This window comes from Methylobacter sp. Wu8, from assembly GCF_036440755.1.
GTDB classification, from domain to species: Bacteria; Pseudomonadota; Gammaproteobacteria; order Methylococcales; family Methylomonadaceae; genus Methylobacter_A; species Methylobacter_A tundripaludum_A.
On record NZ_JAZGVT010000045.1, the window covers coordinates 1 to 47,430 of the forward strand.

Sequence of the window (47,430 nt, forward strand, 5' to 3'; positions counted from 1 at the left end):
GTGCATAAATTAATTTAGGCAATTACCATGAAGGACATGAAGACTTAAACCTTTCATGTCCTTCATGGTTAAAAAATGAAAAATAAAACTTGCTCAAGTTATTTCATGCACGTTCCTAAGCGTTATTCCAGCGTAACGCATACAGTGGAAGCTTATTTGCAATCGTCCCGTCTTATTCTTTGTCTCATTTCATTGTCACGACACAGAAAATTGCTTTTATCGGCGTTATAAGGCCGGGATCGTCAAAATAGACGAGGCAGGAGGATTGATTTTGCGTTGGACGTGGCGCGTAGAAAGAGGGGAGGGGAGCAGTGGATTTTAGCGGTTTACTTGAGGCGGTTTGGGCCGGCGTAATCGTAAACAAACCGGCGCAACCGCGTCTTTACCGTTATTTAGCCTTTTCCACGTCAAACACCGTGCCGCGAATCGCGACGACTTTTACCTTGGTGGATATATCGCAATCTTCGCCATGAACTTTCCAGATCGAATCATCGACTTTTATTGTTCCCTCGCCGTTTTCTATCGGTTTGTACAGGCTGAAGACTCGGCCGATGTATTGAGCGCCGCGTTTGTTCAGCAAGGGGTGGTCTGTCGCTATCGGATGTTTTTTGCCGTAAAGCTTCCAGACAGTGATCGCGGCAACCGACAGTACGGAAAAAATCAATACCTGCAAGTCCGTGCCGATCACAGGTATCAGCAACAGCAGGCAGCCGGTGACAAAGCCGGATGCCGCCATCCACAGGAAGAAAAAGCCGGGGACCAGCAGCTCTATGACTAACAGCCCGAGCGCCAGTACCCACCAGTTCCAGAAAACAATTGTTAATTGATCCATGTCAGCTCTTTTTAGCGCTATTGGACATGGTTTCTTTCGCCAGTTCGCTAATGCCGCCGATGGCGCCAATCACGCTTGATGAGTCCAGCGGCATAAAAACCAGTTTGCTGTTGTTGGCGGCGCCTATGTCTTTTAACGCCTCGATGTATTTTTGCGCGACAAAATAGTTAATGGCCTGGACGTCGCCTTTGGCGATGGCTTCCGACACCATTAATGTCGCTTTGGCTTCCGCTTGGGCCAGCCGTTCGCGGGCGTCGGCATCGCGGTAGGAGGCTTCTTTGCGGCCTTCGGCTTCCAGGATGGCCGCCTGTTGCGCGCCTTCCGCGCGTAAAATCTCGGACTGCCTTAAGCCTTCGGCTTCAAGAATCGAGGCGCGTTTCAAGCGCTCGGCTTTCATTTGCCTGCCCATGGCTTCGACCAAATCCTTGGGCGGGGCAATGTCCTTTATTTCGATACGGGTGACTTTGATGCCCCACGGTGTGGTGGCATCGTCTACCACGGACAGCAGCCGTGCATTGATGTCGTCACGGCGCGACAACAACTCGTCCAGATCCATCGATCCCATCACGGTACGGATATTGGTCATCACCAGATTCAGGATGGCCCAGCCCAGCTGGCTGACTTCATAAGCGGCCTTGGCGGCGTCCATGACCTGGTAAAAAACCACCCCGTCCACGGTGACCATCGCGTTATCCTTGGTGATCACTTCCTGGGACGGCACGTCCATCACCTGTTCCATCATGATCATCTTGTTGCCGATGCGCTCAAAAATAGGCCAGATAAAGTCCAAGCCGGGCGTCAGTGTGCGGGTATATTTGCCGAAGCGCTCGACCGTGTATTCCATGCCCTGGGGAACCGACTTGACGCTCATAAACACCATCAAGACAGCGAAAACCAAAAATGCTAAAACAAAACCACCCATAAAACCCCCTGATTTTTTGACACGGGATGTGCCGGACTTCAACCGAATGAGAAAAAGCAATGCCAACAATTAAAGTAAAACCGTTAAAATGACGCCGGGCAGTGTTGGATTGCGTGCATGGACTCGCGACCGCCCGACTAATAATAATCTAAATCTATCTAAATGTAAGTTAACGGGTAATTATAATGCTGATAACCGCCGCTTTTCATACAGGGATCTGGACCCTGCTTTTTTTTGTTGTCGGAATGATTAAGCCTAAATGGCCTTTATTCTTTTTGAAAAAACCGGACAGGTTTTTAGTCCTGGTTATATCGACCGTGTTGTTTATGGTTTCCGCTACGCTGTTTGGCGAAGGCAACCGGCAAAAAGCCCTGGAGGAACAGGCCGCTAAAGACGCTGTATCCAAAATCTTGGCTCCGGCTTCCGCCCCGGTTCCTGTGCCGGTGCCCGATGTTCCTGCGACCAAACCGGATTCCCCGAAAAAGTAACCGCGGGCAAGAAGCCTGACAACATTACCCAAAGCGCTGGCCGCGCAGGCGCTGGGTCTGGCGCTTACGATGATTCTGGCCTGGATGTCGCCGGCGCTGTTTCACGGCGTCTGGCGGTTGGTGCTGGCACAAGGCGCGACAGCTGCCTTGTGGTCTGTCGTTTTACGCCAGCCGTACTGGTGGTTCCCGATTCACTTGTTGTTTCTGCCTATCGCAATCGCGATGCTCACCTTGCAGCTGCCTTCCTGGCTGTATCTGTCGGTCGTGCTGCTGCTGGCGCTGGTATTTTGGGGTACGGTCAAGGGCGATGTGCCGCTGTTTTTGTCCTCAAACGCCGTAGCGGATGCGGTGGCGGCGATTGTCGAACGGGAACATGCCGGTGTATTCGCCGACCTTGGCGCGGGAGTCGGCTCGGTGGCGGCGCCGCTGGCGCAGCAGCCGGCAGTGAAGGTCGATGCCTGGGAACGCGCGCCGCTACCTTGGCTTATCACCGCCTGGCGTTGCCGCAAGCTGCCGAATGCGGCTGTAAAACGCGCCAGCTTCTGGGACTGCAAGCTTGCCCGTTACGATGTGGTGTTTGCGTTTCTTTCCCCGGCGGTCATGGCTGAACTGGGCGAAAAAGTCAGGCGTGAAATGCGCCCCGGCAGCTTGTTTATCTCCTCATCCTTCCCGGTACCGGCTTGGCAGCCGGAATCGGTGGTACGGATCGAAGACCGGCGCGGGACTAAGCTTTATTGTTATCGAATATGTAACTTCTCATTACCCACAGGCGAATAAAAGTTTTTTTATTCACCACGAACGACTGTAGGGATACAGGAGGTAGAGCAACGCAGGAGCAGTTGCCGAGACACGAAGGACACGAAGTTTTAATTCTTCGTGTCTTCGTGGTGATAATCTTTTAAGAATTACTCTGATAGAGCTTTTCAGGCTTTCAGGTACTTCCACCAGAACCAGCTGCGTACATGCAGATAATTGCGTATCGGCGTCTTGACCAGCAACAACAATAAACCTATCGAATACAAACACCAGACCGCCGCCCATTCGTTGGGGTTCGCTCGTTCCCAAGCTCCAGCTTGGGAATGCAGTCTTGGAAGCTCCAGCTTCCCGAGTCGCGAAGCTGGAGCTTCGCTAACTGGGTTCCCAAGCCGGAGCTTGGGAACCAGCGCAAAAGTTTTAATTATTCGCGTCTTCGTGGTGATAATCTTTTAAGAATTACTCTGATAGAGCTTTTCAGGCTTTCAGATACTTCCACCAAAACCAGCTGCGTACATGCAGATAATTGCGTATCGGCGTCTTGACCAGCAGCAGCAATAAACCTATCGAATACAAGCACCAGACCGCCGCCCATTCGTTGGGATTGCTGGTGGTCAGCCAAGCCAGTAGCGGCCCGGTAACAATGTGGTAGGCGGTCATTTTCCAGGAGCCGTAGAAGATAGGCATCACAAATGCCGCGACAACATACATATTGAACAGCACCAGATTGGCCGTCGCCGGAATTTCCCAGGCGATATGCCAGTCGCCGGACGTAGAGCAGATCCGCCTGCCGCAAAAAGGCACGTTGAACGACTCGGCATACAGGATAAACCGGGTTTTAACCTCGTAACAGAACGGCGCCCATTCGAACGGATACAATCGTATCAACAGGCAGACCGTCGTTACCAGACAGATAAAATAAACCGATGCGGAAATCTTATCCCTGACTTTTTCGGGGATGAAATACATCGACACCGCGTTGACAAAAAACGGCTGGAACGCGATATGGATATAGCCTAACAAGGTCGCGACCTGATTGCCGGGGTTGGCGCAATCGTCAATCACCGTATAGGTATAGGCCTGCAAGGCTTCCATTAACGAAAAGAAGCCCAAGGCGTAGCAAAGCGGGGCCGGTTCTTTTTTATAATAAAAATAAGCGGTGCTCGATAATCCGATAGTCGCTAATACAGTTGAAGCTTCCCCACTCCAGCACATAGGTTTTCCGTTCTTTTGTTAAATCTTCAGACAGCTTGGTTGGTTATCCCGGCTTAGAGCGGGAGATAAGTTTTTGATATTCAGGAACTCAAATCCCGGCAATAAATCCTACCGCTTCGATGCCTGCAATCGCGCAACGCTCGTCCTGGTCGGAACTGTCGCCGCTGATGCCTACTGCGCCGATCACATGGTTTTTGGTATCGCGAATCAAAACGCCGCCCGGAACAGGCATGATTTGTCCATCCGCTATGTTTATCAGTGCATTCATGAAGCCCGGTCTTTCTTCCGCCACGCTGGCCAGACTGCGCGATGAGATGCCCATGCTGACCGCGCCCCAGGCTTTTGCGGTCGCAATCTGCTGTCTGATGACGGTTGCGCCATCCTCCCGCTGCATGGCCTTTAAATGCCCGGCCTCGTCCAAAACCACCACGGTAATCGGCGCCATGTGTAGTTTGCGGGCTTTGTTGGTTGCAGTGTTGATAATGATATTGGCTTTTTCAAGTGTTAATGTTTTCATTTGCGGTTCTCTTCTTGTTGAAGTTTTATTATTTTAATAGAGGCAGCAGTTGCGGCCATACTTTATCTGCAATGACCGGCTGCCCTTTGGCATTCGGATGCAGGCCGTCTTGTTGCATCATATCCTGGGTCAGGGCGACATCTTCCATAATAAAAGGCACATACGGGATGCCCAGTTCCGTAGCTAATTGCGGGTAAATAGTGTAGAACAAATCGATATAACGCTTGCCGTAATTGGGCGGAATTTTCATGCTCAGCAACAGCACCTTCGCGCCGTTTTGCCGGGCGAGCTGGATAATTCCGGCAAGATTGCTTTTTATCAAGGCCGGCGGCAAACCGCGCAAGCCGTCATTGGCGCCCAGTTCAACGATGACGACGGCCGGCTTGTGCAAGGCCAAGGCGGCGTCTATCCGCGCCAAGCCGCCGGCGGTGGTGTCGCCGCTGATGCTTTCATTATGGATGATATGGCCTGTGCCTTGTTGATCCAGTTTTTGCTGCAATAACGCCACCCAGCCTTGCGAGACTTCAATTCCGTAACCGGCACTGATACTATCGCCCAATACAACAATGGACTTGGCCGTAGCGGTCATCGACATCAACGAAATTATCACGGCAAATAAAAAACGGGTCATTATGCAAACTCAATCATTAAACAACGGCTCCCAACAGGATTCTGACGTTATCGTAACGGAAAACCTGGGTAAATCGGTTACTACGTCCGATGGATTATTGCATATCTTGTCATCCATAGATTTGATAATCAAATCCGGTGAGAGTGTTGCGATCGTCGGCGCGTCCGGTTCGGGCAAATCAACCTTAATCAGCCTGCTGGCCGGGTTGGATATGCCGACCTCGGGAACCATCAGCCTGAACGGGAAATTATTAACCGCGATGGACGAAGACGGTAGGGCGGCGATGCGCAACGAACTGATAGGTTTTGTGTTCCAGTCCTTTCAATTGCTGCAAGGATTAACCGCGCTGGAAAACGTGATGCTGCCTCTGGAATTAAGCGGCGACAGAAACGCCAAAGCCTTAGCTGCCGCATTATTGGGCAGGGTCGGCCTGTCGCATCGTTTATCGCATACGCCCCAGAAACTTTCCGGCGGCGAGCAACAGCGCGTGGCCCTGGCCAGGGCTTTTGTGACTAAGCCCGCTATTTTGTTTGCCGACGAGCCGACCGGCAATTTGGATAGCAAAACCGGCGCGCATATTATCGATTTGCTGTTCGAGCTTAATCAGGAAAATCACACCACGTTGATCCTGGTGACGCATGACCAAGCCCTGGCTGCTCGCTGTCAACGCATTATTAAATTGGATTCAGGGCGCATTTTTATATAGCTTCACCACGAAAACACGAAGAACACGAAGTTGCCAGGCGCGTCTTAATGACTACAGCCAAGTATCTCGATGGCTATCGAAAGGCTAATAACCTGACTAAAAGCTTTTTAAACCTTCGTGTTCTTCGTGTCTTCGTGGTGAATTCCAAGCATAAATTTTATAGGCACACTTATGACACGTTTTAATTTGGCATTACGGCTGTTATGGCGCGACAGCCGTTCCGGCGAGTTGACGATACTGGGGCTGGCTTTGATCATTGCAGTTACCAGTTCAACTGCGGTATCGCTGTTTGCAGACCGCCTGCAACGCACGATGACCACGCAGGCGGCGGAATTTCTGGCGGCCGATCTGGTGATTGCAAGCCCGAGCACGATTCCTGCCGAATGGCTGTCCAAGGCGGCGCAACTCAATCTCGCTCAAGCGCAAACGCTGGAGTTTTCCAGCGTGTTGATTGAGCATGACGAGCTGTTGCTGTCTGGAATTAAGGCGGTCAGTTCCGCTTATCCGTTGCGCGGTTTTTTAAAAACTATCGGTGAGGGGCCGGTTGAGTCCGTCGAACACACCGGGCCAAAACCCGGAACCGCCTGGGTTGAAAAACGCGTCCTGTCGGCGCTTAAGCTTAATCTCGGCGACATGTTAACGGTGGGAGAGCTTAAGCTCATCGTCAGCAATATTATTACCTACGAACCGGACAAACGCGGCGATTTGTACAGCTTTTCCCCGCGCGTGATGATTAATGCGGACGATTTGCAGGCAACCGGCGTTTTGCAGCCGGGCAGCCATGTGCATTATTTCTTCCAGTTCAGCGGCGACAGTAAGGCGTTAACCGAATTTAATCGCTGGATCAAACCGCAGTTGAATCCGTCCCAGCGCATCATGGACATCCATGACGACCGCCCTGAGCTGGGTTCGGCGCTGGAACGCGCTGAACGTTATCTGGGCTTGTCCAGCATTGTCGTCATCTTGATTTCCGGCGTGGCGATAGCGATGGCGACCCGCCGCTATATCGAACGGCATTTTAACGCCACGGCCATCTTGCGCTGTCTGGGCTGCAAGCAGAACGAAATACTCCGGCTTTACGGCAGCCAGTTTGTCGTTTTGGGGTTGGTAGCCAGCGCGATAGGCTGTCTGTTGGGCTGGTTTACGCAGCAGGCGCTGTTTCATTTATTAAGATCGCTATTGCCGCAGCAGGTCGCCAGCCCCGGTTTGTTGGCGGTTTTTTTCGGCTTTATTATCGGCATGGCTGTTTTGCTGGGTTTTGCGCTGCCGCCGCTATTGCGTCTTAAAAAAGTTTCGCCGTTACGGGTATTGCGCCGCGAGCTGGAACCTTTGCCCAGCAGCGCATGGTTGATTTACGGCTTGGCAACCGGCATTATCGGCGTATTGATCTGGCGCTATACCGATGACCTGAAAATGACCGTGACCATTATCGGCGTAGGCCTGGGTGCGTTGCTGCTGCTCGGTGTGCTTATTTTTGCCCTGCTGCGGTTTAGCCGGAGGCTGTTGCCGCATCTTGGCTTGGTTTGGCGTTTCGGTTTGCAGGGCTTGTTAAAAAACATCGGGAGCAGCGTCGGCCAAATACTGGCTTTCAGTCTTACGTTGACGGCGATGGTGCTCAGTTTTATTGTGCGTACCGATTTGATCGAGGATTGGCAAAAACAGTTGCCCGCTAATGCGCCGAATCATTTCGCGCTGAATATTTTTCCCGATCAGCAACAAGGCTTTCAACAAGACCTGCAACAGCAACAAATCGACGGCAGCCGGTTTTACCCGGTAGTCAGAGGCCGTCTGGTAGCGATCAACAACACGCCGGTGCAACAAATCGTCAGCAAGGACTCGCAAGGCGAAAACGCGACCCATCGGGAACTGAGCCTGACCTGGAGCAAAGAGCTGCCGGAGGAAAACAACATCACTGCCGGAAGCTGGTGGGCGGATGCGCAAACCGGACAAGTCTCGGTCGAGCAGAAATTAGCCAAGAGCCTGAAAATAAAATTGGGCGACCGCTTGACGTTTACCGTCGGCAGCGAGCAATTTGAAGCGGCGGTTTCCAGCATCCGGGAGCTGCGCTGGGATACGATGAAGCCGAATTTTTACATGATCTTCTCGCCCGGTACGCTGGACGCGTTCCCCAGCACGTTTATCACCAGCTTTTATTTGCCGGAGGCCAAAAAGGATGTTTTAAACGCGCTGGTCAAAAAATATCCCAGCACCACCGTTCTGGAAGTCGATTTAATCTTGCGCCAATTTCAAACCATTCTGGCGCAATTGACCCAAGCGATAAACTATCTGCTGTACTTTGCGTTGATGGCCGGATTTACCGTATTGTTCGCCGCCGTATATGCAAGCTTGGACAGCCGTATTTATGAGGGGGCGTTAATGCGGACGCTGGGCGCCAACCGCACGTTTCTACGGAAAACCCACATCATCGAGTTTAGTCTGCTCGGATTGATTTCCGGCCTGTTGGCTGTCATCATCTCGGAGGCCATGCTCTACGCTTTGTACACCCAAGTCATGCATATGGAGTACCGTGCTAATTTCTATTTATGGGGCATAGCGCCGTTAACCGGCGCTTTGTTTGTGGGCTTGGCGGGCTGCTGGGGCGTAAGAAATGTGGTTAACAAGCCGCCGCTTCAGGTTTTAAGGGATTTGTAGCCCTAAAAAAACAGCTTGGACTTTACCGGTTAGTGATATTACTTATTGATTGAAAGTATTGACTCGCGCCATACTGAAAACATATATAAAGCGCTAATTAATTTATTAAGTACAATAGTGCCGATGCGTTCATATTTTATTCATGAACAATTAGCTATCCTGAAAAAAAACAACTCCACCAGAGGTAATCAATATGAAAAAACTAACAACCAGTTTCGTTTTTGCAGGCGGCCTTTTACTTTCGGCTTGCGCCAGTCAAACCGGATGGACGCCAACAGTCGATACCTATAATGATCCTAATGCCGGCCGAATCAGCCAGGACATGGCTGAATGTAAAGACCTTGCAAGCCATGCGTCAGGCGGAACTGCAAAGGAAGCTGCTATCGGCGCAGGCGTGGGCGGCTTAATCGGCGCGGCCGGCGGCGCGGCTATAGGCGCTATAACCGGGAGTCCCGGAACAGGAGCAGCGATAGGCGCGGCGGCAGGCGGTATCGGTGGCGGCGCTAAACAAGGTATTGATGCGGAATCTGAATATAAAAGGGCTTATTCCAACTGTATGAGAAACCGCGGACATCGCGTTGTCAACTAACCGGGTAAACATTCAAAAACCACTCCAAATGTGGCCGGGCAATATCTGTTTCATTGCCCGGATTACGGGCGGCTAGCTCCCATTGAAATGTCGGGCATCAAAAGCATGCCCGACGTTCGCTATATCTTTTGTATGTCGGCCAACGCCTGTGTCTCGGCGTTCGAAAAACGGTTATTCCGCTTTTGCAAGATATGACGTTCCAGTTTTTGGAAATAGGCATGAATTGCATAAAGAAATCCCCCTGCTATCGGCAGCGCAAAATACCAATGCTCTTTAGCATAGGCCAATAAGTTCAATATTTCCTCCCCGTAGAAATAAGCCGGCGTTACCGTAATAGCGGACCACACCCATGCGCTGAGAAGGTTTATCAATGCGAATTTTCTTGCCGAATACTTGGTAATGCCAATCGACATCGGGATGACGGTGCGCAGACCGTACATATAGCGCTGCATAAAAATGATGGGCCAACCGTATTTTCTTAAAAGCAAATGCGCAATCGCAAACTTGCGCCGCTGGCTATGCAGTTTGCGCTGTATAAGCCCCTTATTAAAGCGGCCAATGTAAAAATAGATTTGATCTCCAGTGAATCCCCCGAGTCCCGCCACAAAAATCGTCACAAAGTATTGCATGTCCCCGGTATGAGACATGATTCCCCCCATGATCAGCCCCATTTCTCCTTCCAGTATGCTCCAGAGGAACAAAATAGCGTAACCGTATTCCTTTAGCCAGCCGATGAATAGTTCTTCCATAAGATCCTTAATTTCGTTTAGATACTGCGTTTAATTGTAATTATGTTTACAGTCATCAACGTGGAAATCTCACCTTCAAAAAGTATCGGATATGAAGAGTGAAATGTTCCGTGTAAACCGCCGTTAAGAAAATCAGGCATTCCATCCTGATATGTAATCATAAACTGATTAACGATTGGTTTCCAATCGTGTAAGGATATAGCCTCTTTTCAAAGCGGTCTTTATAGCCGGATAAACGTTGGCTATTGGGAAATGCTTTCGTTTCCACGGGGCGATCCGCTATTTCTATGCTGACTTATTTTCCAGGTTTGGCTGCCGGCCATTGGTAAACCGCAACAGAAAATCCGCCAAATAAGCTTCACTGTCCCGGCTATAAACGTTGTGGGATTCATAAATCGTCAATAATTTTACCGTAATCGAAGCTGCTGTGCGGCTGAAGGTCAGTGCGGATATTTTGGCTTGGTTATGCGCATAGCCCCGAAAATCGGCTTTATTGATCAAATAAAGCCCTGCGGCTAAGGCCTGGGCGGAAAACTTGGCGACCGCATGAGCGGGAATCAGCAGATAAAACAAGCCCTGTGGGGCTAACAAGCTTCCTGCTATGCCGATCAAATCGGCAAAGGGCAATTGATCGGTGTGCCGGGCGGTGTTTCTGAGGACTTCGGTAGTTTTGTTGTGATTTTCAAAGAACGGCGGGTTGCTGATGATCAAGTCGTATTGGCGGCCGCCTGTTAAGGAAAAGCGTTGAATATCCTGGTGCACGGCTTCAAGGCTTTTTGCCCACGGGCTGTTGTTGAAGTTGATGTCGGCCTCTTTAAAGGCTTCTTCGGTCAATTCCACGGCGGTCACTTTCGCCGCGCCCAGCTGGGCCGCCATCAGCGCAAGCACGCCGGTGCCGGTGCCGATGTCCAGCACCTGGTCGCCTGGAGTGACCGGGGCCATCGCGCCGAACAACACGGCATCTGTGCATATTTTCATGCCCGAGTGTTGTTGTAGTACGGAAAATTGCTGGAAGTGGAAGGTTGACATGGCGGTTTTATTGGGCCTAAAAATGTAGCAGGTTGATTAATGCACCACGAAGACACGAAGGAAAGCGAAAATAAGAGCTTCGTGTCTTCGTGGTTAATTATTTATCTTTCTGATTATCGGTTAACCACTTGTCTTCTTGTTCGACGGCTGCCGCTTTCTCTTTCTTTGCGGCTTTATGCCAAAGCCCGTTGCTGGAAAAACATTCCCAGCCCCATTTCAGCCAGTTGAGCAAAGACACCGCCAGCCAGAGCGACCAGGCCAGCATCAATAATCGATAGACTATCAGCGGCACCGAGACCAGCGTCGCTATCGGCAAAGTCGCCGGGCTTCTATCCTGATACCAGTTTAGGTTGAACGCCGAGGACTGGTTGCCGGTGATCTGCATATCGGGCGAACCCAGCAGCCCCTGCTCGACCGCCAAAAACAACAGGCCCAGCGATACCACGGTTAAGCCGCCGATGATAATTTGCAGCGCGTTAAAATAGCGCAAGCCGGAAGCCTGTTGCGTCTTACGCCAGCCCAGCAGCATTAACCAAGCAATAACAACGCCTGCCGATCCAAGGGGAATCTGGCTAAGCCCCACCAATAATAAAAACCACTGCCGGGCTTTTAATGGCGTCAGCGGGATTTTGCCGAGGCCCGGCGACAACATAAAAATAATAATCAGCACGCCCCAAAATAAAACCGCGGGCCCCAGCTTCGGTCCCATCGCAAATAATACCCAGCGGTCTTGGCCCAGGTCTATATTGATGTTTGTGTTGACGCTGGCCGCGCCTAAGTCTACCTGCGGCGTCGTCATGACGGTGCTTATGCCGGCAGCTTCCTTCCAGTTGACAGAGACCTGCTGTTTGCCGGGGTTAACCGGTACGGTAAGCTTTCGCCCATCCTGCCTGATCGGTTGGTTCTGCCCGTCAATAGCGACGCTTTGCAATACGGCTTGTTCCGGCAGGATCAGGGTATGCTGCGATCCTTGCGAGCTTCTTAAACTGATGTTTAGTTCGGCTTCCCGGCTGCGTTGTCCCGGTTTGATGCTTAACCGGCTGTTATCGATGGTCAGGGTCTGTCCTTCGACCGCTTCGGGCCTCGTTACTTGCAGGGTGATTTTTTCGCCCGGCCAGGGGCGCCATTCAGGCAACCATTGCCCGCCGTCATTCAGATGGATCATCGCGATGCCGGATGTTTCAACATGCCAGATCGGGCTTATATCCGCTTTCAACGCTTCTATCCATTGCTCGGTTTGAGTAGCGACAACATCGATTTTTTCCGATTTTTCCAGCGTGGATTCCCATTGCAGCTCGGTTTGCTGGGCCGGGATATTCACCTCGACTTTGCCGTCCTTGACCCGAATACCGGCGCTGGTTACCGACTCGCCCGGCAACAAAGGTACGGCCAAGACCACGGCGGAATCCGCCGGGGAAACGCGAACGATCCGGGTGGCAACCCGCCAGTCCAGGCCCAATTGCAAGGTGCGTTCAATCCTGACGAACGGCGGCAGCGCGCCCGGTTCCAGTTCGGCTGCGTTCTGCTGCTCGGCCCGGTTTATCCGGCTAAATTGCAGTTGATCGTCAACCTCGCCGTTTTCCTGTAGCCCGATGACTTGCCAGCCGGTATTTTGAATGCCGACCCAGTTCGGTTTTAACGGCAAGGGCAGGGTAAATTTGCTTAGCAAAGGTGCAGTCCCGCTCAGTACAACCTGATGCTCGCCTGCGCCGAGGTTAATCCACAAGCCCTTGTTATCGCGGTAAAGCCCCGGCGCTGTTTTGCCGTCAACCAGGATCTGGTTGGGAAACCATTGTTCATATTCGGCGGGTAAAGGAACGGCCACGGACTGGTGGGCGTGAATTTGCAGCGAAATCGCCAGTTCCTTGTCGGTGATGGATACTTTCATCTGCGGAATTTGCGCGCAGCTTGGCAAACAGTCCGGCGGCATCGGTTTTTCCAGTAGTTTGTTTCTGAGTTCTTCCAGTACGGCTTTGTCGGGAATCTCCGCATACGCTTCGGGCGACGGCATGGACAGCAGAGGCAACAGCAAGAACCACAGCAGCAACGGTGTCGAAGAGCGCAAGCCTTTAAAGCTGAACTTTTCCGCAACGCCGAACATCAGCAAAGCCAGCACCGCGACCAGAATCACGCGGACGAAATTGAGCAGCATAGTCAGCGTCGGCGTTAAATACCATAAATGCAGCTGTTGCCCGGCATCGACCGAACCGTTCCAGGATAGCCGCACCTTGTTCCATTGCCATTGCGGCAAGCCGGGGCCGGTCTGCACTTTGGCTTTAGGGTCGATGCGGTCAAAATCGACCGGTGTGGACGGATAATAGGATGAGTCGGACGGCATCGATTTTCTTAACACCTTTGCTTTCATCTCGCTGAGCGCTTCGGAGACCGGTGCAGGCGCACTCATTTCAACCGCCCTGCCTGCGATACCGTTACCGTTACCGGGTATATTGAATGCCTGCCAAGGCCTTTCCAGTTGCGGATAAATCCCGGTGCGCACCTGTTCCACCATAAAAGGCAAGCTCGTCATGATTAACGTCAGCCAGAAAGCAGTGCGATACCAGTTCATGAATTTTAAAAACCGGCCTTGCGGCAATACCTTGATCAAGGCCGTTGCGGCCAGAATATTCAGCCAGACGAAATGAGGCGCGCCCGGCTCATGCCAGATCAATACCAGCGTTATCAGGCTAAGGGCTCCCCAGTAAGGATTCCACAGCCTGGCTGTCGCCAGCGCCGAGATTAACACCAGGAACAAGTCCAGCAAGGTCCAGCGGGAAATCCAGCTGTCGGGCACATTATCGACGCCGCCGGCCGCCAGCAAACGCCAGCCCGGTGGCAGATTCAGTTCGGCGTGGACGGTGTGAAAGTCCTGCTCCCAACCCACGGCGCTGGTGGAACCGACAGCGCCGGCAATGCGGCTGTCGGCATCCAGCGTTATCGAGCCGGTTCTGACTTCCACGCCTTGCTTGCCGGATTTGTCCTGGGTAATAAACTGGTTGCCGCCGTTTAAGGTGACTTTTCCCAATTGCGTTTGCGGCAGGGTGTTCAGCCGCCAGCCGCGGGTCATGTTGCCGGTAATCGTGTCATTGACGGTATAGCCTTCGCCGTCGAAATCCAGCCATAGCTTTCTGGATAGATTAAGTTGATTGGGTTCGGGCTCCGGGTCGCCGCGGCGTATGGTTTTAAAGCCCATAGCCTGGCCCTGGTTGATTTTATAGGCCGGGAGGTTTTTCCAGTCGTCAGGCAAGTTGGTCATGCTGGGATCGATGGCGCTGAGCTGTTCGATTTCAACGACACGCAGTTGCGGGCGGGCTTCAAATGACCAGATTTCCGATTCCGGCCATTGTAATTGCTCGTTCCCAAGCTCCGGCTTGGGAACGAGAGCGAGCGGCAGCGCATTCAGTTCTTGACTGTTTCTGGCTAGTATGTCGATTTGCCAGTGACCGGGGCGCAGCTGGATCAACAGCTGCCCGTCGGGTTCCAGTCGGGCGGGCAATGGGCTTTCCAAGCTCAGCGGGATAAAACCGTCTGGAACAGGTCGGGGCAATTTCACCTCGCGTTGCTCGCCGGAGACTTCCAGCACCAGAAGGGTTAGAACCTCGGCGGGTACGTCATCGGTGATTTTTCGAAACACCTGAATATCGATGCTGTTTTGGATGTTTTCCGGTTTCTTCAGACCTATCTCGCTTTCTTTTAGCCACAGCTGCCCGTCTTTGATGGTTGGTGTCGGTATGGTCGCGCCGTTAATGCGCAGTTCAATCAGCCCGGTGTCGTCAGGGATCTTTAAGTTATCAGGAATGCCGGTCCACAAGAATTCGCCCTTGATTTGGTGCTGCAAGCCCGCAGTCAGCTTTATCGACGGGATGCCGTCTTTATCCATGACCAGCGCGGTCTTGTTGTTAACCGTCACATTAAGCGGCCAGTGTGTTTTGTCGCCCGGCAAGCTAATCCAGCTGTCCCGGTACACAGTCCAGATCATCGAAAAAACGCCTTTTCCGGTCGTTAAATCCAGCTGTGTTTGGGTAGGCCAGCTACAGCGTTTTTGCTCATAGCTGTTGTAGATAAAAGGGCAGGGAGGTTCGGGGCTGTCCTGCAATACCCAGGCTATCCAGGGTTTGAGCGGTTCCGGTACCTGTTCAGGGGTTAACGGCTTCGCCTGAGTGGCTGATACAAACAATACGGCGCTTAAGAATAGCCAGACGATACGACTCATGATGCACTCCTGATTGATTAACCGCGAAGACACGAAGGGCACGAAGTTTATTCTTCGTATCCTTCGTGGTTTTTATGCTTTCAGTTGATGTGTTATTGTCTTAATTATGTGTCGGTATCTATGACGTTGGTGCGTAGGTGTATCACCTTTCCAAAAAATTCCTCAACATATCATGCCCATGCTCGGTCAGGATCGACTCGGGATGAAATTGCACGCCTTCAATATCCAGCTCTTTGTGCTTGACGCCCATGATTTCATCCAGTTTGCCTGCTGAATCCTGCGTCCAGGCGGTTATTTCCAGGCAATCGGGCAATGTCGATTGTTCGATGACCAGCGAATGGTAGCGGGTGGCGGTGAACGGATTGTTCAGGCCTTTAAACACGCCTTGATCCTTATGAAAAATAAGCGAGGTTTTGCCGTGCATGATGCTTTTGGCGTGGACGATATTGCCGCCGAACGCATAACCGATGCTTTGGTGTCCCAGACAAACGCCCAGGATAGGAGTTTTTCCGGCAAACTTTAAAATGGCTTCAACGGATATGCCTGCTTCCTTGGGGGTGCAGGGGCCGGGGGAAATCACCAGTTTGTCGGGCGCGAGCTTTTCTATGTCTGCTACGGTCACCTGATCGTTACGCACCACGGTCACGTCGGCGCCTAACTCGCCGAAATATTGCACCAGGTTGTAGGTGAACGAGTCATAGTTATCGACCATGACGACTTTGACGGCGCTCATGACTGCTCCCCTTCCAAACCCGCTTCGGCCATACTCACGGCGCGGAAAATTGCGCGGCCTTTATTCATGGTCTCATCCCATTCGTTTCTGGGTACGGAATCGTAAACGATACCGGCACCGGCTTGTATATGTAACATGTTGTTTTTGATTACGGCGGTTCTGATTGCGATGGCGGTATCGAGGTTGCCCGACCAGGCGATGTAGCCGACTGCGCCCGCATAAACGCCGCGCTTGACCGGTTCGAGTTCGTCGATAATTTCCATCGCGCGAATTTTCGGCGCGCCGCTGACGGTGCCGGCCGGAAAGGTTGCGGCCAGTACGTCGAACGCGTTGTCGCCTTGCTGCAATTGTCCGGTGACGTTGGAAACGATGTGCATCACATGCGAATAGCGTTCAACGATCATTTTGTCGGTCAGCTGCACGGTGCCGATTTCCGCGACTCGGCCCACATCGTTGCGGCCCAGGTCGATCAGCATTAAATGCTCGGCCAGTTCTTTTGGGTCGGCCAGCAGGTCTTGTTCCAGTTCAAGATCCTGCTCCGGCGTTTCGCCGCGACGGCGGGTACCGGCTATCGGGCGCACCGTGACCATGTTGTCTTCCAGTCTGACCAGGATTTCCGGCGACGAGCCGACGATATGGAAATCGTCCAGGTTCAGGTAAAACATGTACGGCGAAGGATTCAAACAACGCAAGGCCCGGTATAAATTCAGCGGCGAAGCGGTGTACGGGATGGACATGCGTTGCGACAGCACCACCTGCATGATGTCGCCGTCGGTGATGTATTCCTTGGCTTTCAGTACCGCATCTTCAAAGCCTTGCTGGGTAAAGCCCGAGATGAAATCGGACTCTTCGACTTTGTTGCGCGTGTGATTCTTTACCGGCTTGGCTTGCAGTTCGCGCAGTTTGACGGCCAAATCATCCACCCGCGCAACAGCACGATTGTAGGCATCGTCTTGTTCAGGATCGGCGTGAGTCAGCAGCAGCATTTTGCCGGACAGGTTATCGAACACCAGCATTTCTTCGGACACCATCAGCAGGATGTCGGGATTGCCCAGCGGATCGGGTTTTCCGGTGCTGCGCAACTTCGGCTCGATATAGCCGATGGTTTCGTAGCCGAAATAGCCGACCAGGCCGCCGTTAAAACGGGGCAGGGTGTCAATGTCGGGAACGTTGTAGCGTTCCTTGAACTGCTCGATCCAGACCAGCGGGTTGTCGTGGGTGACCGATTCCAGCAGCTCGCTGTTTTGTTCCAGGCGGATTTGGTTGCCGGTGATCTTGACGACGGTCTTGCAGGGCAGGCCGATGATCGAATAGCGACCCCATTGCTCGCCGCCATGCACCGATTCGAATAAATAGGAATAAGCGCCGTCGGCCAGTTTCAGGTAGGCGCTCAAGGGCGTATCCAAGTCGGCCAGCACTTCGCGGCAAACCGGGATGCGGTTGTAGCCCTGAAGGGCATAGTGATTGAATTGTTCAGGAGTCATTTGTTATTCAGCTATATAGAGTTCGGCAAGTGAGGCCGCTTTTAAAATACAGAACTATCATCAGGATGTGTATTGCGCTTTCTAAGCGAATCAAGGTCAAAATTGAGGTTTACCTTACCTTTATAAAATTTTAGTTCTGCAACTTTATTTTTATTAATTAACTCTTGTAACGCCAATGCAATAACTTTAGTTTTTGTTTTAATGTTAATAAATTGCATGGCTTCTTGTGTAGCTCTTCGATTGGATAAAGCGTTGTTTTCATTTTTGTAGCTCTTTTGTTAGCCATTTTTAACATTAAAGAATGAATGCGCAGGGTGGATTCGCCGTTAGGCAATCCACCCTGCGCATTGTTGGTCTTTAGCCTGCTTTAGCCAATTCAGCGCGCATGTCATCGATCACTTTTTTGTAGTCAGGCTGGCTGAAAATCGCCGAACCTGCCACGAAAGTATCGGCACCGGCTTCTTTAATCGCACGGATGTTGTCGGTTTTAACGCCGCCGTCGATTTCCAGGCGAATATCGAAGCCGCTGTCGTCGATTCTTTTTCTGACTTGACGCAACTTATCCAGCGCTGAAGGGATGAATGACTGGCCGCCGAAACCGGGGTTAACAGACATCAGCAAAATCATGTCCAGTTTATCCATCACGTAATCCAGATGATGCAGCGGCGTACCTGGGTTGAATACCAGTCCGGCCTTGCAGCCGCAATCTTTAATCAATTGCAGGGTGCGGTCGATATGCACGGAGGCTTCGGGGTGGAACGTGATAATGCTGGCGCCGGCCTTGGCGAAGTCGGGAATAATGCGGTCGACAGGCTCAACCATCAAATGCACGTCAATCGGCGCGGTTACGCCGTGTTTTCTCAGCGCTTCGCAAACCAACGGCCCGATGGTCAGGTTAGGTACGAAATGGTTGTCCATCACATCGAAATGCACAATATCCGCGCCCGCTTTTAAAACATTGTCGACATCTTCGCCCAGTTTGGCGAAATTGGCTGACAGGATGGATGGAGCAATCCAGTTTTCGTTCATCTTCTGATCCTCTGCGTTAAAAAATTATTAATTATATCTTTTTTTTGCACAAACTCTTACGTTTACAATAGCGGCATTTAAAATTGTACGGATAAGCTTAACTTATGAAATTGGTAACCTTTACTCATAATCACGAAACCCGTGTAGGCGCTGTCGTTGAAGGCTTTGTCGTTGACGGCAAAAATAATACTAAAATCCCGGCAACGATGCTTGAATTTCTAAGCTCAGGCGCAGACGCGCTGGATGCGATGCGGCAGCAGATCGACAGCGGCTTGGGCCGTATCGCGCTGGAGCAGGTCAAGCTGCATGCGCCGGTGCCAAGGCCGGGCAAGTATTTAGGCGTTAGCCTGAATTATGCCGACCATATCGACGAAACCGGCCTGGATAAGCCGGAATACCCCAGCTTTTTCACCAAGCAAAGCACCTGCGTGATCGGGCCCGGCGATGCGATACACCGGCCCAAAGTCTCCGATAAGCTGGATTATGAGGGCGAGCTGGCGTTTGTGATCGGCACCCGCTGCCGCCATGTGCCGGTCGATAAGGCGCATCAAGTCATTGCCGGCTTCACCATCGCCAACGATGTTTCGGTGCGCGACTGGCAGTTTCGTTCGCCGACCTTTACCTTGGGCAAATCGTTCGATACCCACGGCCCGCTAGGTCCGTGGATAGTGACCGGCGATGAAATTACCGACCCGCATAACCTGAATCTAAAAACCTGGATAGACGGCGAACTGCGGCAAAACTCCAATACCCGGAACATGATTTTCAACTGCTATGAAATGGTCGCTTATTTGTCGCAAGCGATGACACTGGAGCCGGGCGATGTGATCGCCACAGGCACGCCGGCCGGGGTTGGCGTAAAAATGAAGCCGCGCGGCTATATGCTGCCGGGGCAAACCGCCCGGATTGAAATTGAGGGTATCGGGACGCTGGTCAATCCGGTTATTGAGGAGCCGGATGATTTAGGGAAGCGCTGATTAAGTCCTTCGGCAGGCTCAGGACGAACGGTAAATTGTTGATTCCGTTCGTGGTGAGCTTGTCGAACCATGAGCGGAATCGATTTGTTCAGCGCTTCCTTAGGTTGATGTTAGCCAAGCCGCCATGCGGAAGGAGCTAATCCCCGCAGCATGACGACTTTGAAGCAAAATTGCGGATGACGATGATCGTATTGTTGTTTTGGAAACTTAGGGAGATCGATTATTCGTGGTTTATTTTTAAAAGTTGCAGTCTGCCGACGGTTTGAGTCCTTCCTGGTCGATAGACAATTCGGCCTTTCCTTCCGGGTAAGTGATGACCCAAATACTGTCGAAATCCTGACCTTGCCAGGAAGGCGGATTTTTTACCCCCAGCTGCTCGGCAATATGCGGAATCGCCTTGTGTTCCCAGACCATCAGAACCGTACCGGTTTTTTCCAGTACATTTTTGGCGACTTTTGAATAATCGTCTTCCTCGTATTTGCTGTCGACCGTCAGATTATACTTAATGGCGAATGGGCTAACCGTCTGGAACATTCTGGCGTGTTTGGTCGCTTTGCCCAGCCCCAGCGTAGGGACATAAGTATAATCGGGGATGTTGAATTTTTGGTACAGAACCGCCGGGAGTTGCAGGGCGCGATTCTCGCCCTGGCATGACAGATTGTCGCCGGGATCGGGCTTTTCACCATGCCGGATTATAACGACCTTAAGGTTGTTGTCGGGCTCAGCTTGAGCGATGCAGGAAAAGGACAGGGCGGATACGGCGATTCCAGCCAGGACGGCTAGCAGAATAGTTTTTTTCATCGGTTTACTCCTCTTTGTTTAGGGCGGCTTGTAGGTCATTGGTGCGTGAATTCGGCAGGAGTGCAGGCCTGCGCCTGCCTGTGCAAGCAAAGCTTGCGTCCCTGACTATAAGCTCTGCTGCCAAACGCGTCCATAACGTTCTTGGGAGGTCTGCCGCACTAAAACATTTCGAACCGGGCAACATGCCCCTCAAGAGCTTTTCTTGATGGTAAAAAAACTTAATTTACCCACATTCTTTTTAACGACAGATCGGGTGGCCGGTAACGGGAACACGACGGTCACTTTCAAGCCGCCGAATTCGGACTCGTCCAGAACCAGTTCGGCGCCATGTATCGTTGCAATGCGCTGCACGATCGAAAAACCAAGGCCGGTGCCTTGCGCTTTATTGGCGGTTTCAACGCAGCGGTGAAAGCGTTTTAGCGAGTTTTCATATTGATCGGGCGCGATGCCGGGCCCCGAGTCTTCAACGCACAGCTCCACGCAATGCTCCTTGCCCGTTAAGCTGACCCTTACCATTCCGTGAGCCGGCGTATATTTGATCGCGTTGTCGATAATGTTTCGGATCAAAATATTGATCAGCAAGGTGTTGGCTACGATGGGTACCGCGTTAGCTTCATCGTATTCCATGTGTATCCGTTTTTTATGCGCTTCGGGGTCCAGTTCCGCAATGATTCGCACCACTTCACGGCTGAGCACCGTTGTTTCTTTGGCTAAATACTCGGTTCCCGATTCAATGCGCGAGAAGGTCAACAGCTGCTGCACCATGTAGGTCATGCGGTTAACGGCTTGTTCAATCCTCCTGAGAGCCTGATGACGGACCGTTTCATCGCCGGTACGCAGCGCGACCTGGGCCTGGGTCAGTAGTCCGGCCAAAGGCGTCCTTAATTCGTGCGAGGCATCGGCGGTAAACCGGCGCTCGTGTTCGAAAGCCTGCTCAAGCTGGGCAAACAGGTTGTTGATCTCATTGACGACGGGGATGATTTCCTTGGGCAGTTTTTTACTGGATAGCGGCTTAAGAAAACTGGCTTCCCGCCTGGATAACGCTATTTCCAGCCGGTTAAGCGGTTTTAACGAATGCCCGACAATAATCCAGATCACGATGCCTAAAATCGGCAGTCCGACCAGGAATTGCATGACCAATTGCGCCGATATTTCATCGGTTAATTCGGCGCGAATTTCTTCCTTTTGACCGACATGAATAATATATTCGTCGTTTGAGCTGGAAATGCTGAACACATGCCACAAATGTTCATCGATATTGGTTTCGCTGAAACCGTTAGCCGCAGAGGAAAAGGCAAAGGTCGGCGCGCTTTCCGAACGGAGCAATAAGCCGTCGTTTTTGGACCACAGCTGGAAAGCGATTTTTCGTTCGTATTTATGGCCTAACGAGCTGGCTTCCAAAAGCCCGTCGAAGACATCCCATAATTGATCGTCAATATTCTTTTTGTTGACGCCGAGAACCGCAAATTCCGGCGAATTTTCCGAGCGCAGCAATAAGCCGTCGCCTTTGGCCCAGAGCTGAAAAGCGCTTTCCGTATTGCGCTTGCGCCGGGTGTTGACGTGCAGCCGGTCGTCGGTTTGCGCTTGCGCCCAATGCTTGGATAATGAACCTTCCCGCACCAGGCTTTCCACAAACACATGCAGCACTTTGGCCGATTGCGCCAGTTCCGCATCGAACAGGCTGGCGACTTCGTCGCGGGTGACTTTATAACTCATGTAGGCCGTCACTCCCCAGATCAGCATGGATGCGGAGAGTAGGCTAAACAACAGCAGATGGCGCAGCGAATAATTCATTAATTCTCGGTGTGATTGCTTGGCAATTAGGGAAATGGAATGTGGGTTAGATTGGTAAATACTGATAGGCACAAGACGAAAGGCGAAAGGCAAAGGGCGAAAAGTGTTTTTTGCCCTTTGCCTTTCATCTTTCGCCTTTTTTATTCGTATTCCATTATTAAAGTTAATCCTAATCTTCATCGATAATATAACCCACACCCCTGACGGTGCGGATAATTGACGGGTCGAGTTTTTTTCTAAGGTGGTGGATATGGACCTCGACGGTATTGCTCTCCACATCCGAATCCCATGAGTACAGGCTTTCTTCAAGCCGGGCGCGGGAAATAACCCGGCCGATATTGCTCATTAAAAAGCTCAATATCTCGAATTCCTTTTGCGACAGATCGACTTTTTCATCGTTCCAGGTCACCTGGTGCGAAGCCGGGTCCAAAACAATGCCTTTGTACTCGATATTGGGCACGCTGCGGCCCTCGTTTCTTCTCGCCAATGCGCGTAATCGTGCGCAAACCTCGTCCAGCTCGAACGGTTTAATCACAAAATCGTCGGCCCCGCTATCCAGGCCCAGCACGCGATCGGAAACGGTATCCTTGGCGGTCAACACCATCACCGGCGTTTCATCTTTGCGGGCTCTCAACGCCTTTAAAATATCGAGGCCTTCCATGTCCGGCAGGTTCAGATCCAGCACGATCAATTCATAGCTGTTAATTTTCAGCGCTTCGTCGGCCAGCTTGCCGTTGGTTAGCCAGTCAACCGCATAACCTTCCATTTTCAGGCCTTCGACCAGTCCATCACCCAGTATTTCATCGTCCTCAACCAGTAACAGTCGCATATACTCTCGCTTTAAAAATAGTTTGCCATCAACAAAAAGGCATGTAGACAGGTAGGGTACGCATCGCGTACCATTTTCTTAATGTCACTCCAAGCTCAAAAGGTACGCGATGCGAACCTGATTAAGCCATTCTAAACTAAATACCAAAAAATCTCTTGCCGCCGCTTAGTCTCTATATTCACATTCCCTGGTGCATTCAAAAATGCCCTTATTGCGATTTTAATTCACACGCGATTAAAGCCGATACGCCGGAATCGGCCTATATCACAGCGCTGCTGGCTGATTTAGCCGGCGACATACAGCGCTATAACATCACCCGGCCTATCAGCAGTATTTTTATCGGCGGCGGCACCCCCAGTTTGTTTGCTCCTGAATCGATTGACTGGTTATTACGCGGCATAGAACAACAGCTGGTACTTAAAGACGGCCTGGAAATTACCCTGGAAGCCAATCCGGGGACTTTTGAGAGCCGTAAATTTGCTGAATTCAGGGCGCTGGGCGTCAATCGCTTATCGATCGGTATACAGAGTTTTAACGATTCGATATTAAAAAACTTGGGACGGGTTCATTCGGCGCAGGAAGCTATCCATGCGGCCGAGATTGCCCACCAGTCGGGTTTCGATAATTTCAACCTGGACTTGATGTTCGGCTTGCCGGGCGCGGGTCCTGACAGCAGCAAAATAGACGTGGAAACGGCTATAAGCCTTGATCCTACGCATATTTCCTTTTACCAGTTAACGCTGGAACCCAATACCTGGTTTCATAAGTTTCCGCCCAAACTGCCGGATGACGAAACGATCTTCGGCACACAAAAACGGTGCCAGCAACTATTGGCGGATCACGGCTACCTGCAATATGAGGTCTCCGCCTATAGCAAACAAGGCCGGGAATGCCGGCATAACCTGAATTATTGGCGGTTCGGCGATTATTTGGGCATAGGCGCGGGCGCTCACGGCAAAATCAGCCAGACATTGCCCGATCGAATTATGCGCAGTTTCAAGCCTAAAAAACCGGAGCAGTATTTAAGCAACCCGGACCAAAACGGCGGGGCCGATGTGATTGCCGCGCCGGAGCTGCCGCTGGAATTTATCATGAATCATTTGCGCCTGAAGCAGGGATTTACGCTGGACGCTTATCAAGCGGCCACCGGTCTTGAGCCTGCCACGCTGGAGCCTGCTTTATCGGCTTGCGTGAAACAAAACTTGCTTGCCCGGCAAGATAATCACTATTATTGCTCGGAACAAGGCTGGAACTTTCTGGACAATATTTTAGAGAAATTCATTCCTGAAAACGGCGGCTGATCGACGAAAAACACGAAATAAATAATAAAGGCGAAGGGCGAAGGGCGAAGGGCGAAGGGCAAAAAAGTTTGCGTTGCGGTTTTAGAACGTTTTCAATTTTTAGCCTTTAGCCTTTAGCCTTTAGCCTTTAGCCTTTAGCCTTTAGCCTTTAGCCTTTAGCCTTTAGCCTTTAGCCTTTAGCCTTGAACCTTGAACCTTGAACCTTGAACCTTGAACCTTGAACCTTGAACCTTGAACCGTATGCTTGATTATCAAAAAGACTTTATCTCCTATGCACTGGAATGCGGCGTACTAAAATTCGGCGAATTCCAGTTGAAATCGGGCCGCACCAGTCCTTATTTTTTCAATACCGGCTTATTCAATACCGGCGCTCAACTCGGAAAACTGGGGCAGTTTTACGCCCAGGCACTGATTCAATCCGGCATTAAACCGGATATTTTGTACGGTCCCGCCTATAAAGGCATCCCGCTGGTCAGCGCCACATCGATAGCTTACGCCCAGCTAACCGGCGGGGATATTCCGTTCGCTTTCAACCGCAAGGAAGCGAAAGATCATGGCGAGGGCGGCAGCCTGGTCGGTGCGCCGCTACAGGGCAAGGTGCTCATTCTTGACGATGTGATTACCGCCGGCACGTCGGTCAGGGAATCCGTAGACATCATAAAAAATGCCCATGCAACACCTGCCGGCGTATTAATCGCGCTGGACAGGCAGGAAAAAGGCCAAAATGACGTTTCCGCTATTTCCGAAGTTGAAGACCGGTTTGCAATGCCGGTCGTTGCCATCATCACTCTGGCGAATATTATCGAATATCTGACTGCGGATGCCGGAGCGTTGAACGCGCCGCTTCTGCTTGATGCGATAAAAGACTATCAGCGTCTTTACGGCGTCTGATACGCACATAAATAAACGTCTTAAGCTAACAGTTCTTAAGATATAGACTACAATTAGCCGAAAATTACCGTCACCTGACGACTGCCGGGACGCAGGGGGGAGTGCACCGCATGAAGCGGTTGCCGACATTTCTATAGCTTATTAAAACCATGTTAGCAACAAAAGGCGCGCCATGAGGAATATGGAATTTAAAGATCAAATGCACCAATATTCGCAATGGCGTGCAAAATTGGTTCAAGCTATAGAAATGTATCACCAATGGCGTAATCGCTATGGCATGAATGATTCTCACAGCACCGATACTATCTTAAATATTCTTAGCGGCCTGCAATCGGACAAGATCACGCTGGCTTTTGTCGCCGAATTTTCCCGCGGTAAAACCGAACTGATCAATGCCCTGTTTTTTGCCGAAACAGGCGTCAGATTGCTCCCGTCTTCGCCGGGGCGCACCACGATGTCGCCGACCGAACTTTTTCATGATGAAAACGGCGGCAATTATATCCGTTTGCTGAATATCGAAAGTCGGCTTGAAGATATTCCTCTGTCTGAATTTAAAAAGAATCCTGAGCGCTGGACCCAGATAGACCTTGACTACGACTCGCCCACGCAAATGCAGGAAGCGTTTAAGGAGCTGGTCGCTACCAAGCTGGTTGACCGGAATGTTGCCGACAAGCTGGGCCTGTGGAATGAACGCGAGGCGGCGGAGCAGGGCGTTATTAAGCCTGAAAAAGTGGAGATTCCCTGCTGGCGCCATGCCTTGATCAGCTTTCCCCATCCGTTATTAAAACAAGGCTTATCGATATTGGATACGCCCGGCTTAAATGCGCTGGGAACCGAGCCGGAACTCACCTTAAGCATGCTGCCCAGCGCCCAGGCCATTATTTTTGTGCTCGCGGCCGATACCGGCGTTACCAAAAGCGACCTGGAAATGTGGCATAACCATGTTTGCCATAATCGCGGCGGCAGCAAGCAGGGTCTAGCCGTGGTGATGAATAAAATCGATGCGATGTGGGACGATCTTGCCGGCGAAAACGGCTACGACGATTCCATACATTCGCAGATAAAAACGTCGGCGACGACGTTAAAAATCAATGAAAATGTCATTTTTCCGGTTTCAGCCAAACAAGCCCTGCTTGCCAAGGTTAAAGCCGATGATGATTTGCTGACCAAAAGCCGCCTGACCGCATTGGAAAGCTATCTTGCCAACGATATTTTAAAACAGCGCAAAAATATTCTGCTGGGAACCGTTAACCGCGACATCGGTTTTCTGGTTAAAGAGTCGTTCAATTTAATCAACACGTCATTGTCGAATGCCGTTGCCCAGCTTGAGGAATTCAAAAAGATCGACTTTCAGAATCGGGATATGACGGATAAGTTGATGGCCGAGACGCGGGACCGGCAAAACCTTTACATGACCAATGTCGAGAATTTCCAAGCCAGCCGCCGGGTTTTTGCCGTTCAAGCCCAGGCGTTGATTGACTCCTTCGCCAAAGAAAAAGTCGACGAGATCATCAAAACCACCAAGCACGACATGGCGAAGAGCCTGACCACCTACGGCATGAAGCAGAATATCCGTAAATTATTCGATGAATTGCGCGACCTGTTGCAGGACTCCGTCGATAGCACCAATGAAACCCGGCGTCTGGTCAAAGCGATACACAAAAAATTCAAGGATGAATACGGTTTTAAGGAGATCGAACCGCAACTGTTTTCGATCAAACAATACCAGATTGAACTGGAGCAGATTTTTGATGAGGGCGAAGCCTTCCGTTCCAGCGCCAAAACCACGATGTCGGAACAAAGCATCGTTATCAACAAGCTTTACAGCACGCTGATCGCCAAGGCCAGAAATATACTCAAACAGGCGCATGCAGACGCCACGACCTGGAGTAACGGCGTTTTAACGCCTTTGATGCATCAAATCAAAGACCATAAAAAACAAATCGAAGGCCGCTTGCAAATGCTGAGGAAGATTAACGAATCCAAAGACGGCATTCTTGAAAATATTGCCAGCCTTGAAGCGGAACTCGGGCCGTTAAAACGGCGGCGCGACGAGTTGGCTATCATCATTAACGCGATGCAGCTGGATGTTCACAGCTCGTAGGATGGATGCAGGAGTTATTCGCGAGTAGCGCGGAACCGATCGTATAAACATTGAATTAGGATAGGTTTCATTTTTTTTTGAAAATCAAATCCCAAACGCCGTGTCCCAAGCGTAAACCACGCTGTTCGAATCGTGTTAACGGGCGATATTCCGGGCGTTCGCAATAGTCGCCGGTAGCGCTGGTATTGCCAAGTCCCGCTCCGGCGGACAATATTTCCAGCATGTGTTCCGCGTAATTTTGCCAATCCGTCGCCGCATGAAAATAACCGCCCGGCTGCAACTTCCTGACTAATAAATCGACAAAACTGGGGCGGACGATACGCCGTTTATGATGCTTCTTTTTCGGCCACGGATCGGGAAAGAACAAATGCACACCGGCCAAGCTGTTGTCGGCAATCTTGCACTCAATAATCTCAATCGCGTCGTGGCAATAAATCCTGACGTTAGTCAGGCCTTGTTGGTCCAGCAGCAGCATTAAATGTCCGACGCCCGGCCTATGCACTTCAATGCCGATATAATCGTTTTCGGGATTGGCCGCAGCCATCTTCGCCAGACTGTCGCCGGTGCCGAAGCCTATTTCGACAATCAACGGCGCTGTGCGGCCGAAAACCTGGCTGAAATCATAGTCGACAGCAGGGTCGAGACAATATTTGTCCCAATGACACTCCAAAGCCAATTGTTGGCCTTGGGTGATGCGTCCTTGGCGACGGATAAAGCTGCGGATTCTGTGCGAGGGAGTTTGTTCAGGAGCGAGCATAAAGGTGTAATGATTTTCGATGGTAGGAGCTGGTTCAATACAGTTGACTTATAAGCCGTTCGTGCTGAGCTTGTCGAAGCATGAGCGGCTTAAGTCATCCGTGTATTGCCCTTCGACAAGCTCAGGGCGAACGGAGAAAGGGTTAAATCAACAGTATTGACGCAAGCGGCTGATCCTAAAAATTAAAAAAACAAGCCGTCTATCGGCGATGACGCGGAAGCAAAACGTTTTCTAGGCATGCGTCCCGCCAAAAACGCTTCCCTGCCGGCTTCGATACCTTTGCGCATGGCCGAAGCCATCAGTACCGGATTCTTGGCGGCGGCAATCGCGGTATTCATCAATACGCCGTCGCAACCCAGTTCCATCGCAATGGCCGCATCGGACGCGGTGCCGACACCGGCGTCGACCAAAATGGGTACCTTGGCGTTTTCGACAATGGTCCTTATGTTATAGGGATTGCGTATGCCCAGGCCCGAACCGATCGGTGCGGCCAGCGGCATGACTGCCACGCAGCCGATTTCTTCCAGCCGTTTGGCCGCGATCGGGTCGTCATTGGTGTACACCATCACATCAAAGCCGTCCTTGACCAGCAATTCGGCGGCGATATACGTTTCCGCGACATCGGGAAACAAGGTGGTTTGGTCGGCCAACACTTCCAGCTTGACCAAGTTGTGGCCGCCGAGCAATTCCCGGCCCAGACGGCAGGTTCTTACCGCGTCTTCCGCGGTATAGCAACCGGCGGTATTGGGCAGGATGGTGTATTTGTCCGGCGAAATGACATCCAGCAAATTAGGCTCGCCCGGATTTTGGCCGATATTGGTGCGGCGTATTGCGACCGTCACAATTTGCGCGCCGCTGGCTTCGATCGCTAGACGGGTTTCTTCCAGGTCCTTATATTTTCCGGTGCCGACCAGCAATCTTGAATGATATTTGACCCCGGCAAGCAGGAAAGAATCATCCTGTCCGCCGCCGATCGCGTGAACAATTTCCAGGCGATCTTCGGCCTTTAATTCCTGCGTATCGTATTGTTGAAACGGCAGAATTTCTTTATTCAATTCAATCGCAATTTTTTTGCCGGTCAAGCCCAAATCGCTAACCACATCGGCAACCGTGCTGTTTTCAGCGTAGTCACGGGTTTCGCCGTTTACATAAACTATCATCTGCTTAAACTCCGGCTGGTGTCCACGGCTCTGCGTTTTTGCACCGCTTGCGCCAGCTCTTTTAACAACGGAACGGTATCGTCCCAGGACAAACAGGCATCGGTAATGCTTTGTCCGTAGACCAGCGGCTGTCCTTCAACAACCTTTTGATTGCCCGCTTTAAGATGGCTTTCGATCATCACGCCCATGATCCGATGGTCGCCGTTGGCGATTTGCTGGGCGACGTCGTCGCCGACGATCAACTGCCGCTGGCATTGTTTCAAGCTGTTGGCATGGCTGAAATCGATCATGATGTTCGGTTTTAGATTTGCTTTCACCAAGCCTTCGGCGACCTGCTCGACGCTGACCGCATCATAATTAGGGCGATCATTGCCCCCTCTTAAAATGATATGCACGTCTTCATTACCGGTGGTTGAGAAAATAGCCGAATGTCCGGCTTTATTCAGCGAGATGAAGTGGTGCGGACTCATTGCCGCGCCTATCGCATCGATGGCGATTTTTATCGTGCCGTCGGTGGAATTTTTAAAGCCGATAGGGCAGGATACGCCTGAAGCCAGTTCGCGGTGTCCCTGGCTCTCGGTAGTTCTGGCACCGATTGCGCCCCAGGCGATCAAGTCGGAAACATATTGTGGCGTGATCAAATCCAGATATTCGGTTGCGGCCGGAACGCCCGCTTCGTTGACATCCAACAGCAAGCGTCTGGCGATGCGCAGGCCTTTGTTGATATTAAAACTGGAATCCAGGTCAGGGTCGTTAATCAGGCCTTTCCAGCCGACCGTCGTGCGCGGTTTCTCAAAATAGACCCGCATCACGATCACCAGGTCATCGATTAACTCGTCTTTAACCGCTTTCAAACGCTGGGCGTAGTCAAGAGCAGCTACCGGATCATGAATCGAGCAAGGCCCCACGACCACAACCAGCCGATCGTCCTGTCCCGCCAGAACTTTGTGTATGTCCAGTCTGGCCAGTGCTGTCGTTTGCGCCGCAGCCTCGCTAATCGGCATTTCAGTATGAACCTGAACCGGTGCGATAACTTCTTTAGTCGCGCAAATCCTCAAGTCATCAGTAATATATTTTGTATGCATGAAAGCTATCAACCCGTTGCAGGATTATTGTCGGAAATTATTATTTTAACCGATTTTAAACGGCTTTTGTTAGTTCTTGCCGTGGACAAGCCGGTATGCCTGTGTTGCGCCCTGAGTAGGGGGGGGGTAATCCGGCGTTTTGCCGGACTCGAACAGTCATTCGTGGGAAATCTATTAAACGATGTTATTTAACACACTAAAAGTGTGTCATATGCCGCACTTTTTCAAAGCGCCGGCCGAATGAATTCATGTAGGTCAGTACTTACAATGGGTTAGCGAGCTGGCATGGTGTGTGCTTTATTAACATATCGTGAAATACTGATTGATTCTTATGTATAAATAAAATTTAGAGAAGAGAATGAAAAAAAACATTCAAAAAACGCAGGGTGCAAATGCTATTGGCGGAAATTTATGCCATAGCAAAATGCTTGCATTAATACCGCTATGCTTCGCCCCCGCTGTACTGGCCGCAGACAACAATACCAAGCCATCCGGTTCGGCTGTAACGCTGGAACCTATTACGGTGACTCATAAGCTTCCAATCTCCGAATCTTTGAATACAACGGAGATAGACGATAAAAAAATCCGTACCAAACAGGCCGCTGTCAGCGATACGGCAAAACTGCTTGAAGATACGCCTGGCGTTAGTCTGTACGGATCCGGGGGGGTGTCGAGTCTGCCCGTCATTCACGGCTTAAATGATGACCGGGTTAAGATTAACGTGAATGGCATGACGATTACTTCCGCATGCGCTAATCACATGAATCCGCCGCTGTCTTATATTGATCGCAGCAATATCGGCAAAATCACCGTCATGTCGGGGGTGACGCCGGTCAGCATGGGCGGCGACAGCATAGGCGGCACCATTTCCGTTGAGTCGCTCGATCCGGTTTTTGCCGAACCCGGCAAGGATATTCTGATCGACGGTAGCGCGTCGAGCTTTTATCGCAGCAACGGCGATGCCTTTGGGGGCAGTATTGCCGCCGGCATCGCTAATCAAAACGTGCGCTTGGACTATACCGGCTCACATACCGAAAGCATGAACTACAACGATGCTAATGGCGACAATGTTCAGTCCAGTTCTTATCGCAACCAGAATCACGCGGCTTCCTTGTCGTTCAAGACGGATGACCATTTAGTGGTTATTAAAGGCGGACAACAGCATGTTCCGTATCAGAACTTTCCTAATGCGCGTATGGACTTGACCAACAATGACAGCATTTTTGGCAATATCACGCACAAGGGCAAATTCGACTGGGGTTTGCTGGATAGCAATTTTTACTTCGAAAGCACTCAACACAGCATGAATATCGGCGAAGACAAACATAATCGTTATCTTAATGCAGCCGGCGGCGGAAGCTTTGCGCCGCCCAATGACTACATGCCGATGGAAAGCAGGGGCCGGAACCTGGGTTACAAGATTCAGGCGGAAATACCTTTCACCAAACGCGACACTTTTAAAATCGGTAACGAATTTCACAGCAACCGGATCAATGATTTTTGGCCGGCGGTGCATAACAATCTGACAAATACAGTGCCTGCTAATCCCGCCTATTGGATGATGGCGCCGGAAAATTTCATCAATCTTAACAATGCCGAGCGCGATCGGGTCGGTTTCTTTGGCGAATGGGAGGCGAAATGGTCTCCAGAGTGGAAATCCTTATTGGGGCTGCGTTACGACCATACCACCACCGACACCGGGGCTGTACAGCCTTACAATCCCAGGCTATTGGGCGGCGCCGCGGCCGCAGGCGCGGGATTCTCGTTGGATGCGGCCAATGCCTTCAATGCGAGAGACCACGAACGCAACACCGATACTTTCGATGTTACCGCCTTAGCCCAATACAAGCCTAACGACCTCAGCGACTACGAATTGGGTTATGCCCGTAAAAATCGTGCGCCGAACTTGTACGAACGCTATACCTGGGGCGCCCGTAAAATGGATATGGCAATGAACGGTGCGTTTGGCGACGGTAACGGCTATATCGGCAACATGGATTTGACTGAGGAAACGGCGCATACCGTCAGTTTTACCGCTGCATTTCATGAGCCGAAAAACAGTTTATGGGAAGTCAAGGCGACCCCGTACTTTACTTATGTGAATAACTTTATCGATGCGGATCGTTGCTCGGGATCTACCAATGCGGCTAGCGGTTGTGACGCCGGCAACCAGACCGCGACTCAACGGTTTGTTTACCTTAAATATGCCAACCACGACGCGCGTTTGTGGGGTATGGACGTTTCCGGCCGCGCGGATTTGTTCAGCGATAAAACCTACGGGGATTTCTCTACTCACACTGCCATGAGTTACGTGCGGGGTGAACGAATGGATGGCGGCGACCTCTACCATATGATGCCGTTCAATATGAAGCTGAGCCTGGATCACAAGCGGGAGGGTTGGGATAGTGCTGTGGAAATGCAGTTTGTTGACAGCAAAGACGACGTGCAAGCCATCAGGAACGAAACCACCACGCCGTCCTACGTTTTGGTGAATGCCCGTACCGGTTACGAATGGAAAATGCTGCGCTTGGATGTCGGTTTGGATAACGTGCTGGATAAGCAGTATTACCAGCCATTGGGAGGATCCTATCTGGGCGATCGCTATGGCATGAATCCGACGACTACGCCAGACGTAACGCCGCCTTGGGGTAGAAACGTCGCAGGCATGGGGCGTTCGGCTTTCGTTGGCCTAACAGTCAAATATTAGCCGATCTGGGTCTTCTTTCGCCGTGCCGAAACGGAAATTATTCGGCGCGGCAACGATCTTCAAATTGCGACCCAACACACCGGGTGCGGCCGCTTGCGCCGCAGTCTCGTTAATCGGCGTTTCAATATGAACTTGAACCGGTGCGATGGTTTCTTTAGTCGCGCAAATTCCCAAGAGCGGATTCAACTTCGAAGTGCAATCCCGGCCAGCCTGCGCAACGAGTTATTTAACCTATTAAAAGTGCGGGATATGACGCACTTTTTTAAAGCCTCGGATCGGCGCGGCCACATAGTTATTTATTTACAATGGGTTAAGTATTTGGCATGTAATGTGCTTTGGTTTGCGCGTCATGAAATTTTGATAAATATTATTACGCAGACAAAAAGTTAGAGAAGAGAATGAAAAAATACATACTATTGTTGGGGGTCGGTTATTTAGGCAGCGCAATTGCGGCCGAGCCTGTGGGTACGGAAAAAACCAATGCCAAATCCGGCCCAAAAAAAGAGAGCGCAAACAAGATAGCGGAGCCGCCGGTTTTGGATGTGCTGACCATCAAGGCGCAAAAGTCCAATATCGACCAGCCGTTCGGCAGTTATCTCGACCATTCCAATATAGTCCTGTCCAGAACGGCAACCAGCGATACCGCGCAAATGCTTAAAGGTACGCCCGGCATGAGTTTCTCCGGTGGCGGCGGCATTTCCAGCCGGCCTATTATCCACGGCATGGCGGATGATCGCTTGCGGGTTCAAGTCGATGGCATGAATTTGATTTCGGCTTGCGCCAACCACATGAATCCGGCGCTGTCTTACGTTGCTCCGTCCAGCGTACTGAGCGCCCAGGTGCTTGCCGGAATCACGCCGGTCAGCATGGGCGGCGACAGCATCGGCGGCACGATTCGCGTTAACTCCGCCGATCCCGAATTTGCTGAAGCAGGCGCGGGTCCCCTTATAAAAGGTCAGGCTTCGACTTTTTATCGCAGCAACGGCGATGCGCGGGGAGGCAATATTTCGGCCTCGATAGCGAACGAACATGCCGAGCTTAAGTACACCGGTTCGACGGTGCAGGCCCGTAATTACAAGGCGGGTGGAAATTTCACCGCCTCGAATACAAAAAACAGCAATGATGTCGTGAGTTCTTCGGCGTATAAATCCGAGAACCAATCGCTGTCGCTGGCCTTGCGCAACGACGACCATCTGGCAGTGATCAAGGTCGGGCAGCAAAACATCCCTTATCAGGCCTTCCCCAACGTGCGTATGGATATGACCGGGGACGACAGCTGGTTCGCCAATATCTTCACTAAAAGCCAGTTCAAGTGGGGTAATCTTGAAACGCGGGCTTATCACGAGGATGCCAAGCACAAGATGAACTTCCTGGCGGACAAAATGTCCACGCCGACCCGCAGCATGCCGATGGAGACCTATGGCGTTAACCAGGGCCTGTCGGTAAAAGCCAATATCGATATTACCGACAAACATTTGCTGACCGTGGGCGGGGAATATCAGCGGTATCGCTTGGATGATTGGTGGGATCCGGTGCCTGGCAGCATGATGATGGGGCCGGGTACATTTTGGAATATCAATGGGGGACAGCGAGATCGCGTAGATCTGTTTACCGAATGGGAAGGCCGCTGGAACGAACAATGGCTGACCCAACTCGGCGCCCGTGTCGGCGGCGTGGAAATGAATGCCGGCGCCGTAAAGGACTATCAAAGCAGTACGGTGGCGCAGAGAGCCGAGGCGACGGCTGTTAACAGCCAAAATAAAAAACAAACAGACATCAATATTGATTGGACGGCATTGGTGCGCTACACCTTCAACGACATGCAGACTTATGAACTGGGGGCTGCCAGAAAGTCCCGCTCGCCTAATCTTTACGAGCGCTTTGCCTGGTCCCGCGGAGCAATGGCTATGTTTATGAATAACTGGGTCGGCGACGCCAACGGCTATGTCGGCGACATTAACCTTAAGCCGGAAGTCGCTCACACTGTCAGCGCGACAGCAAACTGGCATGATGCGAATCAGGAAGACTGGGAAACTAAAATCACGCCCTTTTACACCCATGTTGACAACTATATTGATGCGGGACTCTGTCAAACAGCGAACGGCAAGACATGCGTCAGCCCGTCCGGGGGCTTTAATTTTCTGCAACTGGGCAACTACGATGCGCACCTGTTCGGCGTCGATGTTTCCGGGTCCAAGCTGTTGTTGGATACCGCTAAATACGGCAGCCTGACCGGTAAAACCGTTTTAAATTATGTCAGGGGGCAGAACAACGACACCGGCGGCAACCTGTATCAACAGATGCCGTTCAATGCGACGGTGGCGCTTGAGCATCGTCGCGGCGCTTGGTCGAATACGATTGAAACCCAACTGGTCGCATCTAAAACAGACGTGCAAACCGTCCGGGTAGAGCCTAAAACCGCAGGTTACGCACTGCTCAACCTGCGCAGCAGCTATACCTGGAAGCATTTACGCGTCGATGGCGGCATAGACAACATTCTCGATAAAAATTATGCGCTGCCTTTAGGCGGTACTTATATCGGCGAAGTAAGCACGGCCGGAACAGCCGTTCCCGGCATGGGGCGTTCATTCAATGTCGGCATGACGGTAAACTACTAACAAGCACTGGGCGGCCTTGTTCCGGCATTGATGCAATCGCCAATGCCGGAATAGAGTCGCTCCATTTGAGCAAAGGAAATTAAGCAATGAAACGATTAGTCGTATGCCTATCAATGTGGCTGTTTATAGCGGCATCGCTCCAGGCGGCGGAAAGAGCGGGCGATGAGCGGCTTGATGAGGTTGTGCGGCGCGGTTCGCATGTGATGCCGTTCGACTTGGAGCAGACGACGCATGTTTTCTCAAAAACCGCGAAAGGCGGGTTACAACAGGTCGTCGTCAAAGACAGTTCCAATGCCGGTCAAATCAAGTTAATCCGTCAGCACCTGACAAAGATTTCAAACGAATTTATGCAAGGCGATTTTTCCAATCCGGCTAAGATTCATGGCGAAGACATGCCCGGTTTGGCGGAATTGAGAGCGGCTAAACCAGGCCGGATCAAAATTACCTACAAGGAGCTGCCTAATGGAGCCGAGATCGATTATTCAACGGATGATCCAAAATTGATTGAAGCCATTCATCAATGGTTCGACGCTCAATTAAGCGATCACGCCCGTCATGCCATGCCCGGCCATTTAATGCACCACAAACCCTAAAAAGCAGAACCGGCGGGATTGATGCGGCTTCAATCCCGCCGGTTTCACTGCTTTATCCAACTTTCGCCCGTCCCTCGACAGGCTCGGGACATACGGAATTCTTGAATGCGTTATCTTCCGCTAAGTACCAGATCCAGTTATATTTTTTAGCTAAAGACAGTCGCGTACCGTCCCTTTGTCAATTGCGTTAGCCGGACGGCGACGTTGCGGTCAAATTAAACTATGTTATTTAACACGCTAAAGTGCGTCATATGACTTGTTTATATTAAAGATATGTTACGCAAGCCGCGATAGGGCAAATCTATTAAAAGTACAAAACGTTTAAACAATTAGTTGTAAGCAATTGATTACCGAAGATAAGGAATTTAAGTGCGACGGTCCCGATAGTCAATATTGTTGCGAAGACAGCGGTTTGGCATGCAACGTGCTTTTACTGGCAGACCGCCCACAACTATAAAAACTAAAACAATGAAAAAATATCTACTGTTACTGGGAACAATTTATTTAGGCAGCGGAGTTGCTGCCGAGCCAGTGAAGGCTGTCAAACCGGCACAGAAAAAAGAGACGGCAAAAAACACAAATCAGCCGCAGGTTTTGGCGACTCAAGTCATCAAGGGGCAAAACGAGGGAGCAGAGGCTTATAAATGGTTTCCCAATACGGCCAAGGCGACGCCTACCTATACGATTAATGCGGAAGACGTCAAAACAAAAGTCAACGCGACAACGGTTGAGGATACTATCCGATACGCTCCGGGCGTACTGATACGCAAACGCTTTATGGGCGACCCGAACGGCACCCTGGGCATACGCAGCTCAAACTCGTTTCAAACCGCGCACAGCATGGTTTACGCAGACGGCATGCCGCTGCATAACCCTTTGCGCACCACTTACAGCGGAGCGCCCAGATGGTCGATGGTGTCGCCCAGCGAAATCGATTCGGCCGAAGTGCTTTACGGGCCGTTCTCATCGCAATACAGCGGCAACTCGATGGGCGGCGTGATTAACCTGATCACTAAAATGCCGGAAAAATTCGAAGCCCAAATGGACGCCACCGGCATGTTTCAGACTATGCACAGGTCAGGGCGCAATGAAACCTTAATGGGTTACAAAACCTTTATTTCAGCAGGCGACCGGTTCGATAAGTTCAGCGTCTGGGCCTCTTATAACCGCTTTGAAAACGAAGGCCAACCGCAGACCGTCAATGCGGCGGCTTTAAGCACGGCAGCCGGCGGAACGGCGGTCACCGGCGGTGAAGGTTACCAGACAACCACGGGTGCTCCGGCGATTGCCTACGGCGATATCGGCGTCGCCCAACAAACGACGGATCTGTTCAAGGCCAAATTCGCTTACGACTTTACCGAAGAGTTGCAAGGACGTTTTACCATTGCCTATGAAGACCGCGTCGGCAAAGTTGACGACCCGAACACGCTGTTAAGAGATGCGGCGGGCAACAAGGTTTGGGGCGGCGGAACAGCAGCCGGTCTCTCAACCAGCACCAACTACAGAACAGCGGCCGGAAGGTTTGCGGTGCCCGGTTCGGTCTTTTCGGTCAGCGATTCACAGCGCCAGGCGCTAAATTACGGCTTGGGCTTAAAAGGAAAAATCTCGAACGATTGGAGCATCGACACCACCGCCAGCTTTTACGATGCGTTCAAGGACAGAACGATCAGCTCGAATCTTAATCCAAGCCATCCTTTGAATCAAAACAAGGGCCAGATTTCCGATGAAAAACCCTGGTGGGCGACTTACGACCTGAAATTGGCGACCGACAAGTTTATGGGAAGAAACGATTTGTCCTTTATGGGCGGCTATCAATTCAACCATGCCAGTCTGAACCTGGATGTGTACGACACCAATAATTACACGGCCGGAACGGTCGGCGCCCGCACGAACGACAGCGGCGGCGCGACCCAAACCAACAGCGCGTTTTCGCAGCTGGAATGGCGATTCTTGCCGGACTGGAGCATCATGGCCGGCGGCAGATTCGATCATTGGCAAGCTCTCGACGGACATGTGCGGACTTTCGGCGCGACCAACAACATTCAAAACTATGCCGATCGCGACGCTTCCCGTATTTCGCCTAAAGCCTCGCTGGAATATTCGCCGGACAAATGGACTTTCCGCTATTCGTTTTCCAAGGCGTATCGCTTCCCGATTGCCGAAGAAATGTTCGCCAGTTTGTCCAGGTTGAACAGCATTACTACGGCGGCTCCCGGTTTGGGGCCTGAGGACGGTTATTTTCATAACTTCATGACCCAGTACGATATTCCCAGAGGTTATGTCCGGGCCAACATCTTTTTTGACCAGATCCACAATGAGATTAACAGCACCTCGGTAACCATCAACGGTCAGACGACCACAACCTTTCAGCCGATTGACAAAACCGAAGCCATTGGCGTGGATTTGACCTATCAACAGAACGAGGTGTTTAACCTGCCTGTCGATTTAATGGCTAACACCACGATAATGGACAAACGCATTATCGAGCACAATCCTATCGGGACTAACAGCGCCAATTACACGGGCAAGCTGTGGGATCGTATACCCCGCCTGCAAATCAACGGTTCGGCGACTTATCATATTACTCGGCCGTGGGCGGCGTCTGTGGGTGTCCGTTATCGCAGCGATTCGTATCAAACTTTATCCAACACCGATACTGCGGCAAATGTCATGGGCGGCACCGATGAATCGACTTTCGTCGATTTAAAGACCTCTTATCAATTGCCGATCAATCCAAAACTGAAAAGCACGATTACAGCCGGGATCGATAACGTGTTCGGTGCCAATGCCTTTGAAAATCACCCTTATCCGCAGCGCACCTATTTTGTCAGCGCATCGCTGAAATATTAGCCGCAACGGATAAAATAGTTTATTGATCAGCACAAGGATGTGCGCCTTTAAACGCCACATACAATAAAAATAATTATTTTAGGAGGACACGATGACACATTCCAAACCACCTTATCCGCTAAACGCCACGCGGGCTCTGATCTGCTTGCTGATGGCGGCGTCCCCGCTCGTTGCGGCAGAAACCGGGCAAAATGCCGATAAAAAGAAAGCCGCCGCCGGCAGCGCCAAAGCGGTTCCGGTGATGAAGGAAATGAAGGTCACCGAAACAGCAACACCTGCGGCCAAGACGCCTACCGCCAAGGAAAGATACCGGCTGCCGACGACGACGGAAAGCGTTACCAGCGACAAAATAGAGAGCACCGTCAATGCGATGACGGCCGAAGATACGATTAAATACCTGCCCAGCATCCAAGTGCGCAAACGTTATATCGGCGACACCAATGCGCCGGTAGGTTGGCGTACTTCGGGCACAGGCGCCAGCGCCCGGGGCCTGATTTATGCCGACGGCATCCTGCTGTCGTCATTGCTGGGCAATAACAACGGCAACACCGGTTCGCCGCGCTGGAACATGGTGGCGCCCTCGGAAATCGAGCGGGTCGATGTGATGTACGGTCCGTTTTCGGCGGCCCATGCCGGTAACTCCATCGGCGGCGTGATCGACATCACGACGAAAATGCCGGAAAAATTCGAGGCCGGCGCCGACGTCAAATCGACTTGGCAGGATTACGGTTTCTACGGCAAGAACAAGATGTTCGACAGCCAGGAATATTCTTTCAATGTCGGCGACCGCTACAAAGATTTTTCATTCCGTTTTGACGCCAGTCATCTGGACAGCCATAGCCAGCCGATAACGTTCAATAATCCTCTGGTTTCAACGACCGCCGCAACGGCTGCGGACAAGGTGGTGACGGGAGCCGTCTCCAACCTGAACGGCGCAGGCGTTCCTGCCGTGGTGTTGGGCGAGGGCTACCTTAATCACACGGTGCAGGATAATTTCAAATGGAAATTGGGGTATGACTTCACCCCGACCGTTCATGCAGCGTATACGCTCGGATTATGGCAGAACGACAATAATGCGGGCTTTAACAGTTTTTTACGCGACAGCGCCGGCAATGTGGTCGATAGCGGAAGGGTCAATATCGACGGCAAGCGCTATGATCTTGGTAGTACTTTCGCAGAAACCAGAGCCGAGCAGATGCACTGGTCGCATGGCATGAACCTTAAATCCGATACCGGCGGCATATTCGATTGGGACTTGTCGGGCAGCGTCGTCGAATACGGCACCGATCTTAGCCGGACATCGACACAGGCGCCTGCATTGGCCGCCAACAACGGCGCCGGCACGGTGACCAGTTTGACCGGAACCGGTTGGCATACCGCCGATGCCAAGGGTATATGGCGTCCCGGCGTCGACCTGCTGGGCAAGCATGAAGTCAGTTTCGGTTTCCATCATGATTTATATAATCTGGATAATCCGCAATATACCGTTGCCAACTGGCAATCGAGCGACATCGGGACCATTAACTCCAACTCGCAAGGCAAGACCCAAACCGAAGGCTATTGGATGCAGGACGCCTGGGACTTTGCCAAGAACTGGAACCTGACTCTGGGCGGGCGCGTGGAAAATTGGCACGCTTACGACGGCTTAAATCAGAGTTTGACTGGCGGTTCACTGAAATCGCTGAACCAGGCGGATCGCAACGAACTGGAGTTTTCACCCAAGGCCAAATTGACCTGGAAGCCAATGGAGCGGGTGCAAACCGGTTTAGCCGTCGGCCAGGCCTATCGCTTTGCTACCGTAACCGAGTTGTTTCAATCGACTACAGTGACTACGGGCGGGGTAACCAATATTGCCAACGGCAATCCGAACCTCAAACCCGAAGAAGCGCTGTCTTCCGAGCTGTCAGGCGAATATTTCCTGGATCAAGGCAAATTGCGTCTTAGCTTGTTCCAGGAACGCGTAAAGGACGCCATTTATACCCAACGCGGCTTTTTAGCCACCGGCGGTACGGTTAACTCCGCGCAAAATGTCGGAGAAGTTCAAACCTACGGTGTCGAGTTTGCGGGCGAAGCCAGCGATGTCGGTATACAAGGGCTTGACCTGTCCGGTAACGCCACCTGGACTGACTCCAGAATCACCGAGAACGATGTGGCGGATGCGGCGGCCCTGGCCGCAGGCAACACCGCCGCCAACCCTTATGCGACTCAGCCGTCAACCGGCAAACGCCAGCCACGGGTTCCCGAGTGGCGCGCAAGCGCGACTATCGCTTATCGTCCGACCGACAAGTTGGTCACTTCGGTCAGCGGCCGTTACAGCAGTTCGCAGTTCGGCCAGTTGAACAACAGCGATACCAACCTGGCTACCTATGCGTCGGGCGGCAATTCTTACTTCATTGTCGATTTACGCACCAAATATCAAGTCACCAAGCAAGTCAGCGCTTCGGTGGGTATTGATAACGTCAACAACAGCGAGGTCTGGTTATATCACCCGTTCCCATCGCGCACTTACTTTGCCCAGTTAAAGTATAATTATTAGGCCTTTCGTAGGGGCGCATGCAATGCATGCGCTCCTGCGGCTTTATAATTCCGCTCGATTCTTTAAATAAGCAGGTTTAACCCATGAAATCCCGTGCCTCTTTACTATTTATCGCTGCGCTGGCAGTCTCCGGCTGCGCCAATGATGCGACGGTAAGACCCGCAGACGACGCCAAGCAGCATGCGCATCATCACGGTGCGGAAACAAAAGGCGTTTGCGCCGATGCCAATGCGTCGCCCTCGAATCAGTGCGCCGAAACGATCAGCGCCGCTTTTGACGGCAACGGTGTGCTATGGATCACTTGGGTAAACAATGATCACGTTTATGTGCAGTCATCGGACGATAAGGGTTTAAGCTTTACCTCGCCGGTGATGGTCAATGCCGCAGCCGAAAAAATAGAAGCCAAAGGCGAATATCGCCCGAAAATAAAGCCGGATACTAAGGGTAATATTTATTTAACCTGGACACTAAAGCTGGAGGGTAAACATAGCGGTCACATCCGTTTTAGCCGCTCGACCGACGGCGGCGAGCATTTTTCCGCTCCGGTTACCGTCAACGATAACCTGGACATCATCAGCCACCGCTTCGACAGCATGGCGATCGGCAAAAACGGCGAAATTTTTATCGCCTGGCTGGATGCCCGCGATGTTGAAGCCGCAAAAAAAGCCGGCCAGAAATTTGAAGGTTCATCGCTGTATTACAGCTGGTCGGATGATGGCGGAGCGCATTTTTATCCGAATAAAAGAATCGCGGCTCACACCTGCCAGTGCTGCCGGCTGGATACCGCGATAGCGCCGGATAACACGCCGGTCATTACTTGGCGGCACGTTTTCGAAGGCGGCGTCCGCGATCATGCGCTGGTTAAATTCAACGACTGGAATACCCCCGGCGACACTCACCGTGTAGGCCAGGATAACTGGAAAATCGACGCCTGTCCGCATCACGGCCCCGGCCTGTCGATTTCCGAATCCGGCATTTATCACGCGGTATGGTTCAGCAATTCTCCAAGCAATCAGGGCCTGTTTTATGCCTATTCGACCGATGCCGGACGGCATTTTTCCATGCCGGTCAACTTCGGCAAGGCAGGCTCAGGTCATCCGCATGTGCTGGCTGTCGGTTCGCGGGTCAATGTGGTTTGGCAGGAGTTTGACGGCGCCAACAACGTTATCAAGCTGATGAAGTCGGCCGACGACGGCAAAAGCTGGTCGAAGCCCGAAGTGATTGCGCAAACGGCCAAGTCCGGCGATCAGCCGTTTTTGGTGACTGACGGGGAAAAGATATATCTGTCCTGGAAAGCCCAGCAGCAGGATTATCGATTAAAGCCTGTTGCCGAGTAGTCGATGCGTAGGATTTTTATCCCGTTCCCACGCGCTACGCTCGTCGTTATGGGCAAGTCCGTTCAAGAGCGTCATTTGGGCATGGACGTTGACTTGGATGTAGGCCGGAATAAGACCGCCCGGCGACAGCCAGGGTGGGCGTTTCCGGCAATCGGAGCGCCGGAAACGCCAGTCCTGCGCTTAACGCGCGGACTGAGTAAATTTTTCTCGTTCCCACGCGCTGCGTGGGAATGCAGTTAAAGGCGCGCTGCGCCGCGAGTCATGTGCAACGCCCAAAAACATATACAGTGTAAACACAGGACGCAGCGCGTCCAGCCTAGCATTCCCACGTAGCGCGTGGGAACGAGATAAGCCGAAACTAATTATGTCGCCAAATAAACCCCTGCTTGAAGCCAGAAAACTGGTGGTTAATTATAAAAACCATCGTGCGATCGACGCGCTCGATTTGTCGGTTCCGGCAGGTTGCGTCTATGCCTTGTTGGGCGGCAATGGCGCGGGCAAGACTTCGACGATCAACACCTTCTTGGGCTTCAACAGGCCGACCGACGGCAATGTTTTTATTGACGGCGAGTCGCCTGAGCAAAATCCGGCCGCAGTTCGCGCCAAGCTGGCGTACTTGCCGGAAAATGTCGCGCTTTATAACTACATGAGCGGCATCGAAAACCTGAGCTTTTTCTGTACGTTGGCCAATGTCCGAATTTCCCGCCAACAAGCGCACGATTTGCTGGCGAATACAGGCCTGCAAGCCGATGCCCACGACCGGCGCGTTTCGACTTATTCCAAGGGCATGCGCCAGAAAGTCGGTTTGGCTGTCGCCTCGGCAAAACAGGCGAAAGTCATGCTGCTGGACGAACCGACCTCCGGGCTTGATCCGAGTGCGGCCAATGATTTCGCCCGGCGGGTAAGGCAAGCCGCCGATTTGGGCATGGCGGTGCTGATGGCGACTCATGATCTGTTTAACGCCAAGCAGGTCGCCGACCGTATCGGTATCATGAAAGCAGGCCGTCTGGTCGAAGAGTTCGATGCGCACACCGTCGCGCATGACGAGCTGGAGCACAAATATCTGGCGCACGCGCGGGGCTTGCTGTGATTGCAGCGATTATCCGCAAGGAATTATTGGCGGTGCTGAGGGACGGAAGGCTGCTGGTGTTGGCCTTTTCGGTCTTCGCCGTATTAAGCGGATTTTTTCTGGCTTCCGTCGCCGAGCATCGGCAGGTGCAGCAGGAAAAACAAGCAGTGGGCGCAACCGCGAAGGAACAATGGGATACGCAAGGCGTCAAGAACCCGCATGCGGCCGCGCATTTCGGCATTTATGTATTCAAGCCGGATTCGCCGCTGGCGTCGATAGATCCCGGATTGAGGCAATATACCGGCCAAGCGCTCTGGCTGGAGCCGCACAAACGCAACGGGGCGCGATTCAATCCTGCGGCCGATCAGGGCCTGGCCGGCCGTTTCGGGCAGGCCAGCGCCGGTTTTGTGTTGTACGCGCTGCTGCCGCTGCTGGTCATTGCGCTGGCCTTCAATGCGGTGACCCAGGAACGGGAGCAGGGCACCTTGCGCATGTTGCACAGCTTGGGGGTATCGGCAACCAAGCTGTTGCTGGGCAAGTTTACCGGTTTGTTGCTGGCTTTTGTGGTGGTATTGACGCCGGCAATGCTGATCGCCGTGATCATTTTGTATCAAAACTTCGATCTCGCCGGTGACGACATACTCAGGTTATCCGCATTGAGCGGCGTGTTGTTTGTTTATTATGCGGTATTCGCGGCCTTGGCAATGTCCACGTCGATCCATTTTAAAAGCAGCCGATTGGCTTTGTTTGTCCTGTTGGCGTTCTGGACGGGCAGTGTGCTGATTGCTCCGCGCCTGGGTGCGACAGTCGCAGAAATGCTGGTTCCGACGCCAAGCGCAGCGGCGTTCTGGGCGGCGATCAAACAAGACATTCAGCAGGGCTTGGCTAACGATGGCGATCATGACGCGCGCGAGGCCGCATTTAATGCCCAGGTGCTAAAGCAGTACGGCGTGGCGAGGATTGAAGACTTGCCGGTCGGCTATACCGCACTCAAACGCAGTTTTAACGACAATTATTCCGAACGGGTCCACGCGCTGCATTTCGACAGATTGAGGGATGCGTTCGAGCGCCAGGGCCCGTCCATATCGCCTCGCTGCTAGGCCCGAGCATCGCGATGCGTTCGGTGTCGATGGCGCTGTCGGGTATGGATTTGGCGCATCAGCGGCATTTTGAGGATGCGGCCGAACAGTATCGCGATTATTTTATCGGCCTGACTGACGACTGGGATCGAGAACGCAGCCACGGTGCGGAGCACGGCGCTCAGGGCCATGACGCCGACTGGGGCAGCGTTAAGGCTTTCAGTTATACGCCGCCTCCGCTGGGTTTTGCGCTGTATCATGCGCTGGCCGATCTGCTGGTGTTGCTGGCTTGGCTGGCCGCCGCGCTGATCTGGCTGTTGTTTTCCGCGAACAGGCTGAAGCCGTGACCGGTTTGTTGCGTGCGGAATGGCTGCGCTTTATCCGCAACCCGGTCAATCTGTGGGTAGTTGCCGCGTTCTTTGCATTGCTCGCGACCAGCGCGCTTTGGTCCGGCCTTGCCGCCGGCGAGTTTCGCGCCCGAGCATTGCAGCCGCAACAGCAAACCGGCAACAGCCAGGTACGGGCGGAAATGCACGATGCGCCCGTCGCCGGCAAAGGCGGCGAGACAGTCAAGTCGGCTGACAATGCAAGCGTGCGTCTCCCGGCGCTCGGCGGTCTGGCATTGAGCGTGCGGCAAATGGACCTGCTGGGTACCGAACTGCGCATCTCGACCCGTAGCCGTTATACCGACGGCCGCAACAGCGACCAGCTGTTCAATCCGTTGCTGCGCGAACTGGGCTTGCTCGATTTTGCAAGCATAATTGCGTTATTGCTGCCGCTGACGGTCATAGCCCTCAGTTACGGCTTGGTGCAGGAAGACCGGGAGCGGGGCGTGTGGCGTTTGGTTTGCGCGCAAATGCCCCATCCCTGGCGGTTGGTATTTGCGTCTCTTGCGGTGCGTTTCGTTATGGTGCTGGTGCCTGCCGCTTCGGCATCGCTGCTTGCGTTTATGCCGGATTCCGGTTCAAGCCTTTATGCGGCAATGTATTGGCTGGTTTTTGTCGGCCTGTTTGCCGGGGTATGGATTGCAATTTCCGGGCTGTTCTTGTTATTGCCGGTTTCGTCGGGTGCGGCGGCGGTGGGATTGTTGGGCGTGTGGCTGATCACGACCTTTGCGGTACCGGCGGGCTTGAGTTGGGCCGCGAACGGCATGGAGCCGATGCCTTCGCGGCTGGCGGCGATTGTCGATATTCGCCGTGTTCAGGCGCAAACGTCCAGACAGCAGGCCGAATTGCTGTCGGCCTGGTACTTGGCGCATCCTGAAATCGCGCCGGTGAAAGAGCCGCCCCGTGAGATTGCCGGATTGCCGGCGAACCTGGAGCTTGACAGCAAGGTGCGGCCCTTGATGTATCGTTTCGACGAGGTTCGTAAGGCTCATTTTGAGTTTATGGAACGATGGTCCGCGCTGTCGCCCGGACTTGCCGCCGTGTTGACGGCCGACCGTCTGGCGGGTATCGATGCCCCCCGTTATGCCGGGTACATTGAAGCGGTCAATCAATTTGAAGACCGGTGGCGGGCGTTTTTCGTGCCCAAAATGATGGGCGGGCAAGGTGCGCAAGCTTCGGATCAGCCGCCGGTGTTGAGCCCTTTACCGGCTACAGAAAGCGTATGGACGGTAATATTGAGCCAGTCTCTGATCGGCGTTTTGCTGCTACTGACGTTGGCCATATTGCGCAATCGGTTCGGAAGGCCGTAAAACACGAATTAAATAGTTAACTTTATGTTTTTGAAAGTTACCTGGAATGACCACAATTCAGGCTTTATAATGGCCGATGGTACTCAAGACTCTTTAACGAAATGAGGAAAGAGATGTGAAAATATTAAAACGGGTGCAACATCCAAAGGTGCAAAGTTTCTCAAAGATCGCAGGATTGAGAAGGATGATTTAATCGATATATTTTCTCTGCCCGGTTATTTTTAAGTTTATTTTCAATAAGAAGACAATATTCCTTATGTATTTTTTCAAAAACGACAAAGACGGCTTGCCCGTTCATGCGTTAACGTCTTTGGGGGGCGTTGTGGTGCCGACCGCGCAAAAACACTCATTGTTTAAAACCTTGACCGGTCAGGAAAAGCCGGAGTCAATGGGTGGATTACTGTTGACTTTAGTGTTGTCGCTACATCTGTGGGCGGCGGTCTGGATGCTGCGCCCGGCCGAACCCGTTACCCAGGCCAAACCGATGATCATGGAAGTGTCGTTGGTTGCCGCGCCAAGCCAACAGCCTGCCCCGCAGCCGGTTGCGCAACCCAAGCCGGAAGAACCGAAAAAACCGCCGGTAAAAAAGCCGGTCAAGAAAAAAGAACCGGTCGTCCGCAAACAGGCGGAGCTGCCGAAACCGTTGCCGATGTCCGAGTCAACGCTGCCCGCGCCATCCAGTGCGCCGCCGGTAGCGGCAAGCGCCG

Annotated in this window: 37 protein-coding genes and 1 pseudogene; 20 read left to right on the forward strand and 18 right to left on the reverse strand. The window is 52.1% G+C overall.

Features of this window, described 5'->3' with window-relative positions; all coding sequences use genetic code 11:
• Positions 1 to 388: 388 nt before the first annotated feature.
• On the reverse strand, positions 389 to 832 hold the full coding sequence (locus V3O24_RS04175; RefSeq protein WP_331306323.1) for an NfeD family protein: 444 nt from the start codon (positions 830 to 832) through the stop codon (positions 389 to 391).
• Position 833: 1 nt separating this feature from the next.
• Positions 834 to 1,754: an SPFH domain-containing protein gene (locus tag V3O24_RS04180; RefSeq protein ID WP_331306324.1), complete on the reverse strand. Its 921-nt coding sequence runs from the start codon at positions 1,752 to 1,754 to the stop codon at positions 834 to 836.
• 185 nt (positions 1,755 to 1,939) lie between these two features.
• Here V3O24_RS04180 and V3O24_RS04185 point away from each other — a divergent pair, with 185 nt between their 5' ends.
• Together V3O24_RS04185 and V3O24_RS04190 are read left to right on the forward strand one after the other, a co-directional pair.
• Positions 1,940 to 2,242, forward strand: coding sequence for a hypothetical protein (locus tag V3O24_RS04185; RefSeq protein ID WP_104424559.1), 303 nt, complete (start codon positions 1,940 to 1,942; stop codon positions 2,240 to 2,242).
• Between the two features lie 69 nt (positions 2,243 to 2,311).
• Positions 2,312 to 3,019 carry a hypothetical protein gene (locus V3O24_RS04190; RefSeq protein ID WP_331306325.1) on the forward strand — a complete coding sequence of 236 codons (708 nt, stop codon included), beginning with the start codon at positions 2,312 to 2,314 and terminating at the stop codon, positions 3,017 to 3,019.
• A gap of 453 nt (positions 3,020 to 3,472) precedes the next feature.
• Here V3O24_RS04190 and V3O24_RS04195 read toward each other — a convergent pair whose 3' ends face one another.
• The 3 genes from V3O24_RS04195 to V3O24_RS04205 all read right to left on the reverse strand — a co-directional run bounded on the left by V3O24_RS04195 (position 3,473) and on the right by V3O24_RS04205 (position 5,358).
• On the reverse strand, positions 3,473 to 4,210 hold the full coding sequence (locus V3O24_RS04195; RefSeq protein WP_331306326.1) for a DUF5765 domain-containing protein: 738 nt from the start codon (positions 4,208 to 4,210) through the stop codon (positions 3,473 to 3,475).
• A gap of 88 nt (positions 4,211 to 4,298) precedes the next feature.
• Positions 4,299 to 4,727, reverse strand: a complete 429-nt coding sequence (locus tag V3O24_RS04200) for a heme-binding protein (protein ID WP_104424562.1) — start codon at positions 4,725 to 4,727, stop codon at positions 4,299 to 4,301.
• 28 nt (positions 4,728 to 4,755) lie between these two features.
• Entirely contained in the window at positions 4,756 to 5,358 is a 603-nt protein-coding gene (locus tag V3O24_RS04205; protein ID WP_331306327.1) for an arylesterase, read from the reverse strand.
• A gap of 1 nt (position 5,359) precedes the next feature.
• Here V3O24_RS04205 and V3O24_RS04210 point away from each other — a divergent pair, with 1 nt between their 5' ends.
• The 3 genes from V3O24_RS04210 (at position 5,360) to V3O24_RS04220 (ending at position 9,305) form a co-directional block, all read left to right on the forward strand.
• A complete protein-coding gene (locus V3O24_RS04210) occupies positions 5,360 to 6,064 on the forward strand; it encodes an ABC transporter ATP-binding protein (RefSeq protein WP_104424564.1) in 705 nt (234 codons plus the stop codon).
• A 171-nt stretch (positions 6,065 to 6,235) separates the two neighbouring features.
• Positions 6,236 to 8,716 (forward strand): FtsX-like permease family protein, encoded by a 2,481-nt coding sequence (locus V3O24_RS04215; RefSeq protein ID WP_331306328.1) that lies wholly within the window; start codon positions 6,236 to 6,238, stop codon positions 8,714 to 8,716.
• A 193-nt stretch (positions 8,717 to 8,909) separates the two neighbouring features.
• A complete protein-coding gene (locus V3O24_RS04220; protein ID WP_104424566.1) occupies positions 8,910 to 9,305 on the forward strand; it encodes a glycine zipper family protein in 396 nt (131 codons plus the stop codon).
• Between the two features lie 119 nt (positions 9,306 to 9,424).
• Here V3O24_RS04220 and V3O24_RS04225 read toward each other — a convergent pair whose 3' ends face one another.
• The 7 genes from V3O24_RS04225 to rpe form a co-directional block, all read right to left on the reverse strand.
• Complete coding sequence (locus V3O24_RS04225) at positions 9,425 to 10,054, reverse strand: DedA family protein (protein WP_104424567.1); 630 nt, start codon at positions 10,052 to 10,054, stop codon at positions 9,425 to 9,427.
• A 285-nt stretch (positions 10,055 to 10,339) separates the two neighbouring features.
• On the reverse strand, positions 10,340 to 11,032 hold the full coding sequence (locus tag V3O24_RS04230) for a methyltransferase (RefSeq protein WP_331306329.1): 693 nt from the start codon (positions 11,030 to 11,032) through the stop codon (positions 10,340 to 10,342).
• Positions 11,033 to 11,180: 148 nt separating this feature from the next.
• Positions 11,181 to 15,293 (reverse strand): hypothetical protein, encoded by a 4,113-nt coding sequence (locus V3O24_RS04235; protein ID WP_331306330.1) that lies wholly within the window; start codon positions 15,291 to 15,293, stop codon positions 11,181 to 11,183.
• 142 nt (positions 15,294 to 15,435) lie between these two features.
• Positions 15,436 to 16,026, reverse strand: coding sequence for an aminodeoxychorismate/anthranilate synthase component II (locus V3O24_RS04240; RefSeq protein ID WP_331306331.1), 591 nt, complete (start codon positions 16,024 to 16,026; stop codon positions 15,436 to 15,438).
• Positions 16,023 to 17,510, reverse strand: a complete 1,488-nt coding sequence (gene trpE / locus V3O24_RS04245) for an anthranilate synthase component I (protein WP_331306332.1) — start codon at positions 17,508 to 17,510, stop codon at positions 16,023 to 16,025. Before trpE ends, V3O24_RS04240 begins: the two co-directional genes overlap by 4 nt.
• Positions 17,511 to 17,551: 41 nt before the next feature.
• Positions 17,552 to 17,728, reverse strand: a complete 177-nt coding sequence (locus V3O24_RS04250; protein WP_181049911.1) for a type II toxin-antitoxin system VapB family antitoxin — start codon at positions 17,726 to 17,728, stop codon at positions 17,552 to 17,554.
• 139 nt (positions 17,729 to 17,867) lie between these two features.
• Positions 17,868 to 18,539 carry a ribulose-phosphate 3-epimerase gene (gene rpe, locus V3O24_RS04255; protein WP_104424572.1) on the reverse strand — a complete coding sequence of 224 codons (672 nt, stop codon included), beginning with the start codon at positions 18,537 to 18,539 and terminating at the stop codon, positions 17,868 to 17,870.
• Positions 18,540 to 18,643: 104 nt separating this feature from the next.
• Here rpe and V3O24_RS04260 point away from each other — a divergent pair, with 104 nt between their 5' ends.
• Positions 18,644 to 19,516: a fumarylacetoacetate hydrolase family protein gene (locus tag V3O24_RS04260; protein ID WP_104424573.1), complete on the forward strand. Its 873-nt coding sequence runs from the start codon at positions 18,644 to 18,646 to the stop codon at positions 19,514 to 19,516.
• 237 nt (positions 19,517 to 19,753) lie between these two features.
• On the opposite strand, the gene V3O24_RS04265 is transcribed toward V3O24_RS04260, so the two are convergent.
• The 3 genes from V3O24_RS04265 to V3O24_RS04275 all read right to left on the reverse strand — a co-directional run bounded on the left by V3O24_RS04265 (position 19,754) and on the right by V3O24_RS04275 (position 22,940).
• Positions 19,754 to 20,317 carry a histidine phosphatase family protein gene (locus tag V3O24_RS04265; RefSeq protein ID WP_104424574.1) on the reverse strand — a complete coding sequence of 188 codons (564 nt, stop codon included), beginning with the start codon at positions 20,315 to 20,317 and terminating at the stop codon, positions 19,754 to 19,756.
• Positions 20,318 to 20,506: 189 nt separating this feature from the next.
• Positions 20,507 to 22,111: an ATP-binding protein gene (locus V3O24_RS04270; RefSeq protein WP_104424575.1), complete on the reverse strand. Its 1,605-nt coding sequence runs from the start codon at positions 22,109 to 22,111 to the stop codon at positions 20,507 to 20,509.
• A 169-nt stretch (positions 22,112 to 22,280) separates the two neighbouring features.
• On the reverse strand, positions 22,281 to 22,940 hold the full coding sequence (locus V3O24_RS04275) for a response regulator (protein WP_104424576.1): 660 nt from the start codon (positions 22,938 to 22,940) through the stop codon (positions 22,281 to 22,283).
• A 155-nt stretch (positions 22,941 to 23,095) separates the two neighbouring features.
• Here V3O24_RS04275 and hemW point away from each other — a divergent pair, with 155 nt between their 5' ends.
• The 3 genes from hemW (at position 23,096) to V3O24_RS04290 (ending at position 27,236) form a co-directional block, all read left to right on the forward strand.
• Positions 23,096 to 24,241, forward strand: coding sequence for a radical SAM family heme chaperone HemW (gene hemW, locus V3O24_RS04280; RefSeq protein ID WP_331306333.1), 1,146 nt, complete (start codon positions 23,096 to 23,098; stop codon positions 24,239 to 24,241).
• A 240-nt stretch (positions 24,242 to 24,481) separates the two neighbouring features.
• The gene (gene pyrE / locus V3O24_RS04285; protein ID WP_331306334.1) at positions 24,482 to 25,132 is read left to right on the forward strand and encodes an orotate phosphoribosyltransferase; all 651 of its coding nucleotides are present in this window, start codon (positions 24,482 to 24,484) and stop codon (positions 25,130 to 25,132) included.
• Positions 25,133 to 25,304: 172 nt separating this feature from the next.
• Positions 25,305 to 27,236 carry a dynamin family protein gene (locus V3O24_RS04290; protein ID WP_104424579.1) on the forward strand — a complete coding sequence of 644 codons (1,932 nt, stop codon included), beginning with the start codon at positions 25,305 to 25,307 and terminating at the stop codon, positions 27,234 to 27,236.
• A gap of 67 nt (positions 27,237 to 27,303) precedes the next feature.
• Here V3O24_RS04290 and trmB read toward each other — a convergent pair whose 3' ends face one another.
• The 3 genes from trmB to aroG form a co-directional block, all read right to left on the reverse strand.
• Positions 27,304 to 27,993 carry a tRNA (guanosine(46)-N7)-methyltransferase TrmB gene (gene trmB / locus V3O24_RS04295; RefSeq protein ID WP_331306335.1) on the reverse strand — a complete coding sequence of 230 codons (690 nt, stop codon included), beginning with the start codon at positions 27,991 to 27,993 and terminating at the stop codon, positions 27,304 to 27,306.
• 182 nt (positions 27,994 to 28,175) lie between these two features.
• A complete protein-coding gene (thiS, locus tag V3O24_RS04300; RefSeq protein ID WP_104424581.1) occupies positions 28,176 to 29,153 on the reverse strand; it encodes a sulfur carrier protein ThiS in 978 nt (325 codons plus the stop codon).
• Positions 29,150 to 30,238 carry a 3-deoxy-7-phosphoheptulonate synthase AroG gene (gene aroG, locus V3O24_RS04305; protein ID WP_104424582.1) on the reverse strand — a complete coding sequence of 363 codons (1,089 nt, stop codon included), beginning with the start codon at positions 30,236 to 30,238 and terminating at the stop codon, positions 29,150 to 29,152. The genes thiS and aroG overlap by 4 nt, the downstream gene beginning before the upstream one ends.
• Positions 30,239 to 30,596: 358 nt before the next feature.
• Here aroG and V3O24_RS04310 point away from each other — a divergent pair, with 358 nt between their 5' ends.
• From V3O24_RS04310 to V3O24_RS04360, 11 genes and pseudogenes are all read left to right on the forward strand, one after another.
• Positions 30,597 to 32,945 (forward strand): TonB-dependent receptor, encoded by a 2,349-nt coding sequence (locus tag V3O24_RS04310; protein ID WP_331306336.1) that lies wholly within the window; start codon positions 30,597 to 30,599, stop codon positions 32,943 to 32,945.
• 398 nt (positions 32,946 to 33,343) lie between these two features.
• Entirely contained in the window at positions 33,344 to 35,563 is a 2,220-nt protein-coding gene (locus tag V3O24_RS04315) for a TonB-dependent receptor plug domain-containing protein (protein WP_331306337.1), read from the forward strand.
• An 86-nt stretch (positions 35,564 to 35,649) separates the two neighbouring features.
• Entirely contained in the window at positions 35,650 to 36,156 is a 507-nt protein-coding gene (locus V3O24_RS04320; protein ID WP_331306338.1) for an aspartate carbamoyltransferase, read from the forward strand.
• A 468-nt stretch (positions 36,157 to 36,624) separates the two neighbouring features.
• Positions 36,625 to 39,006: a TonB-dependent receptor gene (locus V3O24_RS04325; RefSeq protein ID WP_104424586.1), complete on the forward strand. Its 2,382-nt coding sequence runs from the start codon at positions 36,625 to 36,627 to the stop codon at positions 39,004 to 39,006.
• 91 nt (positions 39,007 to 39,097) lie between these two features.
• Positions 39,098 to 41,542 (forward strand): TonB-dependent receptor, encoded by a 2,445-nt coding sequence (locus V3O24_RS04330; RefSeq protein ID WP_331306339.1) that lies wholly within the window; start codon positions 39,098 to 39,100, stop codon positions 41,540 to 41,542.
• Between the two features lie 83 nt (positions 41,543 to 41,625).
• Positions 41,626 to 42,879, forward strand: coding sequence for a sialidase family protein (locus V3O24_RS04335; RefSeq protein ID WP_331306340.1), 1,254 nt, complete (start codon positions 41,626 to 41,628; stop codon positions 42,877 to 42,879).
• Between the two features lie 364 nt (positions 42,880 to 43,243).
• The gene (locus tag V3O24_RS04340) at positions 43,244 to 43,969 is read left to right on the forward strand and encodes an ABC transporter ATP-binding protein (RefSeq protein ID WP_331306341.1); all 726 of its coding nucleotides are present in this window, start codon (positions 43,244 to 43,246) and stop codon (positions 43,967 to 43,969) included.
• The gene (locus V3O24_RS04345; RefSeq protein WP_331306342.1) at positions 43,966 to 45,048 is read left to right on the forward strand and encodes an ABC transporter permease subunit; all 1,083 of its coding nucleotides are present in this window, start codon (positions 43,966 to 43,968) and stop codon (positions 45,046 to 45,048) included. Before V3O24_RS04340 ends, V3O24_RS04345 begins: the two co-directional genes overlap by 4 nt.
• Before the next feature lie 14 nt (positions 45,049 to 45,062).
• The gene (locus V3O24_RS04350) at positions 45,063 to 45,374 is read left to right on the forward strand and encodes a DUF3526 domain-containing protein (protein ID WP_331306343.1); all 312 of its coding nucleotides are present in this window, start codon (positions 45,063 to 45,065) and stop codon (positions 45,372 to 45,374) included.
• Complete coding sequence (locus V3O24_RS04355) at positions 45,317 to 46,723, forward strand: DUF3526 domain-containing protein (RefSeq protein ID WP_331306344.1); 1,407 nt, start codon at positions 45,317 to 45,319, stop codon at positions 46,721 to 46,723. Before V3O24_RS04350 ends, V3O24_RS04355 begins: the two co-directional genes overlap by 58 nt.
• A gap of 256 nt (positions 46,724 to 46,979) precedes the next feature.
• A pseudogene (locus V3O24_RS04360) lies at positions 46,980 to 47,430 on the forward strand (energy transducer TonB); the annotation flags it as partial.

Excerpts from the sequence above, each read along its gene's own strand:
- V3O24_RS04175 (WP_331306323.1), bottom strand. The coding sequence starts at position 832 with ATGGATCAATTAACAATTGTTTTCTGGAACTGGTGGGTACTGGCGCTC.
- V3O24_RS04180 (WP_331306324.1), bottom strand. The coding sequence starts at position 1,754 with ATGGGTGGTTTTGTTTTAGCATTTTTGGTTTTCGCTGTCTTGATGGTG.
- V3O24_RS04185 (WP_104424559.1), top strand. The coding sequence starts at position 1,940 with ATGCTGATAACCGCCGCTTTTCATACAGGGATCTGGACCCTGCTTTTT.
- V3O24_RS04190 (WP_331306325.1), top strand. The coding sequence starts at position 2,312 with ATGATTCTGGCCTGGATGTCGCCGGCGCTGTTTCACGGCGTCTGGCGG.
- V3O24_RS04195 (WP_331306326.1), bottom strand. The coding sequence starts at position 4,210 with ATGTGCTGGAGTGGGGAAGCTTCAACTGTATTAGCGACTATCGGATTA.
- V3O24_RS04200 (WP_104424562.1), bottom strand. The coding sequence starts at position 4,727 with ATGAAAACATTAACACTTGAAAAAGCCAATATCATTATCAACACTGCA.
- V3O24_RS04205 (WP_331306327.1), bottom strand. The coding sequence starts at position 5,358 with ATGACCCGTTTTTTATTTGCCGTGATAATTTCGTTGATGTCGATGACC.
- V3O24_RS04210 (WP_104424564.1), top strand. The coding sequence starts at position 5,360 with ATGCAAACTCAATCATTAAACAACGGCTCCCAACAGGATTCTGACGTT.
- V3O24_RS04215 (WP_331306328.1), top strand. The coding sequence starts at position 6,236 with ATGACACGTTTTAATTTGGCATTACGGCTGTTATGGCGCGACAGCCGT.
- V3O24_RS04220 (WP_104424566.1), top strand. The coding sequence starts at position 8,910 with ATGAAAAAACTAACAACCAGTTTCGTTTTTGCAGGCGGCCTTTTACTT.
- V3O24_RS04225 (WP_104424567.1), bottom strand. The coding sequence starts at position 10,054 with ATGGAAGAACTATTCATCGGCTGGCTAAAGGAATACGGTTACGCTATT.
- V3O24_RS04230 (WP_331306329.1), bottom strand. The coding sequence starts at position 11,032 with ATGAAAATATGCACAGATGCCGTGTTGTTCGGCGCGATGGCCCCGGTC.
- V3O24_RS04235 (WP_331306330.1), bottom strand. The coding sequence starts at position 15,293 with ATGAGTCGTATCGTCTGGCTATTCTTAAGCGCCGTATTGTTTGTATCA.
- V3O24_RS04240 (WP_331306331.1), bottom strand. The coding sequence starts at position 16,026 with ATGAGCGCCGTCAAAGTCGTCATGGTCGATAACTATGACTCGTTCACC.
- trpE (WP_331306332.1), bottom strand. The coding sequence starts at position 17,510 with ATGACTCCTGAACAATTCAATCACTATGCCCTTCAGGGCTACAACCGC.
- V3O24_RS04250 (WP_181049911.1), bottom strand. The coding sequence starts at position 17,728 with ATGCAATTTATTAACATTAAAACAAAAACTAAAGTTATTGCATTGGCG.
- rpe (WP_104424572.1), bottom strand. The coding sequence starts at position 18,539 with ATGAACGAAAACTGGATTGCTCCATCCATCCTGTCAGCCAATTTCGCC.
- V3O24_RS04260 (WP_104424573.1), top strand. The coding sequence starts at position 18,644 with ATGAAATTGGTAACCTTTACTCATAATCACGAAACCCGTGTAGGCGCT.
- V3O24_RS04265 (WP_104424574.1), bottom strand. The coding sequence starts at position 20,317 with ATGAAAAAAACTATTCTGCTAGCCGTCCTGGCTGGAATCGCCGTATCC.
- V3O24_RS04270 (WP_104424575.1), bottom strand. The coding sequence starts at position 22,111 with ATGAATTATTCGCTGCGCCATCTGCTGTTGTTTAGCCTACTCTCCGCA.
- V3O24_RS04275 (WP_104424576.1), bottom strand. The coding sequence starts at position 22,940 with ATGCGACTGTTACTGGTTGAGGACGATGAAATACTGGGTGATGGACTG.
- pyrE (WP_331306334.1), top strand. The coding sequence starts at position 24,482 with ATGCTTGATTATCAAAAAGACTTTATCTCCTATGCACTGGAATGCGGC.
- V3O24_RS04290 (WP_104424579.1), top strand. The coding sequence starts at position 25,305 with ATGAGGAATATGGAATTTAAAGATCAAATGCACCAATATTCGCAATGG.
- trmB (WP_331306335.1), bottom strand. The coding sequence starts at position 27,993 with ATGCTCGCTCCTGAACAAACTCCCTCGCACAGAATCCGCAGCTTTATC.
- thiS (WP_104424581.1), bottom strand. The coding sequence starts at position 29,153 with ATGATAGTTTATGTAAACGGCGAAACCCGTGACTACGCTGAAAACAGC.
- aroG (WP_104424582.1), bottom strand. The coding sequence starts at position 30,238 with ATGCATACAAAATATATTACTGATGACTTGAGGATTTGCGCGACTAAA.
- V3O24_RS04310 (WP_331306336.1), top strand. The coding sequence starts at position 30,597 with ATGAAAAAAAACATTCAAAAAACGCAGGGTGCAAATGCTATTGGCGGA.
- V3O24_RS04315 (WP_331306337.1), top strand. The coding sequence starts at position 33,344 with ATGAAAAAATACATACTATTGTTGGGGGTCGGTTATTTAGGCAGCGCA.
- V3O24_RS04320 (WP_331306338.1), top strand. The coding sequence starts at position 35,650 with ATGAAACGATTAGTCGTATGCCTATCAATGTGGCTGTTTATAGCGGCA.
- V3O24_RS04325 (WP_104424586.1), top strand. The coding sequence starts at position 36,625 with ATGAAAAAATATCTACTGTTACTGGGAACAATTTATTTAGGCAGCGGA.
- V3O24_RS04330 (WP_331306339.1), top strand. The coding sequence starts at position 39,098 with ATGACACATTCCAAACCACCTTATCCGCTAAACGCCACGCGGGCTCTG.
- V3O24_RS04335 (WP_331306340.1), top strand. The coding sequence starts at position 41,626 with ATGAAATCCCGTGCCTCTTTACTATTTATCGCTGCGCTGGCAGTCTCC.
- V3O24_RS04340 (WP_331306341.1), top strand. The coding sequence starts at position 43,244 with ATGTCGCCAAATAAACCCCTGCTTGAAGCCAGAAAACTGGTGGTTAAT.
- V3O24_RS04350 (WP_331306343.1), top strand. The coding sequence starts at position 45,063 with ATGCGTTCGGTGTCGATGGCGCTGTCGGGTATGGATTTGGCGCATCAG.